The sequence below is a fragment of the Streptomyces sp. NPDC090045 genome (assembly GCF_044747975.1).
Lineage (GTDB): Bacteria > Actinomycetota > Actinomycetes > Streptomycetales > Streptomycetaceae > Streptomyces.
The window spans coordinates 566543-621675 of the sequence record NZ_JBIVFA010000002.1; the positions used below are offsets into that span (position 1 = coordinate 566543).

At 70.3% G+C, this 55133-nt stretch carries 56 protein-coding genes (2 of these 56 running past the window's edge); 35 read left to right on the forward strand and 21 right to left on the reverse strand.

Annotated elements, in window-relative coordinates; translation table 11 throughout:
- Nucleotides 1-1200, reverse strand: partial view of an alanine racemase gene (locus tag ACIPYQ_RS07630; protein WP_361767203.1) — the 5' portion only. Its footprint begins 87 nt before the window's first position; only the first 1200 of its 1287 coding nucleotides appear in the window; it begins with the start codon at nucleotides 1198-1200; its stop codon lies off the left edge, out of view.
- Between the two features lie 198 nt (nucleotides 1201-1398).
- On the opposite strand from ACIPYQ_RS07630, the gene ACIPYQ_RS07635 reads away from it, so the two are divergent.
- Nucleotides 1399-2151 carry an IclR family transcriptional regulator gene (locus tag ACIPYQ_RS07635; RefSeq protein WP_401247165.1) on the forward strand — a complete coding sequence of 251 codons (753 nt, stop codon included), beginning with the start codon at nucleotides 1399-1401 and terminating at the stop codon, nucleotides 2149-2151.
- Nucleotides 2148-2558: a RidA family protein gene (locus ACIPYQ_RS07640; protein ID WP_401247168.1), complete on the forward strand. Its 411-nt coding sequence runs from the start codon at nucleotides 2148-2150 to the stop codon at nucleotides 2556-2558. The genes ACIPYQ_RS07635 and ACIPYQ_RS07640 overlap by 4 nt, the downstream gene beginning before the upstream one ends.
- A gap of 100 nt (nucleotides 2559-2658) precedes the next feature.
- On the opposite strand, the gene ACIPYQ_RS07645 is transcribed toward ACIPYQ_RS07640, so the two are convergent.
- Nucleotides 2659-3990: a M14 family metallopeptidase gene (locus ACIPYQ_RS07645; protein ID WP_401247171.1), complete on the reverse strand. Its 1332-nt coding sequence runs from the start codon at nucleotides 3988-3990 to the stop codon at nucleotides 2659-2661.
- A 365-nt stretch (nucleotides 3991-4355) separates the two neighbouring features.
- Between ACIPYQ_RS07645 and ACIPYQ_RS07650 the strand changes: the two genes are divergently transcribed.
- Both ACIPYQ_RS07650 and ACIPYQ_RS07655 read left to right on the forward strand, forming a co-directional pair.
- The gene (locus ACIPYQ_RS07650; protein ID WP_401247174.1) at nucleotides 4356-4877 is read left to right on the forward strand and encodes a helix-turn-helix domain-containing protein; all 522 of its coding nucleotides are present in this window, start codon (nucleotides 4356-4358) and stop codon (nucleotides 4875-4877) included.
- The gene (locus ACIPYQ_RS07655) at nucleotides 4841-5569 is read left to right on the forward strand and encodes an RNA-guided endonuclease TnpB family protein (protein WP_401247177.1); all 729 of its coding nucleotides are present in this window, start codon (nucleotides 4841-4843) and stop codon (nucleotides 5567-5569) included. Before ACIPYQ_RS07650 ends, ACIPYQ_RS07655 begins: the two co-directional genes overlap by 37 nt.
- A 185-nt stretch (nucleotides 5570-5754) precedes the next feature.
- Here the strand turns inward: ACIPYQ_RS07655 and ACIPYQ_RS07660 are convergent, their stop codons facing one another.
- Complete coding sequence (locus ACIPYQ_RS07660) at nucleotides 5755-7455, reverse strand: chitinase (protein ID WP_401247180.1); 1701 nt, start codon at nucleotides 7453-7455, stop codon at nucleotides 5755-5757.
- Nucleotides 7456-7795: 340 nt separating this feature from the next.
- Between ACIPYQ_RS07660 and ACIPYQ_RS07665 the strand changes: the two genes are divergently transcribed.
- From ACIPYQ_RS07665 to ACIPYQ_RS07725, 13 genes are all read left to right on the forward strand, one after another.
- Entirely contained in the window at nucleotides 7796-8686 is an 891-nt protein-coding gene (locus ACIPYQ_RS07665; protein WP_401247183.1) for a hypothetical protein, read from the forward strand.
- A 48-nt stretch (nucleotides 8687-8734) separates the two neighbouring features.
- Complete coding sequence (gene cpaB / locus ACIPYQ_RS07670) at nucleotides 8735-9439, forward strand: Flp pilus assembly protein CpaB (protein WP_361767185.1); 705 nt, start codon at nucleotides 8735-8737, stop codon at nucleotides 9437-9439.
- A gap of 10 nt (nucleotides 9440-9449) precedes the next feature.
- Complete coding sequence (locus ACIPYQ_RS07675; protein WP_401247186.1) at nucleotides 9450-10721, forward strand: CpaE family protein; 1272 nt, start codon at nucleotides 9450-9452, stop codon at nucleotides 10719-10721.
- A gap of 3 nt (nucleotides 10722-10724) precedes the next feature.
- On the forward strand, nucleotides 10725-11096 hold the full coding sequence (locus tag ACIPYQ_RS07680; RefSeq protein WP_362233239.1) for a TadE family protein: 372 nt from the start codon (nucleotides 10725-10727) through the stop codon (nucleotides 11094-11096).
- A 1-nt stretch (nucleotide 11097) separates the two neighbouring features.
- Nucleotides 11098-11469 (forward strand): TadE/TadG family type IV pilus assembly protein, encoded by a 372-nt coding sequence (locus ACIPYQ_RS07685; RefSeq protein ID WP_401247189.1) that lies wholly within the window; start codon nucleotides 11098-11100, stop codon nucleotides 11467-11469.
- Nucleotides 11466-12827, forward strand: coding sequence for a CpaF family protein (locus ACIPYQ_RS07690; protein ID WP_361767173.1), 1362 nt, complete (start codon nucleotides 11466-11468; stop codon nucleotides 12825-12827). Before ACIPYQ_RS07685 ends, ACIPYQ_RS07690 begins: the two co-directional genes overlap by 4 nt.
- Nucleotides 12824-13762, forward strand: coding sequence for a type II secretion system F family protein (locus ACIPYQ_RS07695; protein ID WP_401247192.1), 939 nt, complete (start codon nucleotides 12824-12826; stop codon nucleotides 13760-13762). The genes ACIPYQ_RS07690 and ACIPYQ_RS07695 overlap by 4 nt, the downstream gene beginning before the upstream one ends.
- A gap of 15 nt (nucleotides 13763-13777) precedes the next feature.
- Nucleotides 13778-14671, forward strand: a complete 894-nt coding sequence (locus tag ACIPYQ_RS07700) for a DUF5936 domain-containing protein (protein WP_361767167.1) — start codon at nucleotides 13778-13780, stop codon at nucleotides 14669-14671.
- A 3-nt stretch (nucleotides 14672-14674) separates the two neighbouring features.
- Entirely contained in the window at nucleotides 14675-15361 is a 687-nt protein-coding gene (locus tag ACIPYQ_RS07705) for a response regulator (RefSeq protein WP_401247195.1), read from the forward strand.
- Between the two features lie 110 nt (nucleotides 15362-15471).
- Nucleotides 15472-15717, forward strand: coding sequence for a hypothetical protein (locus tag ACIPYQ_RS07710; RefSeq protein ID WP_401247198.1), 246 nt, complete (start codon nucleotides 15472-15474; stop codon nucleotides 15715-15717).
- The gene (locus ACIPYQ_RS07715) at nucleotides 15717-16367 is read left to right on the forward strand and encodes a pilus assembly protein TadG-related protein (protein ID WP_401247200.1); all 651 of its coding nucleotides are present in this window, start codon (nucleotides 15717-15719) and stop codon (nucleotides 16365-16367) included. The genes ACIPYQ_RS07710 and ACIPYQ_RS07715 overlap by 1 nt, the downstream gene beginning before the upstream one ends.
- A gap of 31 nt (nucleotides 16368-16398) precedes the next feature.
- On the forward strand, nucleotides 16399-16992 hold the full coding sequence (locus tag ACIPYQ_RS07720) for a hypothetical protein (RefSeq protein ID WP_401247203.1): 594 nt from the start codon (nucleotides 16399-16401) through the stop codon (nucleotides 16990-16992).
- 4 nt (nucleotides 16993-16996) lie between these two features.
- A complete protein-coding gene (locus ACIPYQ_RS07725) occupies nucleotides 16997-17632 on the forward strand; it encodes an OmpA family protein (protein WP_401247206.1) in 636 nt (211 codons plus the stop codon).
- Between the two features lie 192 nt (nucleotides 17633-17824).
- On the opposite strand, the gene ACIPYQ_RS07730 is transcribed toward ACIPYQ_RS07725, so the two are convergent.
- Together ACIPYQ_RS07730 and ACIPYQ_RS07735 are read right to left on the reverse strand one after the other, a co-directional pair.
- A complete protein-coding gene (locus ACIPYQ_RS07730) occupies nucleotides 17825-18298 on the reverse strand; it encodes a carboxymuconolactone decarboxylase family protein (RefSeq protein ID WP_401247208.1) in 474 nt (157 codons plus the stop codon).
- Nucleotides 18299-18394: 96 nt separating this feature from the next.
- Nucleotides 18395-18913: a TetR/AcrR family transcriptional regulator gene (locus ACIPYQ_RS07735; RefSeq protein WP_401247211.1), complete on the reverse strand. Its 519-nt coding sequence runs from the start codon at nucleotides 18911-18913 to the stop codon at nucleotides 18395-18397.
- Nucleotides 18914-19025: 112 nt separating this feature from the next.
- Between ACIPYQ_RS07735 and ACIPYQ_RS07740 the strand changes: the two genes are divergently transcribed.
- The 5 genes from ACIPYQ_RS07740 (at nucleotide 19026) to ACIPYQ_RS07760 (ending at nucleotide 23256) form a co-directional block, all read left to right on the forward strand.
- Nucleotides 19026-19436: a DUF1348 family protein gene (locus tag ACIPYQ_RS07740; RefSeq protein ID WP_401247213.1), complete on the forward strand. Its 411-nt coding sequence runs from the start codon at nucleotides 19026-19028 to the stop codon at nucleotides 19434-19436.
- Between the two features lie 218 nt (nucleotides 19437-19654).
- On the forward strand, nucleotides 19655-20080 hold the full coding sequence (locus tag ACIPYQ_RS07745) for a hypothetical protein (protein WP_401247216.1): 426 nt from the start codon (nucleotides 19655-19657) through the stop codon (nucleotides 20078-20080).
- Nucleotides 20077-21975, forward strand: a complete 1899-nt coding sequence (locus ACIPYQ_RS07750) for an alpha/beta hydrolase (protein WP_401247219.1) — start codon at nucleotides 20077-20079, stop codon at nucleotides 21973-21975. The genes ACIPYQ_RS07745 and ACIPYQ_RS07750 overlap by 4 nt, the downstream gene beginning before the upstream one ends.
- Before the next feature lie 35 nt (nucleotides 21976-22010).
- Complete coding sequence (locus ACIPYQ_RS07755; protein ID WP_401247222.1) at nucleotides 22011-22604, forward strand: hypothetical protein; 594 nt, start codon at nucleotides 22011-22013, stop codon at nucleotides 22602-22604.
- A gap of 22 nt (nucleotides 22605-22626) precedes the next feature.
- Nucleotides 22627-23256: a hypothetical protein gene (locus ACIPYQ_RS07760; RefSeq protein ID WP_401247224.1), complete on the forward strand. Its 630-nt coding sequence runs from the start codon at nucleotides 22627-22629 to the stop codon at nucleotides 23254-23256.
- Nucleotides 23257-23304: 48 nt separating this feature from the next.
- Here ACIPYQ_RS07760 and ACIPYQ_RS07765 read toward each other — a convergent pair whose 3' ends face one another.
- Nucleotides 23305-23883: a helix-turn-helix domain-containing protein gene (locus tag ACIPYQ_RS07765; protein WP_319731664.1), complete on the reverse strand. Its 579-nt coding sequence runs from the start codon at nucleotides 23881-23883 to the stop codon at nucleotides 23305-23307.
- 143 nt (nucleotides 23884-24026) lie between these two features.
- Between ACIPYQ_RS07765 and ACIPYQ_RS07770 the strand changes: the two genes are divergently transcribed.
- Nucleotides 24027-25631, forward strand: coding sequence for an MDR family MFS transporter (locus tag ACIPYQ_RS07770; protein ID WP_401247228.1), 1605 nt, complete (start codon nucleotides 24027-24029; stop codon nucleotides 25629-25631).
- 434 nt (nucleotides 25632-26065) lie between these two features.
- Here ACIPYQ_RS07770 and ACIPYQ_RS07775 read toward each other — a convergent pair whose 3' ends face one another.
- Nucleotides 26066-26380, reverse strand: a complete 315-nt coding sequence (locus ACIPYQ_RS07775; protein ID WP_401247230.1) for a hypothetical protein — start codon at nucleotides 26378-26380, stop codon at nucleotides 26066-26068.
- Nucleotides 26381-26552: 172 nt separating this feature from the next.
- Between ACIPYQ_RS07775 and ACIPYQ_RS07780 the strand changes: the two genes are divergently transcribed.
- From ACIPYQ_RS07780 to ACIPYQ_RS07790, 3 genes are all read left to right on the forward strand, one after another.
- Entirely contained in the window at nucleotides 26553-27356 is an 804-nt protein-coding gene (locus ACIPYQ_RS07780; protein WP_401247233.1) for a polysaccharide deacetylase family protein, read from the forward strand.
- A gap of 97 nt (nucleotides 27357-27453) precedes the next feature.
- On the forward strand, nucleotides 27454-27780 hold the full coding sequence (locus tag ACIPYQ_RS07785; RefSeq protein ID WP_319731155.1) for a nuclear transport factor 2 family protein: 327 nt from the start codon (nucleotides 27454-27456) through the stop codon (nucleotides 27778-27780).
- Nucleotides 27781-27853: 73 nt separating this feature from the next.
- Nucleotides 27854-28477: a hypothetical protein gene (locus ACIPYQ_RS07790; protein WP_401247236.1), complete on the forward strand. Its 624-nt coding sequence runs from the start codon at nucleotides 27854-27856 to the stop codon at nucleotides 28475-28477.
- Between the two features lie 142 nt (nucleotides 28478-28619).
- On the opposite strand, the gene ACIPYQ_RS07795 is transcribed toward ACIPYQ_RS07790, so the two are convergent.
- From ACIPYQ_RS07795 to ACIPYQ_RS07805, 3 genes are all read right to left on the reverse strand, one after another.
- Nucleotides 28620-29903 carry an extracellular solute-binding protein gene (locus ACIPYQ_RS07795; RefSeq protein ID WP_401247239.1) on the reverse strand — a complete coding sequence of 428 codons (1284 nt, stop codon included), beginning with the start codon at nucleotides 29901-29903 and terminating at the stop codon, nucleotides 28620-28622.
- 294 nt (nucleotides 29904-30197) lie between these two features.
- On the reverse strand, nucleotides 30198-30815 hold the full coding sequence (locus tag ACIPYQ_RS07800; protein WP_401247242.1) for an SMI1/KNR4 family protein: 618 nt from the start codon (nucleotides 30813-30815) through the stop codon (nucleotides 30198-30200).
- 59 nt (nucleotides 30816-30874) lie between these two features.
- Nucleotides 30875-31249 carry a DUF192 domain-containing protein gene (locus tag ACIPYQ_RS07805; RefSeq protein ID WP_401247245.1) on the reverse strand — a complete coding sequence of 125 codons (375 nt, stop codon included), beginning with the start codon at nucleotides 31247-31249 and terminating at the stop codon, nucleotides 30875-30877.
- A 366-nt stretch (nucleotides 31250-31615) separates the two neighbouring features.
- On the opposite strand from ACIPYQ_RS07805, the gene ACIPYQ_RS07810 reads away from it, so the two are divergent.
- Nucleotides 31616-32350, forward strand: a complete 735-nt coding sequence (locus tag ACIPYQ_RS07810; protein ID WP_401247247.1) for a prepilin peptidase — start codon at nucleotides 31616-31618, stop codon at nucleotides 32348-32350.
- Nucleotides 32351-32492: 142 nt separating this feature from the next.
- On the opposite strand, the gene mgrA is transcribed toward ACIPYQ_RS07810, so the two are convergent.
- On the reverse strand, nucleotides 32493-33530 hold the full coding sequence (gene mgrA, locus ACIPYQ_RS07815) for an L-glyceraldehyde 3-phosphate reductase (protein ID WP_401247250.1): 1038 nt from the start codon (nucleotides 33528-33530) through the stop codon (nucleotides 32493-32495).
- A 127-nt stretch (nucleotides 33531-33657) separates the two neighbouring features.
- Between mgrA and ACIPYQ_RS07820 the strand changes: the two genes are divergently transcribed.
- The 5 genes from ACIPYQ_RS07820 (at nucleotide 33658) to ACIPYQ_RS07840 (ending at nucleotide 39506) form a co-directional block, all read left to right on the forward strand.
- Nucleotides 33658-34419: an isoprenyl transferase gene (locus tag ACIPYQ_RS07820; protein WP_361769720.1), complete on the forward strand. Its 762-nt coding sequence runs from the start codon at nucleotides 33658-33660 to the stop codon at nucleotides 34417-34419.
- A gap of 323 nt (nucleotides 34420-34742) precedes the next feature.
- Nucleotides 34743-36059 carry a PhoH family protein gene (locus ACIPYQ_RS07825; RefSeq protein WP_361769722.1) on the forward strand — a complete coding sequence of 439 codons (1317 nt, stop codon included), beginning with the start codon at nucleotides 34743-34745 and terminating at the stop codon, nucleotides 36057-36059.
- Nucleotides 36060-36495: 436 nt separating this feature from the next.
- Nucleotides 36496-37191, forward strand: a complete 696-nt coding sequence (locus ACIPYQ_RS07830; RefSeq protein ID WP_361769724.1) for a transglycosylase SLT domain-containing protein — start codon at nucleotides 36496-36498, stop codon at nucleotides 37189-37191.
- Nucleotides 37192-37297: 106 nt separating this feature from the next.
- Nucleotides 37298-38680 carry an AI-2E family transporter gene (locus tag ACIPYQ_RS07835; RefSeq protein WP_401247255.1) on the forward strand — a complete coding sequence of 461 codons (1383 nt, stop codon included), beginning with the start codon at nucleotides 37298-37300 and terminating at the stop codon, nucleotides 38678-38680.
- Nucleotides 38681-38798: 118 nt separating this feature from the next.
- Nucleotides 38799-39506: a hypothetical protein gene (locus ACIPYQ_RS07840; RefSeq protein ID WP_401247258.1), complete on the forward strand. Its 708-nt coding sequence runs from the start codon at nucleotides 38799-38801 to the stop codon at nucleotides 39504-39506.
- 59 nt (nucleotides 39507-39565) lie between these two features.
- Here the strand turns inward: ACIPYQ_RS07840 and ACIPYQ_RS07845 are convergent, their stop codons facing one another.
- Entirely contained in the window at nucleotides 39566-40102 is a 537-nt protein-coding gene (locus tag ACIPYQ_RS07845; protein WP_401247261.1) for an alkyl hydroperoxide reductase, read from the reverse strand.
- A 3-nt stretch (nucleotides 40103-40105) separates the two neighbouring features.
- Nucleotides 40106-40660, reverse strand: a complete 555-nt coding sequence (locus ACIPYQ_RS07850; RefSeq protein ID WP_030713953.1) for a peroxiredoxin — start codon at nucleotides 40658-40660, stop codon at nucleotides 40106-40108.
- Between the two features lie 136 nt (nucleotides 40661-40796).
- Between ACIPYQ_RS07850 and ACIPYQ_RS07855 the strand changes: the two genes are divergently transcribed.
- On the forward strand, nucleotides 40797-41744 hold the full coding sequence (locus ACIPYQ_RS07855) for a hydrogen peroxide-inducible genes activator (RefSeq protein WP_361769732.1): 948 nt from the start codon (nucleotides 40797-40799) through the stop codon (nucleotides 41742-41744).
- Between the two features lie 70 nt (nucleotides 41745-41814).
- Here the strand turns inward: ACIPYQ_RS07855 and ACIPYQ_RS07860 are convergent, their stop codons facing one another.
- The 5 genes from ACIPYQ_RS07860 to ACIPYQ_RS07880 form a co-directional block, all read right to left on the reverse strand.
- Nucleotides 41815-44172, reverse strand: a complete 2358-nt coding sequence (locus tag ACIPYQ_RS07860) for an FtsX-like permease family protein (protein WP_401247265.1) — start codon at nucleotides 44170-44172, stop codon at nucleotides 41815-41817.
- A complete protein-coding gene (locus ACIPYQ_RS07865; RefSeq protein WP_401247707.1) occupies nucleotides 44169-44855 on the reverse strand; it encodes an ABC transporter ATP-binding protein in 687 nt (228 codons plus the stop codon). The genes ACIPYQ_RS07860 and ACIPYQ_RS07865 overlap by 4 nt, the downstream gene beginning before the upstream one ends.
- The gene (locus tag ACIPYQ_RS07870) at nucleotides 44855-45379 is read right to left on the reverse strand and encodes a PadR family transcriptional regulator (RefSeq protein WP_361769738.1); all 525 of its coding nucleotides are present in this window, start codon (nucleotides 45377-45379) and stop codon (nucleotides 44855-44857) included. Before ACIPYQ_RS07870 ends, ACIPYQ_RS07865 begins: the two co-directional genes overlap by 1 nt.
- 94 nt (nucleotides 45380-45473) lie before the next feature.
- Nucleotides 45474-45710, reverse strand: a complete 237-nt coding sequence (locus ACIPYQ_RS07875) for a hypothetical protein (RefSeq protein ID WP_361769739.1) — start codon at nucleotides 45708-45710, stop codon at nucleotides 45474-45476.
- Nucleotides 45707-46615 (reverse strand): SPFH domain-containing protein, encoded by a 909-nt coding sequence (locus tag ACIPYQ_RS07880; RefSeq protein WP_401247710.1) that lies wholly within the window; start codon nucleotides 46613-46615, stop codon nucleotides 45707-45709. Before ACIPYQ_RS07880 ends, ACIPYQ_RS07875 begins: the two co-directional genes overlap by 4 nt.
- A gap of 232 nt (nucleotides 46616-46847) precedes the next feature.
- Between ACIPYQ_RS07880 and ACIPYQ_RS07885 the strand changes: the two genes are divergently transcribed.
- On the forward strand, nucleotides 46848-49127 hold the full coding sequence (locus ACIPYQ_RS07885) for a transglycosylase domain-containing protein (protein WP_401247269.1): 2280 nt from the start codon (nucleotides 46848-46850) through the stop codon (nucleotides 49125-49127).
- Nucleotides 49128-49208: 81 nt separating this feature from the next.
- On the opposite strand, the gene ACIPYQ_RS07890 is transcribed toward ACIPYQ_RS07885, so the two are convergent.
- The 3 genes from ACIPYQ_RS07890 to ACIPYQ_RS07900 all read right to left on the reverse strand — a co-directional run bounded on the left by ACIPYQ_RS07890 (nucleotide 49209) and on the right by ACIPYQ_RS07900 (nucleotide 53988).
- Nucleotides 49209-51503 (reverse strand): SpoIIE family protein phosphatase, encoded by a 2295-nt coding sequence (locus tag ACIPYQ_RS07890; protein WP_401247272.1) that lies wholly within the window; start codon nucleotides 51501-51503, stop codon nucleotides 49209-49211.
- A 249-nt stretch (nucleotides 51504-51752) separates the two neighbouring features.
- On the reverse strand, nucleotides 51753-52472 hold the full coding sequence (locus tag ACIPYQ_RS07895; protein WP_401247274.1) for a DUF402 domain-containing protein: 720 nt from the start codon (nucleotides 52470-52472) through the stop codon (nucleotides 51753-51755).
- Between the two features lie 112 nt (nucleotides 52473-52584).
- A complete protein-coding gene (locus ACIPYQ_RS07900; protein WP_362240848.1) occupies nucleotides 52585-53988 on the reverse strand; it encodes a class II fumarate hydratase in 1404 nt (467 codons plus the stop codon).
- Nucleotides 53989-54120: 132 nt separating this feature from the next.
- On the opposite strand from ACIPYQ_RS07900, the gene ACIPYQ_RS07905 reads away from it, so the two are divergent.
- On the forward strand, nucleotides 54121-55133 hold the 5' portion of the coding sequence (locus ACIPYQ_RS07905; RefSeq protein WP_361770393.1) for a ricin-type beta-trefoil lectin domain protein. Its footprint extends 490 nt past the window's final position; only the first 1013 of its 1503 coding nucleotides appear in the window; it begins with the start codon at nucleotides 54121-54123; its stop codon lies off the right edge, out of view.

Sequence of the window (55133 nt, forward strand, 5' to 3'; positions counted from 1 at the left end):
GTGCGACATGCCGAGTGCCACCAGGTCGCCGACCTGGATGTCGTCGGCCGAGTCGGTCTCCAGCCAGGCGTGCTGGTCGGACAGTTTGACCACGCGGACGCCGGTGGCCGGGCGTTCGACGCCGGTGAGGGCGTCGCGGACCAGCTCGGCCTCGGGCAGCCCCAGGTCGTAGGCGATGTCGCGCTTGCCCGCGTTGACGAAGGCCTGGGTGGGGGAGGGCCGGGAGACGACCTGGGTCCACAGCCGGAACGCCGGGCGCAGGCCGCCCTCTTCGGGGTGGCGGTTGAAGGGGGTGAGGCGGGTGTACCAGCCGTGGTCGTGGGAGACGTACGCACCGGAACGGAGCAGCTTGAGCGTGGGGCGGGACAGCTCCGGGAGCTCGGCGAACACGTCGGCCACGGCGTCGAACCAGGCGGAGCCGCCGGCGCTGACGACGATCTCCTCCAGGTCGGGGGCGAACCGGCCCGCCTTGTCGAACTCGACGGCCAGGGCGGTGAGCCGGCGCAGATAGGCGTGGACCCGCTCCGGGTCGGCGTCGGGCACCTCGGCCTCGTAGCCGCCCATGCCGACCAGGCGCAGGGTGGCGGTGGCGGCGACCGCGTCGGCGACCACGCGGCAGTCCTCCTCGGTACGGGCCCCCGTACGGGCACCCTCGCCGGCGCCGAGTTCGACGACGACGTCGACGACGGCGGGCGCGTCGCGCAGGGCGCGGTCCATGAGGTGGACCCCGCGCACGGAGTCGACGTAGCAGACGAAGCGGAAGTCGGGGTCGGCGGCGAGCTCGCCGGCGACCCAGCGCAGGGCGGCCGGATCGACGAGCTCGTTGGCGAGGAAGATCCGCTGGATGCCGAAGGCGCGGTAGACGCGGGCCTGGTGGGGGACGGCCGCGGTGATGCCCCACGCGCCGTGGTCCAGCTGGCGGCGGAACAGCTGCGGGGACATGCAGGTCTTGCCGTGCGGGGCGAAGGCGAGGTCGTGGCGGGCGGCGTAGGCGCCGAGCGCCGCGAGGTTGTGCTCCAGCGCGTCGGCGTCGAGCGTCAGGACGGGCGTGGTGAAACCGCCGGTGTGGAGGTCCCGGCGCTGGGCGGCGAGCTGCCCGACGGTGAGGCCCTGCGTCTGGGCGTCCGGCGGGAGCCCCTTGAACCGGTGGTCGACCGGCTCGTCGGCGAGGTCCTGGACGGGGTCGCTGTCGCTGGCCATGCGGGTGCCTCCCGGGGTTGCGTGGTATGCAACGGTCGTTGCGTATGCCGCTGCATGCTGTCTAACATCCCGGGTGACGACGGGTCAACGCGCGCCGCCGCACATCCAGCCCCGCCGGCGTTTGAGGCGCGGGTCCGGGCGGAGCCCGGTGCCCGGCGGAGCCGGGTTGGTCTGGACGGGTAGGGAAGGGGACGAGCAATGAGCCAGTCCGTGGCACGGGCACTCGCGGTGCTGCCGCTGCTCGCGAACGGCCCGGCCTCCCTGGGGGCAGTCGCCGACGAGCTCGGCGTGCACAAGAGCACCGCCCTCCGCCTCCTGCGCACACTGGACGAGCACGGCTTCGTCTACCGCCAGCCCGACGGCCGCTACCGACTGGGATCGAAGCTCTTCGCGCTCGCCGCCGAGGCCATGGAGAACCTCGACGTCAGGGAGATCGCCCACCCCCACCTCGTCGAGCTCAACCGGGCCACCGGGCACACCGTTCACCTCGCCCTGCACCAGGACGACGAGGTCGTGTACGTCGACAAGGTTGACAGCCGCTACCCCGTCCGCATGTACTCCCGCATCGGCAGGCCCGTGCCCCTCACCGTCGCCGCCGTCGCCAAGCTGCTCCTCGCCGACCTCCCCGAGGCCGAGCGCCGCGCCCTCGCCGAGCGGATCGAGTACCCCCGTTACACCCCCCGCTCCACCCCGGACGCCGCCGCCTTCCTCCGCGAGCTGGACCTCGTGCGCGCGCAGGGCTGGGCCACCGACCTCGGCGGGCACGAGGAGTCCGTCAACTGCCTCGGCGCGCCCGTGCGCGGGCCGGACGGGCGGGTCGTCGCCGCGCTGTCCGTCTCCGCGCCCGGTGTGGTCGTCCCCGCGGAGGGGCTCCTCGAACTTCTGCCGCAGGTACTGCGGACCGCCGATGCCATCAGCCAGGACTATTCAGGAACACAGGAGAGACCGTGACCGAGAAGACCGCGATCACCCCCGACACCCACACCGTTCCGCCCGCGAGGTTCTCGCACGGCGTGCGCAAGGGGAACATCCTCCAGGTCGCCGGCCAGGTCGGATACCTCCCGCACGTCGACGGACAGCCGCCCACCCCCGCGGGGCCGACGCTGCGCGAGCAGACCCTGCAGACGCTGGAGAACGTCCGCTCCGTGCTGGAGGCGGGCGGCGCCAGCTGGGACGACGTGATGATGATCCGCGTCTACCTCACGGACACCGCGCACTTCGCCGAGATGAACGGGATCTACAACACCTACTTCGAGGAGCAGGGCCTGAAGGAGGCCCCCGCCGGCCGCACCACCGTGTACGTGGGCCTGCCGGCCGGGCTGCTCGTCGAGATCGACGCCCTCGCCGTCCTCGGCTGAGCGGCGGCCTGCGGCCTGCGACCGGCGACTGGCAGCCGGCCGGCCCGGACGTGCGGGTGGGGCGCCCCCCTGGCGGCGGGGCGCCCCGTTCACGGTCCTCCTACGAGCAGTACTGCGCTTCCTTGCCGATCGAGCGGTACATGCAGTCCGCGTTCTCCAGCAACTGGAGCACCGCGTCCTTGTTCCGCGCGGTCTCGCGGTCGATCACCTCGTCCGGCGGGTAGAACCCGCCGCCGCCGCTCTCCGGATACATCTCGAAGGTGTAGGCGAAGATCTTCTGGTTGCCCCACAGCCAGTCGTCGATCGTGCCGTCGGTGATGTAGAGGTCGCTCGACTGCTCCGGCGTGTAGCCGTTGCTCGTCGCCATGCCCGTGCCGATCTTCTTGTAGACGGCGAGGTCGTCGGCGGTCAGTCCGGGCGCGGTGTCGTTGTAGGTGTAGCCGAAGGGCCACAGGACGAGCTCGCTGTACGTGTGGAAGTCGATCGCGGCCTTGATCTGCTGCTTGCCGCCGATGACGCGGCTGCGGACGAAGTCCGAGACGGCCTTCACCTCGGGCGTCGACTCGGCGGCCGCGCCCCGGTAGGTCTCGGAGCTCTTGCTGCTGCTGGAGCCGCCGCAGCAGCCCCACTTGTAGTTCCAGTTCCGGTTCTCGTCCGTGCCGACGTACGAGGATCCGCTGTTGGGCTGGCGGTTCTTGCGCCAGGAGCGGTAGGAGCCGGTGGCGATGTCGTACTCGCCGCCGTCCGGGTTGAGGTCCGGGACGATCCAGATCTCGCGGCCGTTGACGGCGTTGGTGACCCGGGAGTCGGTGCCGTACTTGGAGCCGAACTCCTTGAGCAGGTAGAGCGCCATCTCGACGGTCAGGTGCTCGCGGGCGTGCTGGTGGTGGGTGAAGAGCACCTCGGGTTCGGCCTCGTCGGTCGCGACGTTGTCGCTGATCTTGATGGCGATGAGGTCGCGGCCCTGGTACGACTTCCCGATCACCCGCTTGCTCATGATGGCGGGGTACTGGGCGATGCGCTGGTCGATCTCCGCGTTCATCTCGGCGTAGTTGTGGTACTTCGAGTCAGCGGAGGGGAAGTCCATCGGGCTGGCCGCGATGCCGGGCAGGGAGCGGTCCGGCGGTCCGGGCAGCGCGGTGAGCCGGTAGCCGAGCGCGCGCAGGTTCTTGGCCTGCATGGTGTCCGCGCTGACCACGACCGTGTGGTCGTCCACCTCGTCGATCGAGACGCCCGTACGGAGCAGGGCGGTGCGGTCGGCGGGGGTGGAGGGGCCGTGGATCCGGTACTGGACGATGGCCTCGTCCTGGGTGGCGGTGGACGGGGTGGGCGGTGGCGATGCCGTGGCGCTCAGGCCGTAGGCGGGTGCGCCCAGAGCGAGCGCCAGCAGGGCCGCCGTGACGGCGGCCCTCCGGCGGGTATGGAGCCGCATGCGTTCTCCTGGGTGGGAGTGTGGGGGTAGCCGTGCGGACGCGCACAGCGTGCTCTCATGGCATGTCCCGGTCAAGGACCCGCCGTGCGGGCCGAACCGATCCGGCCACCAGGTTTGAGCGAGGGCGTTCGGGCGGAGTGGGCATGATCGGACTCGCCGTTGAGTCCGGTCGGTATGACCTCGGAGCCGCGGACGCGCCATGCATGATCACTTCGTATCGGTTCAGGCGCGGATCGGTGAAGGCGGCGTGCCGGTACCGCATCACGAAATTCGACCCGGATATGCATACGAATGAAGATCCCACTTTCTGTCGGCTGAATTGTTCTCACGCCTGGTTGTGCCCCCATTGGAGTACGGTCGCGTCCATGCAGCTTCGCTACCAGTTCCGCGCCTACCCGACGCTCAGTCAGCAGACATGTGCAGCACGGGTGTTCGGGTGCCGGCGTGTGATCTGGAACGATGCGTTGGCGCGGATCAAACCGGTGAAAGAATCGAACAAACTGCTCGGGAATCCCAAGGCCCGGTCTGCTGAAGGTCCGTACCTGCAGGTGCCGAAGAACACAGACCTGGCGAAGATGCTGATCACCCAGGCGAAGAAGACGACCACGCGCGCATTCCTGTCGGATGCCCCAGTCGGTGTGCTCCAGCAGGCCTTGCGGGATCTGGATGCGGCGTGGAAGGCGCACGAGGACTCCAAGACTGGTAAGCGAAAAGGGCCGAAGGTCGCACCTCCGAGATTCAAGTCCCGCAAGGACAACCGGCAGACTGCCCGGTTCACCCGCTCCGACTGGTGGTCGATCACCAAGGCCGGCAAACTGAGGTTGCCGAAGATCGGCGACCTCAAGGTGAAGTGGACCGTGAACTGCCCTCGGACCCCAGCTCGGTGACGCTGGTCAAGGACCGGTCCGGACGGTACTTCGTCTCGTTCGTCGTGGAGACCGACCCCGCAGTCGACCTGTTTCCGCCCACCGATGGGGACCAGGGCATCGACCTGGGCCTCACTCGGTTTGCGGTGCTGGCTGACGGCTCGCACATCGCCTCGCCGAAGTATCTGCGGCGGGCGGAGAAGAAGCTGAAGAAGCGACAGCGGGAATTGTCGCGGAAGAAGAAGGGCAGTAACAACCGGGAAAAAGCACGGATCAAGGTAGCCCGGGGACATGCCTCCGTGGCGGATGCCCGCCGCAACTTTCACCACCAGTGGTCTCACAAGCTGACGAGCGAGAACCAAGCCGTCTACACCGAGACCCTGAACGTGCGAGGACTGGCGCGTACCCGGTTGGCCAAGGGCGTGCACGACGCGGGCTGGACACAGTTCGTGACGATGCTGGAGTACAAGGCGATCCGCCGCGGACGCGACTTTGCGAAGGTGGACCGCCTGTTTCCGTCGTCCCAGATCTGCTCCGCCTGTGGGCACCGGGACGGGCCCAAGCCGCTGCGCGTCCGGCATTGGACGTGCCCGAACTGTAGTACCCGGCACGACCGCGACTGGAACGCAGGACGCAACGTCCGTCTCGAAGGCCGCCGTATCGTCGCGCCGGCAGAACCATCCACCCCAGGACCTGGGGCCCGACGCCGGTAACGGCAGCGGTAAACGCCTGCGGAGTGCACGTAAGACCAGGCCGAGCCCGGCAGCGCGCACAACCCCCACACCGCGTGGGGAGGAACCAGGAACCCACCCGGAGCGGGTGGCCCTCATCCACGAGGACCACCCACCGACGGAGAATCCCCGCCCCTAAGGGCGACGGAGGAGGTCAAACGTACCGCCTACGGGAGCCCGTGGACCTTGGGACCCACCGAGTTCGACCAAGCACTACCCGCCTTGGCGTCCCAGTTGGTCGACCAGGTCATCGCACCGCGCAGTCCCGGGTAGGTCTTCGACGGCTTGAAGGAGCCGCAGCTCGTGCCCCTGGTCAGGCAGTCCAGGGCGTTGTTGACGATGGTCGGGGAGACGTAGCCGCTGCCCGCGCCGCTCGGTGAGGCCGGGACGCCGATGCCCACCTGGGAGGGGTCGAGGCCGCCCTCCAGCTGGATGCAGGCGAGGGCGGTGAGGAAGTCCACCGAGCCCTGGGAGTAGACCTTGCCGTCGCAGCCGTTCATCGAGCCGCTGTTGTAGTACTGCATGTTGACGACGGTGAGGATGTCCTTGATGTTGAGCGCCGTCTTGAAGTAGCCGCCCTGCGTGGACTGCATGTCGATCGTCTGCGGGGCCATGGTGATGACCAGCGACGGGCCGGCCTTCGCGGACAGCGAGCGCAGTGCCTGCGTCATGTAGGTGGGGTTGAGGCCGTTCTCCAGGTCGATGTCGATGCCGGTGAAGCCGTACTCCTGCATCAGGGCGTACGCGGAGTTCGCGAGGTTGTTCGCGGAGGCCGAGTCGTTGACCGAGATGGTCCCCTTCTCGCCGCCGATGGAGAGGATGACCGACTTCCCGGCCGCCTTCTTCGCGGCGATGTCGGCCTTGAACTGGGCGACGGTGTAGCCGCCGAGGCCGGCCGAGTCGAGGTTGAAGGCGATGGCGCCGGGCGTGGTGGTGGCGTCGGCGAAGGAGACGGCGATGATGTCGTACTGCGCGGAGACGTCGGAGATCTTCTGGACGGTCGCGCCGTTGTTGAAGTTCTGCCAGTAGCCGGTCAGGGCGTGCTTGGGGACGGCCGGGCCGGGGCCCGGACCGGGGCCGGTGCCGGTCGTGGTGCCGGTGACCGGAGCGGACTTGGCGCCCTCGCCCGCGGCGTTGTACGCGCTCACCTGGAAGGAGTACGAGGTCGAGGCGGCGAGCCCGGTGATCTGCGTGGAGGCGCCCGAGGTGACGGTCTGGACGCGGACGCCGTCCTGATAGACGTAATAGCCGGCGGCCCCGCCGACCGCGTTCCACGAAAGGGTGAGAGCGCTCGCGCTCTGTCCGGAAACGGCGGTCCCGGCGGGGGCTCCGGGGATGCTCGGGCCGGGGTCGGTGCCGCCTCCGCCGTCCGGGCCGAAGACGCTGAACTCGTCGACGACGTAGGCCGGCTGGCCGTACCAGCCGTGCGTGTAGACGGTGACCTGGGTGGTGCTCGGGCCGGTGGTGAAGGTGGTGGAGAGCTTCTGCCAGCCGGCGCCCGAGCCGGGGGTCCAGGTGGACACGTCCTGGGTGCCGGTCCCGGTCGCGCCGAGGTAGACGTAGCTGCCCTGGACCTGCGTACTGAGGGTGTAGGTCGAGTTCGGCTTGACCGTGACGGTCTGACTGCAGCGGGCGTTGTCCTGCCCGGCCGGGGTGGCCTTCAGGGCGCCGGCTCCGGCGTAGACGGGCGAGGAGACGGAGACGCCGGTTCCGCCGGTGCAGGACCAGTTGGCGAGACCCGACTCGAAGCCGCCGTTGCGGGCGACGTTGACGTCCGCGGCCTGTGCGGTACCGGCGGCGAGGGCGGTCAGGGTGCCTGCGGCGAGGGTGGCGGCGAGGGGAAGGGCGAAGGAGCGTATGCGGTTCACGTGGGCTCCGGTGGGGGGGAGGAAGGGGAACGTGGGGGCAAGTGGGGTGCCCCGGAGCCAAGTTGGTCCAGACCAATCTCCGTGTCAAGACTCTTTGCCATGTGGCTTGAAATGTCCGATCGCGCGATCCCTGTTGTCCGGGTTTCCGATCAGCTGTGACGCGTGCTCACAGCACGGGAATCGGCAAGCGCCTGCCCTGCCAGCGGTGACGCGGATATGGTGCTGAGGCAAGGGGGAAGAGCGTCGATCGTTTGCGGTCGCGCAGTGTGCACGCGTACGCGGTGAGCGGGCGCCGGGCACACGAACGTATGTGGCGCACGGGGTGAACGGGGGAATTCGCGTGCCGACCGCCATCGCTGTCACCAGCGCAGATCTGGTCCTTCCGGCCCCTGACCGGCACACGCCCGGGGCCGCCGTGCTGCACCCGCCCGAGCAGCTCGACCTGGAGGGCTCGCTCGCCGAGACCGGCGCCCTGCTGGAGCGGCACGGCCACCTCGTGGCCCTCGTACCGCCCTGGCTCCCGCGCGCCACCGTCCAGCGGCTGCACACCGTACGGGCCATCCTGGAAACCGACCGGATAGCGCTCCTCGGCATCGATCTGCCGCCGCTGGGAACGGCCCTGCTGGTCCGTCAGCTGCGCCAGCTCAGCGTTTGCGACTTCAGCCCCGGAATCATCGCCTCCGCGGCCCGGCTGCTGTCCCACTACATCTACGCGGGCGCCCTGCTGGGCTCCGTCGCCAAGCTCGACCGGGTCCGCGTGCCGGTCGGGCTGGGCGCGCACGCCAGGTCCTGGTCGCCGAGCGCGCAGTTCGCCGTACTCGCCCACCCGACCCCGCACCTGGCCAAACTCGGGGCCGCCGGGGCGCAGGCGTCGGCGGCGGTGCCCGCCGGTCCCGGGTTCGCCACGCAGCTCACCTTCGCCCGCGGCCAGCTCACCTCCGACTGGGTCACCGCCGAACTCGCCCCCGCCTGGCAGGTGCAGGGCGTCATGGAGAACCCGCTGCCGGCCGGTTCGCCCGGCTGGTGGGGCACCCAGAAGCTCGTCGAGTTCGCCGCCGGCATCCCCGACCTGTCCGTGCTCTACCAACTGGTCGCCTCGGTCCGCCGCGAGCAGTGCCGCTGGTGCGGACTCGAACTCATCGGCGACCGCTGCGGCTTCTGCGCCGCCCCGCTCACGGCCGAGCCCGCCGCGCCACCGCCCCCGGCGAGCACCGCCCGATCCAGACCCTGACCGACCGACTCCTGCGAACGAACGAAGAACGGCGAGGTAGGAAGACCGATGAACTCACGCCAGCGCCGCGGCGTCATCCTGCTGCTCCTGTCGGTCCTGTGTGCCCTGGGGGCCTTCGCCGGAGTCCTCGTGGTGATCGGCGACGTCAACTCCAAGGTGGGGGCCGAGGTCGTCGCCTACCGCGCCAAGGGCGACATAGCGCCGTACAGCCCCCTCGCGGCCGGGCAGTTCGAGGAGGTCAGGATCCCCAAGCGCTGGCTGTCCGACACCGCCGTCACCGATCTCGGCGCGCTCAAGGACAAGATCGCGCTCACCACCCTGAAGAAGGGCTCGCTGCTGCAGGCGGACATGTTCGTCGACCGTCCGCAGCTCCAGCCCGGCGAGCAGGAGATCGCCATCATGATCGACGCGGCGACGGGCGTGGCCGGCAAGATCACCTCCGGCGCCAAGGTCAACATCATCGCCACCTTCAAGGGCGCCAAGGACACCGACCCCTCGCGGTCCGTGATCATCGTCGCCAACGCCCGGGTCCTGGGCGTCGGCCGGCTCACCGCCCTCGACACCAAGGACAGCGACCGCAAGGGCCCCGCCGAGGCGGTCCCGATCACCTTCGCCCTGAACACCAAGGACACCCAGCGCGTCGCGTACGCCGAGTCCTTCGCGGAACACGTCCGCCTGGCGCTCGTGGCCCCCGGCACCGACTCGGCACCCGCCCCGGGCGACCGTACGTACACCCTCGACGGGGACAAGTGAGGCATCACGGATGACCACCCGAATCCTCCCCGCGGTCGGCGACCCGGACGCCGCGCGCGCCATCTCCACCCTCCTCAGCCAGCTCCCGTCCGCGGAGCCGGCCGCGCCGGTCCCCGACTCCACCTCGCTGCTGGACACCCTCGCCCGGATGGCCGTCGACTCCATCGACGAACTGCCCGAGGTCGTCCTCGTCCACGAGCGCATCGGCCCGGTGCCCGCACTGGAACTGATCCGCGAAGTCGCCCTGCGCTTCCCCGCGGTGGGCGTCGTCCTCATCTCCTCCGACGCCGGACCGGCGCTCTTCTCCGCCGCGATGGACTCGGGCGCGCGCGGCCTGATCGGCCTCCCGCTCTCCTACGAGGAACTCGCCGCCCGCGTCCAGGCCGCCGCCCAGTGGTCCGTGGGCGTACGCCGCCACCTGGGCAAGGGCGCCGCCGCCGACGTCTTCACGGGACCGGGCGGCCGCGTGGTCACGGTCACCGGAGCCAAGGGCGGCGTGGGCACCACCTTCACCGCCGTGCAGTTCGCACTCGCCGCGGCCGCCTCCGGACGGCGTACCGCACTGGTCGACATGGACCTCCAGGCGGGCGACGTGGGCTCGTACCTCGACGTGCAGTTCCGCCGCTCCATCGCCGACCTCGCCGGGATCCAGGACATCTCGCCGCGTGTCCTCCAGGACGCGGTCTACGACGACCGCACGGGTCTGGCGCTGCTGCTGGCCCCGGCCGACGGGGAGCGGGGCGAGGAGGTAGACGACCGGGCCGCCCGGCACATCGTCGGAGCCCTGCGCAGCCGCTACGAACTCGTCGTCGTCGACTGCGGCACGCAGGTGACCGGCGCGAACGCCGCCGCCGTGGAAATGGCGGACGTGGCGGTGCTGGTCACCACCCCGGACGTGGTCGCGGTACGGGCGGCGAAGCGCATGGTCCGGATGTGGGAACGCCTCCAGGTGCGCAAGGCCGAGGACACGGCGATGGTCGTCAACCGCTGGAGCAAGCACACGGAGATCCAGCCCGCCCTGATCGAGAAGATCACCAAGACCCGCGCCACCCGCACCCCGGTCCCGGCCGCCTTCAAGGAACTCCAGGCGGTGGTGGACGCGGGCCGGGTCCAGGACCTCGACAACCGCTCGACGGTGAAGCAGGCCCTGTGGACGCTGGCGGGCGAACTCGGCCTCCTCCAGGCCCCGGACACCGCCACCGCCCCCACCACCCCGGGCGCGACGGTCGCGGTCCGCGCGGCCGGCCCGGTCTCCCGCCTGCGCCGCGGCCGGGAGGGCTGACGAATGCCCGCCCGCAGACCGGGACGCGGAGACCGGGGCCAGGTGGCGATCGAGTTCGTCGGCATGGTCCCGCTGATCCTGCTGCTCGTGGCGGCGGTGTGGGAGTGCGTACTGATCGGCTACGCGTTCTCCCTGGCGGGCAACGCGGCGGACGAGGGGGCGCGGGCGGGGGCGGTGAGCGGGGAATCCAGCCTTTGCGAGGCGGCAGCGAAGGAGCACATCGGGGACGCGTGGAAGCCCCGGGTGAAGTGTGAGAAGTCCGGGGACATCTACCGGGCGAGAGTCACCCTGGGGGTCCCGGTCTTCTTCCCGGGCCTCGACTTCGGCGAGATCGACGGCACCGGCGGCGCGGCGTTGGAGAAGGAGGCGAAGTGACATGAGAAGGCGACGCATCCGTTCCGACCGGGGGCAAGTGGCCTTGGAGTACATCGGCTTCGTGCCCATCCTGCTGTTCGTCGCGCTGTGCGGAATCCAGCTGGGCTGGGTCGCGTACGTCCACGAGCAGGCGGACACGGCGGCCCGTACGGCGGCGCGCGTGGAGGCCCGGTACCCGGGACGGGGGGAGGCCGCGGGCTACGCCGCCATACGCGAAGGGCTCCCGGCGACCGTCAGTGTGCCCCCGGGGGGCGACGCGGTGACCGCGACCGTGACCATCCGGATCAACTCGATCATCCCCGGGCTGTCACTCGAACCGGCCAGGGCCACGGCGATCATGCCCAACGACGACCCGAAGGTGACCGGACCATGAGCCTGCGTTCCCGGGTCAACACCCCCGACGACCGCCACAGCCCCCGCGAGGACGGCCGGCTGGTCTCCTCCTACCGCGCCAAGCTGCTGGAGGAGATCGACCTCGCCGAGATGTCCGCCCTCGCGCCCGCCGAGCGCCGGGCGCGCCTGGAACGCGTACTCGGCCACATCATCAGCCGCGAAGGTCCCGTACTCTCCACCGTCGAGCGCGCGCAGCTGATCCGCCGGGTCGTCGACGAGGCCCTCGGGCTCGGTGTGCTCGAACCGCTCCTCGAAGACGCCTCGATCTCCGAGATCATGGTCAACGGCCCCGACCAGATCTTCGTCGAGCGCGCCGGCCGCGTAGAGCAGCTCCCGCTCCGTTTCGCCTCGCACGAGCAGCTGATGCAGACCATCGAGCGCATCGTCTCCACCGTCAACCGCCGTGTGGACGAGGCCAATCCGATGGTCGACGCCCGCCTGCCCAGCGGCGAACGCGTCAACGTCATCATCCCGCCGCTCTCCCTGACCGGCGCGACCCTCACGATCCGCCGCTTCCCGCGGGCCTTCACCCTGCACGAGATGATCGCGCTCGGCTCGCTCGACGAGCAGATGCTGCTCCTGCTGTCCGGCCTCGTCGCGGCGAAGATGAACGTGATCGTCTCCGGCGCCACCGGTACCGGCAAGACCACCCTCCTCAACGCGCTCTCCGGCCTGATCCCGGAGGGCGAGCGCATCATCACCATCGAGGACTCGGCCGAACTCCAGCTCCAGCAGGCGCACGTGATCCGCCTCGAATCCCGCCCGGCGAACGTGGAGGGCAAGGGCCAGATCACCATCCGCGACCTCGTACGCAACTCCCTGCGCATGCGCCCCGACCGCATCATCGTCGGCGAGGTCCGCGGCGGCGAGACCCTCGACATGCTCCAGGCGATGTCGACGGGCCACGACGGCTCCCTCGCCACCGTGCACGCCAACAGCTCCTCGGACGCGCTCATGCGCCTGCAGACCCTCGCCTCCATGTCGGAGGTGGAGATCCCCTTCGAGGCCCTTCAGGACCAGATCAACAGCGCCGTCAACGTCATCGTCCAGCTGACCCGCTTCGGCGACGGCTCACGCCGCATCACGGAGATCTCCATCCTGGAGTCCCACGGCCGCGAACCCTTCCGGATCACGACGGTCTGCCGCTTCGCCGCCCAGCCGATGGGGGCGGACGGACGCGTGCACGGCTACTTCGAGTACTACCCGCTGCCGCGCCGGATCGCCGAGCGCCTCTACATGAACAACCAGCCCATCCCGCAGGCCTTCGGGGTCGCCCTGCCCGACGACCCCCTGACCGCCCCGCTCGCCACCCCGCACATTCCCCGGACCGCCCTGTGAACCCACTGATCCTCCTCACCCTCGGCGCCACGCTCCTCGCGTGCGTGCTCGTCGTCGCGGGCCTCCAGGCGTACGTCGCCGGGCGCGCCCAGCGCGCCGCACTGATCGAGCGCCTCTCGTCGAGCGGGATGCCGGAGCCCCTCGGGCGGCGGCGCCGCTTCCGGGGCGTCGACCGGCGGCTGCGCAAGACCAGGCTGGGCCGGCGCATCGAGGTGAAGCTGGCGACCACCGGCCTGGACCTCACCCCGGGCGAGTTCTTCGTCTACATGCTGGGTTCGATCGCGGGCGTCTGGCTCGTCGCGTCCTCCCTCCTCGCGCCGTTCTTCGGCCCGGTGGCGGGCGTGATCGGCATCTGGGCGGCGAACGCCTTCCTGAACTGGCAGCGGGCGCGGCGCACCGAGCGGTTCATCAACCAGCTCCCCGACCTGGCCCGCATCCTCGCCAACGCCACCCAGGCCGGGCTGGCCCTCCGTACGGCCATCGGCATCGCGGCCGAGGAGCTGGAGGCACCGGCGGGCGAGGAACTCTCGCGCGTCGCCGACCGCCTGGCCGTGGGCCACTCCATCGAGGAGTCCCTGGGCGAACTCACCGAACGCCTCCCCTCACGGGAACTGGTCGTCCTCGTCTCCACGCTCGTCCTGTCGGCCCGCGCGGGCGGCGCCATCGTGGACAGCCTGCGCAACCTGACGGTGACGCTGGAGCAGCGCAAGGAGACCCGTCGCGAGATCCGTACCCAGCTGTCCCAGGTGACGGTGACGGCGTACCTCGTCCCGTCGATCGGACTCGGCTCGCTGCTGCTGGTCGACATGATGATGCCGGGCGCGCTGGACCGGATGACGGGCGCGTTCCTCGGCCAGACGGCCGTCCTCATCGCCCTCGGTCTCTTCGCCCTGGGCTTCCTGCTCATCCGCCGCCTGTCGAAGATCGACGTCTGAGGGGGCGACAGGACGATGACCGGACTTCTTCTCGCACTCGCCGTGGCCCTTTCCGTCCTCGGCGCCTTCCACGGCATCCGCCTCTACCGCGCGGACGTGAAACTGCCGACGGACCTCGCGCTGGCCCTGGAGGTCGGAGCCACCCGCACGACGGCCGTCGGCTCCCTCGTCGACCGCATGGGCATCCGCTGGGCACCGCTCGTACTGAGCGCCATGGGCCCGGCCCGCGTCGCCCGCAAGCGCCGCCAGATCGACATGGCGGGCAACCCGGCCGGCCTGACGATCGACCGCTACGCGGCGCGGCGCGCGGTGTACGGGGCCCTGGGCGCCCTCGGCGCCTTCTCGATGCTCATCAACGGCCAGCTGGTCGCCGCCCTGCTCATGGTCGCCTTCGGGCTCTTCTGGATCGAGGCCGGCCTGTGGTCGGCCATCAGGGTCCGCCGCGACCACATCGAGCGGACCCTGCCCGACTTCCTCGACGTGCTCGCCGTGGTGGTGAGCGCGGGGCTGGGCTTCCGGCAGGCGCTGGCCCGGGTGGCGGACAAGTACGAGGGCCCGTGGGCGGACGAGATCCGCATCACGCTCCAGCAGATGGACATGGGCGTCAGCCGCCGCCAGGCCTTCGACGAACTGCGCCGCCGCAACGACAGCGAACAGGTCGCGCAGTTCGTGACGGCCCTCCAGCAGGGCGAGGAACTCGGCTCCCCGATCGTCGACACCCTGATCGCGATCGCCGAGGACATGCGCCGTACGGATGCCCAGAACGCCCGCCGCCGCGCGGCCCGGGCCGTCCCGAAGGCGACGTTCGCGGTGACCATGTTCATGCTCCCGGGCACGCTGATCCTCCTCGTCTGCGGCTTCGTCTACGGCGCGAACGTCGACTTCGGCGCGCTGTTCGGGGGTGGCTGAGCCATGGCACGGCTGAGCGTGCTCATCGCCGACGGCAACCCGGTCATCAGGGCGGGTCTGGCGGCCATCCTGTGCGCGGCCGAGGACCTCGACGTGACGGCCCAGGCGGAGGACGGCCGCGAGGCACTGAGCCTGACCCGCCGGCACGCCCCGGACGTGATCCTGCTGGACGTCCGGATGCCGGGCGTGGACGGCATCTCGGCCCTCCCCCACCTCGTACAGCTCGCGCCCGTACTGATGCTGACGTACAGCAGGGAAGCCGAAATCATCTGCGAGGCCCTGTCGTTGGGCGCCGGGGGCTACCTCGTGCACGGCGAGTTCACGACGGACGAGCTGCTGAGGGCGGTACGGGACGCCCCACTGGGCCGCCCCCACTTCACCCCGACGGCCGCGAGCGCCCTGCTGGCGGAACTCCGGGCCTCTTCGCATCCGCAACGAGCTGTGGCACAGTCTTCTGAGCGGATGCACAACTCTGTTGTCTTCGGGCTGAGTTCCCGGGAGGTGGAGATCATGGATCTGATCGCTTCCGGGATGAGCAATCAGCAGATCGCGGCCGCCTGCTTCATCAGCGAGAAGACGGTCAAGAACCACATCAACCGCATCTTCGCGAAGCTCCAGAGCGCCACGCGCAGCGAGGCGATAGCCCGCTGGCTGGGAACCGCCCGTCCAGGAGTGACCGGTCATGGGTAGACAGAGTGCGCAGTGGGTCCGTAATTGGGTCCCGGGACCCTTGGTGACGACTGGTGACTCGCCGTACCGTCCGCAGATCGACACCGGTACCGGCCCGGGAGGGAACCCCCATGTCACAGAACACGCTGCTGAAGGCCGCCGTGGAGGCACGGATCAGGGTGAACGGCTGGGCGTCCACGGCCACCACCAGGCTCCGCAAGCGCCACGCAAACCTCGACCGCGGCCAGACCGCGTTCGAATACCTGGGCATCATCCTGGTGGTCATCGTGATCGTTGGAGCGATCGTCGGTTCCGGAGTCGGATCGGAGATCACGAAGCGGATCAAGCAGGCGGTGACGGACATCAAAGCCGGCTAGTGGATGCCAGGGGGAAGCCTGGGCGTGACGGGGGGCAGGCGTTTCCCATCTATGTGGTGGTAGTGGCGGGCTTGCTCTTCGCCGCACTCGCCTTCTTCGTCATCGGGCAGGCGTCGGTCACGCGAAGCAATGCCCAGGGGGCCGCGGACGCTGCGGCCTTGGCTGCTGGGCGTGAGGCCAGGGACACGGTGCTGCTCGGTCTCGACCTCGCCGCATTGAAGCCTGCGGACTGGCAGAAGATCGTCGATGGGGACCTCTTCAAAGCTGGCGAAGCCTGCATGGCGGCCGAAGACTTCGCGGCGAAGAACGACGCTGAGGCGACGCGGTGTGATGCCTCCCTCCTCCCGAAACTGACCGTCACGGTGAAGACGAACGGAACAGTGGGAGAGTCGGTGATTCCGGAGACCGGCAGCATGCACGGCACTGCAACGGCCACGGCTTTGATCGAGCCGAAGTGCCGACTCGGCGCCGTTGCCACCCCGGCTCCTTCCCCGACCTCGACGGCTGGGGGTGAGTCGCCTGCTCCTACGCCTACTCCGCAAACGGTGAACCTCACCTGCAAGGGGGAGCCGGTCGAACTGGATCCGTTGAAGCCGGGCTCGCTCAGTGCATTGACCAAAAAACTGTTCAGCGTGCGACTCGTCGGCTGACAGGGAACGAGAGACAAGGAAGCGTTCATAGATGAGCATTCGGCGCATGGTGAAGGTCCGTGGGGGAATGGCCGTTGTAAGTGCGGCGGTCATGGCCCTCACGCTGGCCGGGTGTGGTGGCGATGGCGACAGCAACAAGCCGAAGGACCCGCAGAAGTCCTCGACGCCGCAGTCTCAGGGTTCGGGCACTCAGAACCCGGCACCGAGTGCTAGCCAGGGCTCGGAGCCGACCGAGGTCATCGCCACGCTGAACGGACAGGAGGGCATGACCCTGCTGATCAACTCCGCACGTCGCGATCCCGGCGGCTTCCTCACCGTGTCCGGACAGATCAAGAACACGGGTAGCCAGTCGTACAAGGACACCGTTGCCTGGCGTGGGATCGAACTCAAGGGAACCGGAGAATCGGTCGCCGGTGCGACGCTGGTCGACAAGGTCGGCAAGAAGCGCTACTACGTGCTTCGAGACACGGAGTCCAGGTGCTTGTGCACAACTGGGGTCTCCAGCGTCGATGCCGGCCAGGTGATCCCCTTCTTTGCCCAGTTCCCGGCACCGCCGGCTTCTACCACCGAGGTGGAATTCAGCCTCCCGACCTTCGCCACGGCCGCTGTCAAAATCTCTGGGTGACCCCATGACTACACGTCATCAAGTAGCTGCAACTGTCATAGTCTCTGCACTCGTTATCGCTGGAGCGCATCTCGTCGGAGCCACTGCGGCTTATGCCGATGACGTGAAGCCCTCCGTGCCACCTGGCACCGAGCCATCCGCCTCTGCGCCCGTGGCGATCGACTCCAACTCGCCCGGGCTGAAGATCCCGCAGGGCGGCACGCTCGCCCCCGTCAAGGTGCTGGACATCGCCGAGGTCGTCGAAGACCTCGGCGGAGAGCAGCGGCGGCAGGAGACGAATCAGACCGTCATGATGGCGCTGCAGTCCGAGGTGCTGTTCCCGGAGAACAGCGCCGTCTTCAACGCGCAGGCCGCCGCCCGCATCCAGGCCATCGCCGCCGAAATCAACACCCAGAAGGCCACCCGCGTAAGGGTCTTCGGCTTCACCGACGACCAAGGCAGCTACGAGCACGGCAAGGAGCTGTCCAAGCAGCGTGCCGACGCCGTGCAGGCCGAGCTGGCCAAGACCGTCACCAACCCCGGCGTCGTCTTCGACGTCCGCGGTTACAGCGAGGACTACCCGATCGCCGACAACGGCACCGAGGAAGGCCGCAAGAAGAACCGCCGCGTCGAGATCACCTTCCCCCGCAGCGCGGGCTAGACGGCCGGCCCACGGTCGGCCGGGAGGCGGCCTGCCGTGCCCGCACGCCGGCGAAGGGCCCGCAGCACGCGCGTGCCGCCGCACGGGCCTCCCACTGCAGGGGCCTGTCGTGAGTACCCGTACCCAGGACGTGCACCGAGCGGTGCGCGCGGTCCGGCCCCTCCCCTGTCGGGGCCGGACGCGTGGGCGCGATCAGCCGAACTGGCCCGGCTGGTAGTCGCCCGCCGGCTGCTGGACGATCACGTTCATCCGGTTGTACGCGTTGATCAGTGCGATGAGGCTGACCAGCGCTGCCAGCTGGTCCTCGTCGTAGTGCTTCGCGGCGTCGGCCCATGCCTCGTCCGTGACGCCGCCGGCCGCGTCGGCGATGCGGGTGCCCTGCTCGGTCAGTTCCAGGGCCGCCCGCTCGGCGTCGGTGAACACCTTCGCCTCGCGCCAGGCCGCGACCAGGTTCAGCCGCACCGGGTCCTCCCCGGCGTGCGAGGCGTCCTTGAAGTGCATGTCGGTGCAGAATCCGCAGCCGTTGATCTGGCTGGCCCGGAGCTTCACCAGCTCCTGCGTGGCGTGCGGCAGGGTCGAGTCCGAGATGACCTTGCCCGCGGAGTTGATGTACCGGGCGAACTTGGTCGCGACCGCGTTGCCGTAGAAGTTGAGACGCGCTTCCATCGTGATCTCTCCTTGCCGTGTCGACCGTTACACAGCTCTGACGGAAAACGCGGCCCGGATGTGACAGTCCGACGGACCGTTCGATTGTGACCTGCGTCACTCCTTCAGGAGGAGCTCGGCGATCTCCCGGGCCCGGTGGGCCGGCTCCGGGCCGGGGGTGAGGGCGGCCACCGCCGTCGCCCCCTCGGTCAGGATCAGGAGCCGGTCGGCGAGGGCGGGGTCGGCGGTCAGGTCGGCCAGCAGGGCGTGGAGTTCCGCCTTGTGGATGCGGACGATCTCCGGGGCCGCCGCGCCCAGTTCCCCGTACGCGTTGAGGAACGCGCAGCCGCGGAAGTCGGGCTCCGAGAACCACTGCGCCAGCCAGTCGAAGACGGCGAGGGCCGGGTCCGGGGCGCCCGTCACCGCCTTGCGGAGGTCGGCCATCCAGCGCCGGTCGCGGCGTTCCAGATAGGCCGTGACCAGGGCTTCCTTGGCCGGGAAGGTCCGGTAGAGGCGCTTGAGGGGGACCCCGGAGGCAGCGCGGATGCGGTCCATGCCGACGGCCTGGATGCCGTGCCGGTAGAACAGCTCCTCCGCCGCGTCGAGCAGTCGGGTCCGTGCCTCTTCGTCGTCCATGAGGGCAGGGTAGCCCGTTTCCCCTTGCGGTGAGAACGTTCGTTCTCGTACCGTGGCGACGAAGAGAACGATCGTTCTCGTGCCTGCCCTTCTCTCCTCCGGAGGATCTGTCGTGACGCGTCCGCCCCTGCCGCCCTTCACCGAAGAGTCCGCCCGCGCCAAGGTCCAGGCCGCCGAGGACGCCTGGAACAGCCGGGATCCCGAGCGCGTCGCCCTCGCGTACACGGAGGACTCGGTCTGGCGCAACCGCGACCGCTTCCTCACCGGCCGCGCCGAGATCCGCGAGTTCCTCGCCGCGAAGTGGGAGCGCGAGCTCGACTACCGCCTCCGCAAGGAGCTTTGGGCCTTCACCGGCAACCGCATCTCGGTCCGCTTCGAGTACGAGTGGCACGACGGCGCCGGCCAGTGGTTCCGCAGCCACGGCAACGAGCAGTGGGAGTTCGACGACGACGGCCTGATGAGGCGGCGCGAGGCGAGCATCAACGACGTGCCGATCAGTGCCGAGGACCGCCGCCTGCCCTGATCCGCCCGCACCCCGGCGCCGGGCCCGGTGGGTGCTCCGACTCAGGCGCCGGGCCTGGATCTGAGTACGTCCGCCCCTTGCCCGCCCCGGCCCCGGCTGCTACATCACCGCAGGTCAATGCCCGCATCGCCGCCATCTGAACTTGCGTTCGAGAGGTGAGTGTTGGTTGTGTACGAGGCGTAGGCGCGGGGAGCGCCTCGGAGGATCGGGCACAGCACATGAGTACACAGGCGGTTCTGCCGGCGCGCTGGCAGGAGTTGTTCGGCGATCCGGCGGCGATGCGGCTCGCTTCGGCGGACGCCCCCGGCGGTGGCGGTGGCGGCGGCGAGGACCTGGCCCACTCCGGCGGGCCCTGGTCCAAGGCCGCGGCCGCGGCCGGCGAGTTGCGCATCACCACCGCGGAGGGCCTGGGCAAGATGGCCGCCGCCCACGAGGGCATCGAGGCCGGTACGGCGGGACTCTCCGCCACCGCCGCGCTGGCCGCCGTCCGCGCCTCCTGGGAGAAGCGGGTGGCCGCCGTACGCGACGAGTGCGGGTCGGTCCGGTCCGCCCTGCTGAACGTCGCGCGGGAGATCGGCGAGATCGACGAGAACAACGGGGTCAGGTTCTCGTACCTCGTCACGCATCAGGATGCGTCGAAGTGACCCTGACCTGGCAGCAGTTGCGTGATCTGAAGACCCAGGAGTTCACCGAGGCGGCAGCGGCGTGGGCCGATGTCAGCGCCCGGGCGGACGCGGGGCGCGACCGGATCAGCGTAGGGATGATCAAGTCGCTGGAGGACCAGAAGGGCGTGTCGGCGGCAGCGGCGCGCGACCGGCTGAGTCGGGTCGACCGGAACTTCGACTTCATCCACACCGAATGCGGCCTCGTCCGCACCACGCTCAACTCCCTGGCCCACGAGCTCGCCGAGGAGCAGGTGCGCCTCAGGGCGGCACTGGAGGACGCGTCGGCCCGCGGCTTCACCGTGCATCCGGACGGATCGGTGCAGTACCCGCCCGGGGGCGAGAACTTCCTGACCAAGGAACCCGCGCCGGGCGGCTCCGTACGGGGCGTCGACAAGCCGCTGTACCTCCAGGGCGCGGACACCCACCCGCTGGGCAAGGCGCCGTTCCCCACCAACGCGAACCCCAACCAAGGCCTCGCCCAGGAGATCGCCACCCGCATCCTGGACGTGGTGAAAGCGGCCCAGGACGTGGACGCCCGCTTCACCCAGGCGCTGAACCGCCTCAAGGCCCCGGAAGGGCTCGACGTCACGGAGGCCACCTGGGCCGACGCGGCGGGCGACGCGGCGGTCGTCCGGAAGGAGGCGGGGGACTACCTGCGCGACACCATCCCGGCGGACAGCTCCCCGGCGGACCGCCGCAGCTGGTGGCAGGGCCTGAGCGAAGACCAGCGGGCCGAGCTCCTGGCCACCTATCCCGATGTGATCGGCAACCTGGACGGCGTCCCGTCCGAGGTCCGGGACGAGGCGAACCGGGACAACCTGCAGCTGCTGATCGGCAAGCTGTCGGAGCAGAGCGACGAGAAGTCCCAGACCCAGCTGGCGGGCATGCGCTCGATCGACGACCAGCTGCGGAACCCGGGGCCCAAGGACCCCCCGATGTACCTGCTGGGCATCGGCGACCAGGGCGGAGGCCGGGCCATCGTGGCCTACGGCAACCCCGACACGTCGCGGAACGTATCTGCGTACATACCCGGGCTGGGCACGGCGCTGGATGCGGAGTTCGCGCGCAACGACCTCACCCGCGCCCGCGACACCGCCGCGGGCGCCCGGGAGAAAGACAAAAGCTCCGCGTCGATCGTCTGGCTCGGCTACGACGCGCCGCAGCTGCCCGCCGAGAACTGGTACGACAACGCGGACGTCATGTCCGAGGAGCACGCCGAGAAGGGCGCGCCCGCGTACAACCAGTTCATGGCCGGGATCAGCGCCACCAATCAGAACCCCGATCCCCACATCACTGCCATCGGTCACTCGTACGGGTCGCTGACCGTGGGCCAGGCGGCGCTGCAGAGCGGCGGGATCCCGGGTGTCGATGACATCGTCCTGGTGGGGAGCCCCGGCACAGGAGCTCAGCACGCCGACCAGCTGGGTGTGGGCAAGGAGCACGTGTACGTGGGGGCTTCCGACCACGACCCGGTGTCCATGGCCCCGAGCAAGGTGGAGTCAGGGGCGATGCTGGGTGGTGCAGGAGCGGGCGCCATCGCCGGCGGAGTGGTGGGGTCGGCCCTCGGTCCCCTCGGTACCGTGGGCGGGGCCATCGTCGGAGGCGTCGTAGGCGGTGCCCACGGCTTCCTCGTGGCCGACGCGGTCACCGATGACAGCCAGATCTACTTCGGCAGGGATCCGGCACACCAGGACTTCGGCGCCAACCGTTTCCTGGTCGACGACGGCCCGCTCCCCGTCGTCCAGGGCAGCGGCCCGATGGACGCCCATTCCAATTACTTCAACCCGAATAGGGATTCTGTGTCCGCCGAGAACATCGCGCTGATCGTCTCGGGCAATGCCGACGAGATCAAGACCGAGGACCACCGACGATGAGGCCGATCCAACGACACACGCCGACGATGCGAGCCTTGCGCGCGGCAGTCTCACTGCTCGCGCTCACCGTCCTCGCCGCCGGCTGTGGGTTTGGCGGTAACGGACAGTCCGACAGGAAGAGCACCATGAACTTGCAGCAGGGCGCCGAGCGCGCCGACGCCATCCTTCAGGAGACTCTGGCCGCCGTGCAGCCGGAACTGAAGTGGAACCACGGCCCGGGCAGCGACGCCGGCTGCACCAAGGGAGTGGCGGGCGCGGCCACCGGTACCGGGTCTGCGAAGCGGCTCATCAGCATCTTGACCATCGTCTCCGAGCAGCGCCGCGGCGCCCTGCTGGGAGTGATCGAGCGTGACTGGAAGAGCCGCGGCTACACGATCACGAATGTCAATGAGAGCCAGAAATTCCCGGCCATCTACGCCAGCACCCCGGACGGCTACATCCTCACGGTGAAGGTCGGCGGTGAGGGTCAGTTCTTCCTTAACGCGGCCACCCCCTGCCTGACCGACTCCGGCGTTCAGCAACCCACCAGCAAGCCGAACACCCCCGACCGAAAGGGTGAGTACCCCGTGCGCCCGGACGTGCAGGACGAGTTCTGGTCCGCGACCACGCCCGTCCCGTCGGGCAGCTGACGGCTACCGAGGAGCATCGATGATGCCGAGCCCACGACACACCCCGACGACGCGAACCCTGCGTGCGGCTGCCTCCCTGCTCGCGCTCTCCGGGCTCGCCACCGGCTGTGGGTTCGGCGGTATCGGACAGGCCGACAAGAAGCCCACCCTGCAGATTCAGCAGGGTGCCGAGCGCGCCGACGCCATCCTTCAGGAGACTCTGGCCGCTGTGCAGCCTGAACTGAAGTGGAACCACGGCCCGTACGGCGACGCCGGCTGCACCAAGGGAATCGCGGGTGCGGCCACCGGCACCGCGTCCACCGACCGGTCCATCAGCATCTTGACCATCGTCTCCGAGCAGCGCCGCGGCGCCCTCCTGGGAGTGATCGAACGCGACTGGAAGGACCGCGGATACAAGATCACCAGCAGGAACACGAGCTCGACGGTCCCCGCCATTTACGCCAGAACACCCGACGATTACACCCTCACGGTGAAGGTAGGCGGTGAGGGGCAGTTCTTCCTGAAGGCCGCCACGCCGTGCCTGGACGACACCGGCGTACAGGGGCCCGCCATCAAACCGAACACCCCGGACCGAAAGGGCGAGTACCCCGTGCGCCCGGACGTGCAGGACGAGTTCTGGTCCGCCACGACCCCGCCGGCGGCGGGCGGCTGAGACCGCCGCCCGCCGGAACCGGTCCGTCTGTGGCGACCCGGTGGGCCGTTACGCCTCGTGGTGGGCCTGGGTGATGAGGTCCGTGGCGACCGCCAGGGCCGCCAGGCGGGTCTCCTCCGGGTCGCCCTCCACGTGCTGCAGGAACATCATTCCGGCGTGCAGGGTGAACAGCGCGCTGACGCAGCGGACCTGGTCCTCCAGCGGGCCGTCCTGCGTGCGGAGGAGTTCCACCAGGGCGAAGAGCCGCTTCTTGACCGTCTCGCCGATGCTCAGCTCGCGCGTGGTCGCCTGGTTCTCCTGCATGAACCGGTACAGCGCCGCGCCCGCCGCCATCGCCTCGCTGTAGCGCCGCAGCACCTCGCGCTTGGTCTCCAGGGTGCGCGGCTGCCCCTCCGCCCACGTGATCAGCTCGTCGATGGGCCGCGTCAGGTCCTCGAAGAGGCTGATGATGATGTCTTCCTTGGTCTTGAAGTGGTAGTACAGCGCCGCCTTCGTGACCTCCAGTCGCTCCGCGATCTCGCGCAGCGACGTCTTCTCGTACCCCTGCTCGACGAAGAGCTCCAGTGCGACGTCCTGGATGCGCTGACGCGTGTCGCCACGGCGGCGCTGCGGACTGCTGCTGGACATGACTCTCCCCAATTACTTACTTGACGCCCGGCTAGTTACGGGTCTACCGTCCCCAGTGTAGTGAACTAGCCGGGCGGCAAGTAAGTGCCGGTGCGGGACGAAGACCAGTGCTCAGTATGAGAAGTAGTGCCAGGGGAGTGGACATGGTGGACACAGTCAAGCCTGCGGGGACCTCGGAGGAGGTGAAGCCGCGCAGCGTACGGGTCGTCCTCATGGCACTCATGATCGCGATGCTGCTCGCGATGCTCGACAACATGATCATCGGCACCGCGATGCCCACGATCGTCGGCGAGCTGGGCGGGCTGGAGCACCTCTCGTGGGTGGTCACCGCGTACACGCTGGCCACCGCCGCCTCCACTCCCATCTGGGGCAAGATCGGCGACATGTACGGGCGGAAGGGTTCCTTCCTCACCTCGATCGTCATCTTCCTGATCGGCTCCGCGCTCAGCGGCATGGCCCAGGACATGGGCCAGCTGATCGGCTTCCGCGCGATCCAGGGCCTCGGCGCCGGCGGTCTGATGGTCGGCGTCATGGCGATCATCGGCGACCTGATCCCGCCCCGTGAGCGCGGCAAGTACCAGGGCATGATGGCCGGCGTGATGGCCCTCGCCATGATCGGCGGCCCGCTCGTCGGCGGCACCATCACCGACCACATGGGCTGGCGCTGGTCCTTCTACATCAACCTGCCGCTCGGCGCCGTGGCGCTCGCCATGGTGACGGCGGTGCTGCACCTGCCCAAGAAGACGGAGCCGGGGGTCCGCCCGAAGATCGACTACCTCGGCGCGGCGCTGCTGACCCTCGCCATCACCTCCACCGTGCTCGTCACGACGTGGGGCGGCACCGAGTACGCCTGGGGCTCCGGCCAGATCATCGGCCTGATCATCGTCGGCGTGCTGTCGACCGCCGCCTTCCTCTACGCCGAGACCAAGGCCGAAGAGCCGGTCATGCCGCTGCACATCTTCCGCAGCCGCAACTTCACCCTCATGTCCGTGATCGGCTTCCTGGTCGGCTTCGCGATGTTCGGCGGCGTGCTGTACCTGCCGCTGTTCCAGCAGTCGGTGCAGGGTGCCTCCGCCACCAACTCGGGCCTGCTCCTGCTGCCGATGCTGCTCTCGATGATGGTCGTCTCGCTGATCGCGGGCCGGGTCACCACCAACAGCGGCAAGTACAAGATCTTCCCGATCGTCGGTGGCGCGCTGATGGTCGTCGGGCTGTTCCTGCTCGCGACGATGGACACCGACACCACCCGGCTCATGTCGGGCGTGTACATGGCCGTCCTCGGTGCCGGGCTCGGCTTCCTGATGCAGATCACCATGCTGGTCGCGCAGAACAGCGTCGAGATGAAGGACATGGGCGTCGCCTCGTCCTCGGCGACCCTGTTCCGTACGCTCGGCGGATCCTTCGGCGTCGCGCTGATGGGCTCCCTCTTCACCAGCCGGGTCACGGACACCATGTCCGAGCGGCTGGGGCCGGAGGCGGCCGGGGCCGCGGGGTCCGCGCAGCTGGACGCGGCGAGCCTGGCGAAGCTGCCGGAGGTCGTGCGGGACGCCTATCAGCACGCGGTGGCCGCGGGTACGCACTCGGCGTTCCTGCTCGGCGCGGGGATCGCCGTACTGGGGTTCGCGGCGGCCTGGTTCGTGAAGGAGGTCCCGCTCCGCGGGGCGGGGCCGGCGCCGGCGGCCGACGACGCGCCCAAGGGTGACGGGGCCGCCGCCGCTCCCGCGGCGCAGGAGTCCGTCGCCCGCTGAACGAAGCCCACAGGCGGTACCACCGGAAGGGTCGGTGGTGCCGCCTGTTGGTGCGTCCGGGCCCGGTGGCCGGGTGGCCTGGCCGGGGCCGGTGGCCTTGCCGGCCGGGGTGCGATGTGGAGGCTGACGGATCGGTGCGGCCTGGGCCGGGCCGGTTGGCTGCGCCGCTCGGGCCGGGCCGGGCCGGGGCGGGCCGGCTGCGCCGGTGCGGGTGGGGTCGGGTGTGTTCCGGGGCGTCTCCTCGGGCGTCGAACGTGTCGGGGGGTCGGAGGGCCGGGGCACCTTGTGTTCGACGCCCTGCGGGGAGCGCCCCTGCATACACCCGTCCCCTGCCGGAGCCTCCCTGGGGGTGGGGGGCCGGGCCGTGTTGCGTTCGGCCTCCTGCGGGGAGTGCCCCTGCACGCACCCGGCCCCGGCTGGGGCGTCGGCGTGCGTTATCTGGGGTCTTCGGTGTTCCAGGGGTGGTCGAAGAGGGCGGGGTGGAGGTGCCACGTGGTGAGGGTGGTGGTGAGGTCCTGTTCGTTTGTTGCGGTGGCGGACTTGATGAGGGTCGCGCCGATGTCGTAGTCGAAGCCCTCGATGCGCTCGCCGTCGTATTCCCAGTGGGTCAGGCGGTAGCTGGAGTTCGCGGGGGTGATGTCCACGAAGGCGCGGCGGTCCGGGCGGGAGGCCGGGACTTCCGTGACCAGCCTCCTGCCGAGGCGGAGTGCGGTCAGTTTGGCCACCGGCCACTTCGGTCCGTCGTTCATGGAGAGTCATTGTGGCCGGGTCCGGCGGGAGTTGGGATTCGGGGCTAAAGTCCCATCAGTCACTTTGGTGTCATTACATGGAATTTAAGGCCCAATTGGCTGGAACTCCTCGGCGGTGACGGACGTCCTGATCCACGGAACGCTCACACAGCGGATGGGGAGTGGACACTTCATGAGGTTCTTGACGGGAGAGAGCAAGCGGGGCATTCGGGCCGGTGTCGTCGTCGTGGCTTCGGCCACCGCCGTCGCGGCGACCGTGTGGGGGGTGGCGACCCTGGTGGAGCCGGGCAAGGCCGCCACGCAGCAGAACGTGTCCCGGCCGGCGGAGTCCGGTGGGGCCGGCGGGGCGCAGCCGCAGGCGATACCCGAGGGCATAGCCCACGCGTCGGAGGCCGGTGGGAACGCCGTCAACATCACCATCGACGACGGCCCCGACCCCCGATGGACCCCGAAGGTGCTGGAGGTCCTCCAGCGGCACGACGTCAAGGCGACCTTCTGCATGGTCGGGCCGCAGGCCAAGGCCCACCCCGACCTCGTCAAGAAGGTGGTCGCGGCCGGACACCGGCTCTGCGACCACACCATGGACCACGACACCGCCATGGACAAGAAGCCCGTCGCCTACCAGGAGCAGCAGATCCTGGACGCGAAGAAGCTGATCGAGGAAGCCGCGGGCAGCGGCGCGAAGGTGGAGTACTACCGGGCCCCCGGCGGCGCGTTCACCCCGGACAGCCGGCGCATCGCCGCCGCGCACGGCATGCGGCCGCTCGGCTGGAACGTCGACACGAAGGACTTCGGGAAGCCCGGCACGGCCGCCATCGTCGACGCCGTGAAGCGCGAGATCGGCAACGGTCCGACGGTGCTCTTCCACGACGGCGGCGGCAACCGCGCGCAGACCGTCGACGCCCTCGACCAGGTGCTGGACTGGCTGGAGGAGCAGGGCCGGCCGACCGGTTTCCCGGTCCGCACCGCCCCCTGACACGCCGTCCGCCCGGCGAACGGGTGAGGGTCGGCCGCACGGACCCACCCGCGTTGTTCCCTGGTCGGACGCACGTACGCACCCTCAGGAGGCTCCTGTGGCCATCGCCCCCGGCAAACTGTCCGACCCCGCGGTCGGCGCCCTCGTCGCCGCCGTCAACGCACACGACAAGGACGCCTTCCTCGCGCTCCTGACCCCCGACGCGACCATGTCCGACGACGGTTCCGACCGCGACCTCCACGAGTGGATCGACCGGGAGATCTTCGACTCCGGCGGCCACATGGACGTCCAGTCCGAGTCCGACGGCGGCCGCTCCCTCCTCGTCAGCTACCGCAACGACACCTGGGGCGAGATGCGCACCGCCTGGCGCTTCACGGTCACCCAGGGCGGCATGATCAGCCGTTTCGAGACCGGCCAGGCCTGAGGTCCGGCTCCCGTACGGGTGAAAGGGGGCCCGGCGTCGTTCCGGCCCGGCGCAGGGCCCCGTTGGGCCGGGCATGAAGCGCACCCGCATCGCCGCTCTCGCCCTCGCCACCGCCGCGGCGGCCCTAGCCCCCGTCCTCGGCCAGCCGGCCACCGCCGCGGAGACGCCGTACCTGCAAGACCCGGCGGGCGGCGAGAAGGACATGAAGTCGATGTGGACCAAGGACGAGATGCACAAGGTGGAGGGGCAGTTCCGCTTCTATCCCGGGGTCCAGTACAAGACGGTCACCCGCCCCGGCCCCTCGGGCGCACCGGATTACGAGCGCCAGGCGGCCGACCCCAAGACGCTGGCGTGGCTGCCCTCCTACGAGTTCGCCTGGTCGGTGTCGGACTCGAAGGTGCTGAAGAAGGCGCTGACGGTCAAGGAGGGCGCGCACCCGATCGTGGTGCGCGCCGTGCTGCGGACGGCCAAGGGAGCCGAAGTGGCGCAGGTGCGCAGGGAACTGACGGGGAAGCCGGCGACCGGGCGGGAGAAGGTCGAGGGAGCCAAGCGCATCGCGTGCGACACCGGTGAGTACGCGGTGGAGTGGTCGGTCACGCGCTCGGGCTACGGGACGCTCACGGGCACCCTGCGCTGGAACTCCAGCTGCGAGCAGTACCGGACGGCGTTCGCTCCGCACCACGGACCGCAGCGCTGACGGATGGGGTCCGGCCGCCCCGCGCACCTTGTGGGTGCTCGGCGGGCGACTGGGCCGCGGCCTTGGATCAAGTGCCGTAGTGGCCATGGTGCCGCACGGGGTGCTCTGCGGCAGGAGTCGAAGGTCCCGTGTCGGGGATCTTTCAGTGCTTCTTGGCGGCCTGGTTCGCCTGGGCGGCGATGTCCTCGAGGACGGCCTTCGGGTCGCCGGTCGGTTCGACGGCACGGCCGATGTTGCGCTTGATGGTGTCGCTGACGGTCAGCCAGGACGGATCGTTGACCGGATAGAGCTGGGCGCCGCGCAGCGCGTCCAGGAACTGCTGGTCGTTCTTGTCCAGACCGCCGCCGGCCGGAGTGCGCGATGCGGTGATCGTGGACGGCAGCAGGTGGTACCGGTTGGCGAATTCCGACAGGTTCTTGTCCTGGTAGATGAAGTCCAGGAACTTGGCGATCTCCGCGCGCTTCCCGTTCTGCTTGAAGGCCATCATCCAGTCGGCCACGCCGACGGCCGGCGGGTTCTCCCCGACGCCGAGGTCGTCCGAGACGGGCATGGCGATGGTGCCGACGCCGATGCCCTTGGCGCGCGCCTCGTGGGCGAGCGACGGGTAGCCGTTGAGCATGCCGACGTCGCCGTTCAGGAAGGCGGCGAAGGCGTCGGCGCGGTTGAGCTTGGAGGGCGGGGTCGGGCCGGTCAGGCCGGGGGCGACCAGCTGCGTCTTCACCCAGTTCCACGTCTTGATGTTCTGGTCGGAGGCCAGGGCGTAGTTGCCGGCGCTGTCGGCGTAGCCGCCGCCGTTGCTCAGCTCCCAGATCATCGCCTCGGCGTGGGCCTCTTCCGGGCCGAGGGGCAGGGCGTACGGGTACGCCACGCCCTTGTCCTTGAGCGCCTTCGCGGCGGTCTTGAGGTCGGACCAGGTCTTCGGTTCCTTGGCGCCGGCCTTGGCGAAGAGCGCCTGGTTGTAGAAGAGGAGGCGGCTGCTCGCCACGAAGGGCAGGCCGTAGAGGGTGTTGCCGATGGAGCCGGCGTCGGCGAGCGGCTGGAGGAAATTCGCCTCGGCGGTGACCGAGAGGAGTTCGTTCGCGGGATAGAGCTGGCCTTGGGCCGCGAAGTCGGAGTAAGAGCCCATGAGCGCGACATCCGGCGCCTTGCCGGCCTTGACCATACGGGAGACTTCGCGGTCGATGTCGGCCCACGGCAGGAGCTTGACGTCCACCTTGATTCCGGGGTTGGCCGCGGTGAAAGCCTCCGCCATCTTGTCCCAGTAGGGCTTGGAACTGGTGGCCGGGCTGTCGCCGTATTCGGCGGCGACCAGGTGCAAAGTACCGCCGTCACCTGCGCTGTCTCCGGAGCCACCACATCCGGCCAGAGGTATCAACAGGCCGAGCACGACCGTGGTGGCGGTCGTGCCGAAGATTCTTCGTCGCACGGGTGTATTCCCCTGATTTTCTTTTGAAGCTCGTTGTTACTTATGAGTTGCTCCGGGCTGAGGTGTATCTGGATGTGCCCGTTGGCCGGAATTCTCTCCCGACGAAGGGGTGGTTGATTGCATTGGGGGCGCAGTTGTGGTCAATGCTCCAAGTGCGGCTTTTCCGGCTGGTGTTTTCCGATATGTGATCAACAAATCGGACGCGCGTAGACCTGCCGAAAAGCCCGTTTCCGGTCGCGGAAACGGGCTGCGGGTGGGTGGGGCTCCGAAACGCCGTGGGGCGCCCCGAGGGGTTCAGTCGGCGAACTCGCCGGCGTACGGGTCGGGCTCGCCCGTCTCCGGATTGCGGCCCTCCTGCCAGCGCCGCTGGGCCTTGCGCCAGTGCACGAAGCTGAGGTGGCCGCCGTCCCAGAAGGTGATGCTGACGGGGCTCACGTCGAACTCGTCGGAGCAGAGCCGGTACAGGAACTCGGCCATGCCGTACGGATACACCGCGAAGGAGTCGGCGGTGTGCCGCCCGCAGACCAGGACCGGCCACCGGTCCGGATCGGGGTCGGAAGTGAGCCAGCACAGGATGTCCGAGCCGCCGGTGACGCCCCAGGCGATGATCGCCTCCGGGTTCACGTCGAAGGCGGCGCGACCGCCCTCCGCCTCCCAGGACTGCCGGGCGTTCTCGGTCTCCTCGGCCATCTCGGCCGGATCCCACTGGAGCCCGGGCTTGGGTAGCGGCAGCAGGATGCTCGCCTCACCGTTGATGGAACCCGCGCCGAAACGGCCCATGAACGCGATGAAATCGGCCGGGAACCGGGTCCCCCAGGCGGCCTCGGCCGCCGGCCAGTCGATGTCCTCGTCGGCGCCGTGCGTCGCCGGCATGATCTGCTCCAGCGCCTTGATCCGCGCGTTCTCCGTCATGCCGCTCCCCTGATGCCCCAGCTCAACCGCCCCAACCTACTGCCGCGGAGGGGTGCCGCCTAGCCGCGCGTGAGACGCCCCGGTACGTCCACCTTGACGATGGTGCCGGCCCGCAGCCCCCAGCCGGCCATGGCGCCGGCCGCCGCCTCGAGGACGTGCCGGGCCCGGAGGCGGGGCAGGCCGAGGCGGCCGGGGAGCATGGTGACCACGGCGAGCACGCGGAGGTTCCGGTCGAGGTAGGCCACGTCGATCGCGAACCGCATCCGAAACGTGTGCACGCTGGCCGCCGGGGTCAGCAGCATGGCGCCGTCGATCCCGTCCCGTCCGAGCAGGCCGCGGGTTCTTGCGCCGTACGAGACGGCGACCTGCAGGGGGATCGCCGTCGGGTCCGCGCCGACCAGCAGGGTGCCGTTGCCGTCACGCCAGTTCGCCATGGCGGCCAGCCTAGGGTGCGGGTGCCGCTGCGCGGAGCCGTTCCCTGGGGCTCCGCCCCAGACCCCGCACCTCAAACGCCGGCGGGGCTTCAAGACCGGGGCTCCGCCCCGAACCCCGCGCCTCAAACGCCGGCGGGGCTTCAAGACCGGGGCTCCGCCCCAGACCCCGCGCCTCAAACGCCGGCGGGGCTTCAAGACCGGGGCTCCGACCCGAACCCCGCGCCTCAAACGCCGGCGGGGCTGGATATTCCAGCCCCGCCGGCGTTTGAGGCGATCTTTCAGCCTGTCCGGCGTTTGAGGACCGGGGTCTGGGGCGGAGCCCCAGGAGCTCCGCGCCGCGGGGGACGGCGGGGCTACCGTCGCCGGATGGGGGTCGTTCTGATCGTTCTTGCCGGTGGCTACGGCGCCACCGCCGGGTGGCTGCTGCCGCGGGCCGCGTACCGGTTCTCCGTCGAGCCGGGGGAGCCTTGGCGGGGCCGCTGCCCGCAGGGGCACCGGGTGCGCGGCTGGCTCGGGCAGGCCCGCTGCCAGGGCCCCGGGTCCACGGCGCCGCACGCCTACGGGAGGCCCGCCGGCCCCCTCGCCGCCCTCGCCGGGGCGCTCTGCGCCGTGCTCGCGGCGGCCGTCGGGCTGCGGCCCGAGGCGGTGGTCCTCGTGGGGCTCGCCCCGGTGGCCGTGCTGCTCGCGCTCGTGGACCGCGCCGTGCACCGGCTGCCCGACGCGCTGACCCTGCCGCTCGCCGCCGCGCTCGCCGCCGGCCTCGGTGCGGCCGCCCTCCTGCCCCGCGCCGGAGGCGACTGGCGGCTCGCGCTGTCCGGTGGCTGCGCGCTCGGAGCCGCGTACCTGTTGCTCCACCTGATCAACCCCGCCGGCATGGGCTTCGGCGACGTCAAGCTGGCGCTCCCGCTGGGGGTCGCTCTTGGGTGGTACGGGTGGGGGGTATGGGCGGCAGGGGCCTTCCTGGGCCTCCTCTACGGGGCCCTCTACGGCCTCACCCTGCTGTTGCGCGGCTCGGGGACCCGCGACCAGGGCTTCGCGTTCGGCCCCTTCATGACGGCCGGAGCACTCACCGGATTGCTGCTGGGCGGTTTCGGAGCGTAATCGTGGCGTGCCAATGCACGCAGCATGCTTTACGAAGGGTTATGGTGGAACCCCCCCCTCGGGCCGGTCCGTATCCCCCCCACGGACCGGCCCGTTTTTCGTTTCTCCGCCGTTCCACCGGGCGGCGAGACGAATGCGCAGGTCAGCCGCGCTGGGCCCAGATGTTGGTGCCGGGGGTGGACACCGCGAAGGAGTCGATCTCCTTCAACTCGGCCTCGGAGAGCGGCGCGGACGCCAGCGCGGCCACGTTCTCCTCCAGCTGCTTCACGCTGGAAGCGCCGATCAGCGCCGAGGTCATCCGGTCGTCGCGCAGCACCCACTTGAGTGCCAGCTGGGCCAGGGACTGGCCGCGGCGGGCCGCGATCTCGTTCAGCCCGGACAGCCGGCGCAGCACCTCGTCCGACAGCAGGTCCGGGTTGAGGGACTTGCCCTGGGCGGCGCGCGAGTCCGCCGGGATGCCCTTCAGGTACTTGCCGGTCAGCATCCCCTGCGCGAGCGGCGCGAAGGAGATGCACCCCATCCCGGAGTCCTCCAGGGTGTCCAGCAGCCCGTCCTCCTCCGTCCAGCGGTTGATCATGGAGTACGAGGGCTGGTGGATGAGGGGGCGCACGCCCATGCCGCGCAGGATCCGCACGGCCTCCGCCGTCTGCTCCGCCGTGTACGAGGAGACGCCCACGTACAGCGCCTTGCCCTGCTGGACCGCGGACGCGAGGGCGCCCATGGTCTCCTCCAGCGGGGTCTCCGGGTCGAAGCGGTGCGAGTAGAAGATGTCGACGTAGTCCACGCCCATCCGCTTCAGCGAGGCGTCGAGCGAGCTGAGCAGGTACTTCCGGCTGCCCCACTCGCCGTACGGCCCCTCGTGCATGAAGTAGCCGGCCTTGGTGGAGAGGATCAGCTGGTCGCGGTAGGACGCGAAGTCCTGCGCGAAGATCTTGCCGAAGTTCAGCTCGGCCGAGCCGGGCGGCGGTCCGTAGTTGTTCGCCAGGTCGAAGTGGGTGACGCCGAGGTCGAAGGCGCGGCGCAGGATCCCCCGCTGGGACTCCAGGGACTTGTCGTCGCCGAAGTTGTGCCAGAGGCCGAGGGAGATCGCGGGGAGCTTGAGGCCGCTGTGGCCGGTGCGCCGGTACTCCATGGAGTCGTAGCGCGAGGGCTCTGCCCGATAGGGATTGGTATCAGTCACGTTGTCCTCCCTATCACGGACTTGTGACAGACCGAGTTGGGTACCCCGTCCCACCGCGCAGTAATGTGGCCGCCTCGGGGGAGACCGCACATGGCACGGGGGCATTGCACGGAGGGGCTGGAAGATCGTGAAGCTGCGCGACCTGGTGTACAGGCTTTACGCACGCCGGGTGGAAGGCCGCCTCGACCACGACGCGGCGCCCAAGCACATCGGCGTCATCCTGGACGGGAACAGGCGCTGGGCCAAGGCCTCGGGGAGCTCCACGGTGCAGGGCCATCAGGCCGGCGCCGACAAGATCTCCGAGATGCTCGGCTGGTGCACCGAGACGGACGTCGAGGTCGTCACCCTGTGGATGCTGTCCACCGACAACCTGGACCGGCCCGAGGTCGAGCTCCGCCCACTGCTCAACATCATCGAGAACACCGTGCGGGGCCTCGCCGCGGACGGCCGCTGGCGCGTCCACCATGTCGGCAACCTCGACATCCTGCCCGCCGGGACGCAGACGGTGCTCAAGGAGGCCGAGCAGGCCACCCACGACGTCGACGGCATACTCGTCAACGTCGCCGTCGGCTACGGCGGCCGGCAGGAGATCGCGGACGCGGTCCGCTCGCTGCTCCTGGAGCACGCGCGGAAGGGCACCTCCTTCGAGGAGCTCGCCGAGATCCTCGACATCGACCACATCGCCGAGCACCTCTACACGCGCGGCCAGCCCGACCCGGACCTCGTGATCCGCACCAGCGGCGAGCAGCGGCTGTCCGGATTCATGCTGTGGCAGAGCGCGCACTCCGAGTACTACTTCTGCGAAGTCTTCTGGCCGGCCTTCCGCAAGGTCGACTTCCTGCGGGCCCTGCGCGACTACGCGGCCCGCCACCGGCGCTACGGCACCTGAGCCCCGCAGTACCCCGCGGGCAGTCGCAGCTCCCCCTCGGCCCCCTCCCGGAACCCTTCACCAGGGATTCACCGAGCGTCCGTCATATGCCATGGCATGGCCTGGCCTGATCGGGGAATATCCCTTTCAGGTCGATGCCCGATCCACGGGTGTCGAGTCTCAGCGGACGGCATGGGGTCGTCCGCCCGGGAGGCCCTTTGCACCAGGACGCACGTGCGGTTCGCACGGACGGAGTGGGAGGGCCGGAAATCGGCCCCGGCATGGGTGCCGATGACCGGTCCGGTCTTCATGGCCCGACCTCTTCCGAGGGGGTACGTCCTTCCGTGGTGACCAGCACAAAGCGCCGCCTGCCCGACAGGCGGACCTACGTCCTCGACACCAGCGTCCTGCTGGCAGACCCCAACGCGATCTCCCGCTTCGACGAGCACGAGGTCGTGCTCCCGATCGTGGTGATCACCGAGCTGGAGGCAAAGAGGCACCATCCCGAACTCGGCTACTTCGCGCGCCAGGCCCTGCGCCTGCTCGACGACTTCCGGGTCCGGAACGGCCGCCTCGACGCCCCCATCCCGCTGGGCGATCTGGGCGGCACCCTGCGTGTCGAGCTCAACCACTCCGACCCGGGTGTCCTGCCCGCCGGCTTCCGACTGGGGGACAACGACTCGCGGATCCTCGCCGTCGCCCGCAATCTGCAGGCCGAGGGCTACGACGTCACGGTGGTCTCGAAGGATCTCCCGCTGCGCATCAAGGCCTCCTCCGTCGGGCTGATCGCGGAGGAGTACCGGGCGGAGCTCGCGATCACCGATGCCGGCTGGACGGGCATGAGCGAAGTCGCCCTCTCCGGAGAGCAGGTGGACCTCCTCTACTCGGAAGAGCGGCTCTACGTCCCGGAGGTCGCCGAACTGCCCGTGCACACCGGACTGGTCCTGCAGTCCGAGCGCGGCAAGGCGCTCGGCCGGGTCACCGCGGACGGCAACGTGAAGCTCGTACGGGGCGACCGCGAAGCCTTCGGGCTGCACGGCCGCAGCGCCGAGCAGCGCATCGCGCTCGACCTCCTCCTCGACCCCGAGATCGGGATCATCTCGATGGGAGGCCGGGCCGGCACCGGAAAGTCCGCGCTGGCCCTGTGCGCCGGCCTGGAGGCGGTGCTGGAGCGGAGGCAGCATCAGAAGGTGATGGTCTTCCGGCCGCTGTACGCGGTGGGCGGCCAGGACCTCGGCTACCTGCCCGGGGACGCCTCCGAGAAGATGAGCCCCTGGGCGCAGGCGGTCTTCGACACCCTCTCGGCGGTCGCCGGGCGCGAGGTCATCGAGGAGGTGCTGAACCGCGGGATGCTGGAGGTCCTGCCGCTCACGCACATCCGCGGCCGTTCGCTGCACGACGCCTTCGTGATCGTGGACGAGGCGCAGTCGCTGGAGCGGAACGTCCTGCTGACCGTTCTGTCCCGGATCGGGGCGAATTCGCGGGTTGTTCTGACCCACGACGTGGCTCAGCGGGACAACCTGCGGGTGGGCCGGTACGACGGAGTCGTCGCCGTGGTCGAGAAGTTGAAGGGACATCCGCTCTTCGCGCACGTCACGCTCACGCGGTCCGAGCGCTCCCCGATCGCCGCCCTGGTCACCGAGATGCTCGAAACCCTCTGACCCCGGCGGCCCCCTCCAGGGCCGTCGAAACGGTCAAAAACCTCATAGCGGGAAGGTGAGTTGGCGCCGCCCGGCAAAGGCCCGAGAGCCTAGCCGGGCGGCGTCGTGCTGCACAGCCCTTTGGCGAAATCGACGGCGACATGCCAGGTGTGACCTTTCCCACGCATCGGAGAATTGCCTTGCGGTGTCGCGTTCCGGCAGAGTCTGGTTTCCGTCAGGCCCCGCATACGGCACATCTGTATCTCCCTTGAGGTACACGCAGCACCACAACTCCACAGTCGAATGCCGTATGCCGCCCGGAGTTTCACGGAGCAGCCCCCGCGAGGGAGTTGCCCACGGGCCCGCGCCTCCAGTGACCGTAGAACCACGGAGGCCAGTGTCGAGGGGCACTTTTGCGCCCGCGCGGTCACTGCGGACGCTGCTGGAAGGACACCGTGTGAGCCGGATCTCGGTCCGGGGGTTCGCCGTGGCTTCGGCCACCGCGGTCACCACCGTCGGCGCAGTCGTGGGCGTTGCCACCGGCGACCCCACGAACGATCTCGAGACGACCGCTTCCGGCGCGACTCTCCTTGCCGAAATCCCGGTCGGCGATCAGGCGCAGGTCCAGAGCGCGTCCCTGACGCAGCAGGCCGACACCATCGCCCACGCCGCCGACGCCGACGCCAAGCGCTCGGCCGAGGAGGCAGCCCGCCTGCAGGCCGCCGAGGACGCCAAGTCCAAGAAGGCCGAAGCGCAGAAGGCCGCGGACGAGAAGGCGAAGAAGGAGCGCGAGGCGAAGGAAGAGGTCGCCAGCCGCTCCGCCGCCCGCGACGCCGGCGACTTCGCCCCGCAGAGCTCCTACACGGTCGCCCAGGTCAAGGCCATCGCCCAGCAGATGGTCCCGGCCGGCCAGTTCCAGTGCTTCTCGAAGATCATCAACCAGGAATCCACCTGGAACTACCTGGCCGTGAACAAGTCCTCCGGGGCCTACGGTCTGGTCCAGGCGCTGCCCGGTTCGAAGATGGCCTCGGCCGGCGCGGACTGGCGCACCAACCCCGCCACGCAGATCAAGTGGGGCCTGAACTACATGGAAGACCGCTACGGCAGCCCCTGTGCCGCATGGACCTTCCACCAGGCCAACGGCTGGTACTAGAGCACGCTCAACCCCGGGGAGCCCCGCACCGTCCTACGGTGCGGGGCTCCTCGCGTGTACGGTCTTCGGGGTGCGCCCGTAGACGGGGGCGGGGGAAGGAAGTGACATGGCGAAGCGGGAAGGCTGGCTCGGCCGGCTCGGGAACAAGCTGAACCGGATGGAGGCGCGGCTCAACGAGCGGCGCGCCGAGGTCGAGGCCGAGACCACCGGGGACCCGCGGCGTGCCGCCGCGCCCGGGCCGGCCGCCCCCGAGCCGCCCGCCACCGCGACGGCCGCGCCCGCGCCGCCCGTTGCCGCCCCGCCGGCCCCCGCGTCCCACCCGGCCGCGCCGGCCGTCCCCGAGCGCCCCGACCCGGCGAGCGTGGTCCCGTGGGGGATGCGCGTCGCCGCCGAGGCCAGCTGGCGGCTGCTGCTGCTCGCCGGGATGCTCTGGGTGCTGATGAAGGTGATCAGTGAAGTCCGCCTGGTCGTCCTCGCCTTCGCCGCCGCCATGCTCGTCACCGCGATGCTCCAGCCCTTCGTCGTCCGGCTGCGCCGGCTGGGCCTGCCGCGGGGGCTGGCCACGGCCGTCACGGCGATCCTCGGCTTCGTCGTCATCGGGCTCGTCGGCTGGTTCGTGGTCTGGCAGGTCATGGAGAACCTCGACGACCTCTCCGACCGGGTCCGCGACGGCATCAACGAGCTCAAGCTCTGGGCACTGGACAGTCCGTTCCACGTGACCGAGAAGCAGATCAACGACATCGCGAAGAACCTCAGCGAGACCATCGGCACGAACACCGAGCAGATCACCTCCGCCGGACTGCAGGGCGTGACGGTCCTCGTCGAGGTCCTCACCGGCATCCTGCTCGCGATGTTCTCGACGCTCTTCCTGCTCTACGACGGCAAGCGCATCTGGAACTGGGCCCTGGGCCTCGTCCCGGCCGCCGCCCGGGCCGGTGTCGCCGGGGCCGGTCCGCGGGCCTGGCGCACGCTGACCGCGTACGTGCGCGGCACGGTCATCGTCGCCCTCATCGACGCCATCTTCATCGGCCTCGGCATCTACTTCCTGGACGTGCCGATGGCGGTGCCGCTGGCCGTCTTCATCTTCCTGTTCGCCTTCATCCCGCTGGTCGGCGCGGTGGTCTCGGGGGCCCTCGCGGTGGTCGTGGCGCTCGTCACCCAGGGCGTGTTCACCGCCCTGATGGTGCTGCTCGTGGTGCTGGCGGTGCAGCAGATCGAGGGGCACGTGCTGCAGCCCTTCATCCTCGGCCGGGCGGTACGGGTGCACCCGCTCGCGGTGGTGCTCGCGGTGGCCGCCGGCGGCATGATCGCGGGCATCGGCGGTGCGGTGGTCGCCGTTCCGCTGGTGGCGGTCACCAACACGGTGGTCGGATACCTGAAGGCGTACTCGCGCGAGCAGCTCCACCACGGAGCCGGCATGGTCGGCCCGGCCCCGCACGGCTCGACGGCCCTGGGCGTCGTGCCCGACAGCACGGACCGCAGGTCCTAGCCCGTCCCGGTCGAAGGCCGAAGAACGACCGACTCGCCACTCACGCCACCGCGGTCCGGGCGGCGATGATCAAGGACGTGCGCGAGCTCACGGCTGCGCTGAGGACTGGGGGAACGGGATGATCACAGAGCCCGAACTGGACGGGGAGTGGGAGTCGGCGCGGCCGGCCGAGGTCGCGCAGGACACCGTGGTGCGCGAGGCGCGGGGGCCCCGCCCGCCGTGGTGGTGGGTGCCGGCGGCCGTGGTGGTCACCTCCGCGCTGTGGGCGGGCGGGCTGTACGCCTACGGGGACCGGCTGGAGGAGCCGGAGATCCGCTACCGGGTCACGGACAACCTGTGCGGCCAGTTCAAGGCGCCGGCCCTGTCCGACGGGCTGGGCGGGTTCGCGAACTCCGATCCGCGCAAGGGCGGCCGGCATCCGGCCATGGACTGGGCCTCCTGCAGCCATAACAGTGACCGTTCGGCCGCCGCCGGGGAGTTCTTCGTCGTCGCCGTGGTCGAGCTGCACAAGAAGACGGATCCGGGGCCCGAGTTCGAGCTCGGCGCCCGGTACGACCGGACCATCGACGGCACCGGTGCCGACCAGTGGGAGGCGGTCCCCGGTCTGGGGGAGCAGGCTCTCCTCAGTACCCCCGGGGCCGGCGACGGCCTCCAGTTGCGGGTCCGTGACGGCGGCGCGGTGTTCATCGTCGAGGTGATGTTCTTCGGCCAGCTCGAGGACGGTCCGGAGTCGCAGCCGAAGCCCTCGGTACGGCCCGACCGGGACGTGCTGGCAGCGGCTGCGGTCGAGGACGCGCGGGCGCTGATGGCCGCACTCAGGAAGTGAACGCGCAGGGCCCCCGCGGCCGGAGACGGCTGCGGGGGCCCTGACGGTCGTACGCGTGCCTACTCGGCGGCGAGGACGGCCTCGGCGTCGAGGGTGACCGCGACGGCCTGGATCACCGAGGCGATCTTGAAGGCCTCCTGGATCGTCTCGCGGTCGACGCCGGCCTTGCGCAGGACCTGCTCGTGCGAGTCCAGGCACTGGCCGCAGCCGTTGACCGCGGAGACCGCGAGCGACCACAGCTCGAAGTCGACCTTCTCCACGCCCGGGTTGCCGATGACGTTCATCCGCAGGCCCGCGCGCAGCGTGCCGTACTCCGGGTCGGAGAGCAGGTGCCGCGTGCGGTAGAAGACGTTGTTCATCGCCATGATCGCGGCGGCGGACTTGGCGGCGGTGTACGCCTCCGGGGAGAGGTTCGCCTTCGCCTCGGGCTCCAGCTCACGCAGGACGCGCGGGGAACGGGCGGCGATCGCGCAGGACAGGACGGTGCCCCACAGCTGCTGCTGCGGGAGGTCGCTGTTGCCGATGACCGAACCGAGGTTCAGCTTCAGGTCCTTGGCGAAGTCCGGTATGGCCGACTTCAGGGAGTCCAGGGACATCCGTCACTCACCGGCCAGCAGCGCGCCGGCGTCGATGGTGGCCTCGCCCTTGTTCCAGTTGCAGGGGCACAGCTCGTCGGTCTGCAGGGCGTCGAGGACCCGCAGGACCTCCTTGGGGTTACGGCCCACGGAACCGGCGGTCACCATCGAGAACTGGATCTCGTTGTTCGGGTCCACGATGAAGACGGCGCGCATCGGGAGGCCGTCCTCGCCGAGGATGCCCAGCTCGGCCGACAGCTCGCGCTTGATGTCGGACATCATCGGGAAGGGCAGGTCACGCAGGTCGGCGTGGTCCTTGCGCCAGGCGTGGTGGACGTACTCGGAGTCCAGGGAGAAGCCGAGGACCTGCGCGTCGCGGTCGGCGAACTCGTCGTTCAGCTTGCCGAAGGCGGCGATCTCGGTCGGGCACACGAAGGTGAAGTCGAGCGGCCAGGCGAAGACGACCTTCCACTTGCCCTCGTAGGTCTTGTGGTCGATCTGCGCGAACTCGGCTCCGGCCTCGAGCGAGACACAGGCGGTCAGGTCGAAGGCGGGGAACTTGTCACCAACAGTGAGCACGCGCTCTCCTTGAGAAAAGGAAAATAGCCCCTTTTGGGGGTTTTCCGATGGGGTTGGACGTATCTCACATGCTGACACACCTGCATTGATTGTAGAAATAGCTAGTCTTGTGGCGGGTGATCGGAGGTACCTATCAGTGGCCGTTGGTAATAGGGGAGCGAAGCAGGCGACCCTCGCACAGTTGCGCGCCTTCGCGGCCGTCGCCGAGCACCTGCACTTCCGGGACGCCGCGGCGGCCATCGGGATGAGCCAGCCGGCGCTCTCCGGAGCCGTCTCCGCGCTGGAGGAGGCCCTCGGCGTGCAGCTGCTGGAGCGCACCACCCGCAAGGTGCTGCTCTCCCCGGCGGGCGAGCGGATCGCGGCCCGGGCGCAGGTGGTGCTCGACGCGATGGGCGGGCTGCTGGAGGAGGCCGAGGCGGTACGGGCCCCCTTCACCGGGATCCTGCGGTTCGGGGTGATCCCCACCGTGGCCCCGTACCTGTTGCCGACCGTGCTCGGGCTGTTCCACCGGCGCTACCCCCGGATGGACCTCCAGGTGCACGAGGAGCAGACCGCCACCCTGCTGGAGGGGCTGGCCACCGGACGCCTGGACCTGCTCCTGCTGGCGGTGCCGCTGGGGGTCCCGGGGGTCACCGAACTGCCCGTGTTCGACGAGGACTTCGTGCTGCTCGCGCCCAGGGAGCACGCGCTGGCCGGGCGCCGGGACATCCCGCTGGAGGAACTGCGGGGGCTGCAGCTGCTGTTGCTGGACGAAGGGCACTGTCTGCGGGACCAGGCCCTCGACATCTGCCGGGAGGCGGGGCGCACCACCGGGGCGGACGTGACGACGACCGCCGCCGGGCTCTCCACCCTCGTCCAGCTGGTCGCCGGGGGGCTGGGCGTGACGCTGCTGCCGCGCTCCGCGCTGCGCCTGGAGACCGCCCGCAACGAGTACCTGTCCACCGGGTACTTCGCCGAGCCCGCGCCCTCGCGGCGGATCGCCCTGGCCATGCGCACCGGGACCGCCCGCCAGGAGGAGTTCCGGACGATCGCCGCCGCGCTGCGCGAAGCCGTACGCCCGCTCCCGGTGTGGCCCACCGACTAGGGGGAGTCGCGGGGGTCACCGGGAACGGGCGTACGGGATCAGGGGCGTTCGGCGTCAGGTGCGTACGGGGTCACTCCGTGCGCAGGCCGTCCGGACGCATCAGCCGCAGCAGCGGCGGCAGGCTGAGCAGGGTCACCACGACCACCACGCCCGCGCCGGCCGCCGTCATCCCGAGCACCGACGCCCAGTCGATCCGGACCGGCTGGGCGGCCATGCTCATCAGGACGGCGCCCAGCCCCACGCCCGCCCCGGCCGCCAGCACCAGGCCCAGCACGATCGGCACGGCCGTCTGCCACAGCACCGACAGGCTCAGCGTGGAGCGCTTGGTGCCGAAGGCGACCAGGGAGGAGAGCAGCCGCCGGCGCTCGCGCAACTGCTCCAGCTGGGAGACGAGCAGGCTTCCGCCGATCAGGACCAGTACGGCGGTGGCGCCGAAGAACAGCCCCGTGCGGATCGAGGAGTAGCCGGCGACCTCCGTGCTGTGCCGCAGGGTCATCGCCGTGACGAACGGGTCCGCCTTGAAGACGGCGGTGCGCGCCCGGTCCAGGGCGTCCGGGCCGGATTCGTCGACCTGGACGAAGATCCGCGCGTTCGGGTAGTCACCGGTCTCCTTGGGCGCGGCCGACGGGGTGACCAGCAGGCCGCCGCGCAGCTCCCCGGTGGGGTCCTCCCGGCTGGGGACCGTACGGGCGTCCGCGGGGACCTTCCACTTCGCCGGAGCGGGGCGGTCGGCCTTCACGGATCCGTACGCGTACCCCCTGACGTCGCCGACGAACACCTCGTCGCCGGGCTTCGCCGTGGCTCCGTAGACGGCGTCCTTCGTGGGGGAGCCGGTCAGGACGAAGGAGTCGCCCTCCTTGCAGGAGTCGAGCGTCGCGACCTCGCCGAGCGCGTCGCAGGTGCCGATGGTCACCTGGACCGTCTCCTCGGCGGGCACCTGGTGGGCGACCTGCGTGGTGGTCAGCGGGACGGCGCGGGTGACGCCCGGCACGGCGGAGATCCGCTGCGCGAGGTCGTCCAGGCGCGCCTCCGAACCGCGGTTGAGGATGACCGCGACGGCGGCCCTGCCGGGATCCTGGCCGGTCGGCTTGGTGTAGTCGCCCTCGACGCCCGCGAAGAGCATCTGGAGGGCGATGGCGCCCGCGACGGCCACGGCGATGCCGTTGACGAGGCGGGCGGCGGCGCCGCTGTTGACCTGGAGCCGGCGCACGGCCAGCTGCCAGGAGACCGGGCCGGCGGACATCCTCGCGACGAAACGTTCCAGCAGCCAGGGGAGCAGCACGGTGATCCCGACCAGCAGCAGCACCACCCCTCCGGAGACCTGCCACTGGTTGAACCTGCCGTGGTTGTTTCCGCGGCCGCCCATGGGCACGAGCAGGCCGAGCCCGATCAGCGGGAGCAGCAGCCGCCACCAGATGCGGCGCCGGGCGGGCTTGGCCGTACGGACGACGCCCAGCGGCTCGATGACCACGCCGCGCAGTGCGAACAGGGTCACGGCCACCGCCGCCGCCGGCACCGCGAGGGAGACCAGGACGGCGAGCCAGGGGGCCGGGTCGAGGTCGGCGGGGAAGACGCTGCGCTGCCGGAGACTGACGCTGCCGACCAGGGAGCGGCCCACGGCGAAGAAGCCGGTACCCAGCACCAGTCCGACCAGCGAGCCGGCCAGCGCCTCGCCGGCCGCGATCCGGCGCACCATCCTGCTGTCGGCGCCCACCAGCCGCAGCGCGGCGAGCCGCCGGTCGCGCCGGTCGCCGCCGAATCGGACGGCGGTGGCGATGAAGACGGCGACGGGCATCAGCAGGGCGACGAACGTCAGGACGACCATCAGCATGAGCACGGGGTCCAGGCCCTCGCGCTCCGCGTCGTAGCCGAAGCTGGTGACGCGCTCGACGCGGTGGTCCTCGGGGCCGTTCTGCCGGAGGGTGTCGCTGCCCAGGTAGAAGAGCAGTTCGCCGGGGCCGACCAGCCCCGGGTCGCCGACGATCTCGCTGACCCGCGCGTCGAGCCGCTCGCGCAGCAGGGCGCCGTCGGAGGACTTCAGCAACGCGTCGAGGGCGGGGGAGAGGGCCATCTCGCCCGGGCCGGGGATCCGCTTCAGGCCGGGCGGCACCGGGGCGTCCGGGCCCTCGGCCCGGACCATGTGCCCCTCGATGTCCTTCCGGTGGTACGTCTGGCGGAGGCCGGCGATCAGCAGGGTGTCGGGGCCGGGCGCGTCGGCCCGCTCGGAGCTCATCGTCGACCGTGCGTCGCCGCGCTCGTAGCGCGCGGAGAGGGCGCCGGGGATCGCGGTGCTGATCAGCAGCAGCGCGACGCCGAGACCGACGCCGACACCGGTGAGCAGGGTGCGGATCCATCCCTCGCGGCCGCCGCCGAAGGCGAAGCGGGTGCCCATGCCGAGATCGCGGGCCCAGACCCGGAGCCGGCTCATACGATCCGCTCCATGTCGCGGGACTTCCCGTCGCGCACGACGATCTCGCGGTCGGAGTAGGCGGCCACGCGCGTCTCGTGCGTGACGAGCACGACGGCGGCGTTCGCGGACCGGGCGGTCTCCGTGAGCAGCTGCATGACGAGTTCGCCGTTGAGGGAGTCGAGGGCTCCGGTGGGCTCGTCGGCGAAGATCACCCGGGGGCGGGTGACCAGGGCGCGGGCGACCGCCACGCGCTGCCCCTGGCCGCCGGATATCTCGCCGGGCCGCTTGGCCCCGAGGTCCTCCACCTGGAGCTGCTCCATCCAGTGCAGGGCGGTGCGTTCGGCCTCCTTGCGCTTGACGCCGGTCAGGCGCAGCGGGAGGGCGACGTTCTCCACACAGGTCAACTCCGGTACGAGCTGCCCGAACTGGAAGACGAAGCCGAACTCGGTGCGGCGCAGCTCGCTGCGCTCGGCATCGTTCATGGAGGTGAGCTCGCGTCCGGCGTAGGCGATGGAGCCGGAGTCGGGCGGGACGATGCCCGCGAGGCAGTGCAGCAGCGTCGACTTGCCGGACCCGGAGGGGCCCATGACGGCGACGACCTCGCCCGGGTGGATGGAGAACTCGGCGCCGTCCAGGGCCTTGGTGGTTCCGAACGCCTTGCGCAGGTCCGTCGCGGCGAGGAGGGAACCGGCCGGGGTCATCATCGGCGGACCTCCCGCGCGAGCTGGTCGAGGCGGGCCGCGGTGAGCTCCAGCCACCGCAGGTCCGCCTCCAGGTGGAAGAGGGCGTGGTCGCAGACGAGCTGGTCGGCGATGTCGCCCTTGCGCTTGCGCTGGGTGAGGATGCGCATGAGGCGCAGGTGCTCGGCGCGCTGGGTGTCCAGCAGCTCGTCGGCGCGGCGGCCGGTGAGCAGGGCGAGGACGACCTTGGTGTAGAGGGTCGAGTGGAGGTAGGGCTCGGGCTTCTCGGGCTGGGAGAGCCAGGCCTCGACGTCGGTGATCCCGGCGTCGGTGATGGCGTACCGCTTGCGTTCGGGCCCGCCGCCGCTCTCTATGCCGTCGACCTCGACGAGGCCGTTCTTCAGGAGGCGGGACATGGTCGAGTAGACCTGTCCGTAGGCGAGGGGGCGGTCGTGACCGAATTTCTCGTCGAAGGCGCGCTTGAGGTCGTAGCCGTGGCGCGGGCCGGCCTCGAGGAGGCCCAGGAGCGTGTGACCGATGGACATGCCGGCGACTCTACACTGTGTGTATACGCGGAGTGTATAGAGGGCGGGAAAACGGGGCCGGACTGCGCCGCGCGCGGTCCGGCCCCCGGACGGGTCAGTCCGCGGACTTCGGGGGGCGGCCCCGGCGGGGAAGGGGGCCGGGGCTGGAGGGGAGGCGGCCGGCCTCGGCGAGGGCGCGGCGGAGCAGGAACTCGATCTGCGCGTTCGCGCTGCGCAGCTCCTCGCCGGCCCAGCGGGCCAGCGCCTCGTACACCTGCGGATCGAGCCGCAGCAGTACCTGCTTGCGCGCCTGCCGGCCCGCCGCGGGGCTCTGCTCGCCGCCCGGGGTCACTGGTAGAGGGTTCCCGTGTTGACCACCGGCTGGGCCGCGCGGTCGCCGCAGAGGACGACCATCAGGTTCGAGACCATGGCCGCCTTGCGTTCCGGGTCCAGCTCCACGATGTCCTGCTCCGCCAGCCGGGTCAGCGCCAGCTCGACCATGCCCACCGCACCCTCCACGATCTGCTTGCGCGCCGCCACGACCGCGCCCGCCTGCTGGCGCTGGAGCATCGCGGAGGCGATCTCCGGAGCGTACGCGAGATGCGTGAAGCGGGACTCGATGATGTGCACGCCGGCCGCGTCGACGCGCGCGTGCAGTTCGACCGCCAGCTTCTCGGTGATCTCCTCGGCGTTCCCGCGCAGCGACAGGCCGCCCTCGTCGTGCGAGTCGTACGGGTACTCGATCGCGATGTGCCGGACCGCCGCCTCGGTCTGGGTCTCGACGAACTCCGTGAAGTCGTCGACCTCGAAGGTGGCCCGCGCGGTGTCCTCCACCCGCCACACCACGACCGCCGCCAGCTCGATCGGGTTGCCGTAGGCGTCGTTGACCTTCAGGACGGCCGTCTCGTGGTTGCGCACCCGGGTGGAGATCTTCTCGCGCGAGGTGAGCGGGTTGACCCAGCGCAGTCCGTCGGCGCGGATCGTGCCCCGGTAGCGGCCGAAGAGCTGCACGACCCGGGCCTCGCCCGGCGCCACGGTGTTCAGGCCGCTCATCGCTATGACGGAGCCGAGGATCGTGAGGAAGCCGAGGGCGATCAGCGTCGCCTTGGCCGCGACGGCCGTCGCCGCCGCGCCCGCCGCGATGAGGCCCCCGCCCGCCAACAGGCCCGCCAGTCCGAGGAGTAGGGCCAGACCGCCGCCCACGCTGCGCGCGGTGAACTCCCGTACCCCGTCCGGTGTGGCGATTTGGTTCGTCATCATTTGCCCCGTTTCTCTGGTCACGGCCGCTCGGACCGTCTAGCAAATTGATATCACTTTTTTGCGTTGCGGCAACCCTTCGGCTTAGGTGAGCGTCGGTTCCAGTGATGTGGGTGCTCATTCTCACGTCCGGATTGACCGGTATTGGTAAGGGTTGACCATCCTTTGTCACAGCCTGCGGTGTTAGCTTTCTGAGCTGACGTCGGGGGGGTAATCGAGCGGAGCGGGAGCGATGGGCCGAGCAGAAGTGCGTAAGGCGCAGCAGCGCGGTGCGGGGCGTGCGCCAAGCAGCCGCGCGGGCGGCGCCAAGGGCAAGGGCGGCGCCGGCAAACGCAGCGGCATACGTCGCCTCTTCACGTGGAAGAAGATCCTCGGGACGTTCCTCGGGATGATCCTCCTCCTCATGGCCGCGGCGATCGTCCTCTACTTCTCGGTGGACGAACCCTCCGACCCGAACAAGCAGGCCACGCTCCAGAGCAACACCTACCGGTACTCCGACGGCTCGATCATGGCCCGCACCGGTGACACGAACCGCGAGATCGTGCCGATCGACAAGATTCCCGAGGACGTCCGCACCGCGTTCATCGCCATCGAGAACAAGTCCTTCTACAGCGACCGCGGCATCGACGTGATGGGCGTGGCGCGGGGCCTGTTCAACACGGCCACCGGCAAGGGCAAGGCCGGCGGTTCGACGATCACCCAGCAGTACGTCAAGAACTACTACCTGACGCAGGACCAGTCGGCGACGCGCAAGCTCCGGGAGCTGATCATCTCCCTCAAGGTCGACCAGCGCATGGAGAAGGACGACGTCCTCGTCGGCTACCTGAACACGAACTTCTACGGCCGCAACGCGTACGGCATCCAGGCCGCGGCCCAGGCCTTCTACGGGGTCGACTCCGACAAGCTCACCCTGGAGCAGGGCGCCTACCTCGCCGCCGTCATCCAGGCCCCCAGCCAGTACGACCTGGCGACGGCCGGCCCGAACGGCACGCGGCTGGTCAACATCCGCTTCAACGCCGTCCTCGACAACATGGTCGAGATGGGCAAGCTGGACCCGGCCAAGCGCAAGACCATGACGCTGCCGCCGCCGATCAAGCCCAAGCCCCGCCCGGGCATGGACGGCCAGAAGGGCTACCTGGTCCAGGCCGCCAACGACGAGCTGAACAAGCAGAACATCAACGACGCGCAGATCGCGGCCGGCGGCTGGACCATCACGCTCAACGTCGACAAGACGAAGCAGGCGGCGCTGGAGAAGGCCGTCGACGACGAGCTGGAGTCGAAGCTCGACCGCAAGGACACCAAGGGCCGGCCCCAGGACCAGAGCGTCCAGGCCGGCGCGACCTCCGTGGACGCGAAGACCGGTGCCATCGTCGCCATGTACGGCGGCCAGGGCCTGCAGGAGAAGTCCGAGAGCAACGCCCTGCGCAAGGACTACCAGCCGGGCTCGACCTTCAAGCCGGTCGTGCTCGCCTCCGCCCTGGAGAACGGGTCGAAGACCCAGGACGGCAAGCCGATCACGCCGAACTCGCTCTACGACGGCACCAGCAAGCGCCAGGTTCTCGGCAGCAAGATCCCGTTCAACCCGCAGAACCAGGACAACAAGAACTACGGCGACCCGATGATGACGGTCCAGGAAGCCACCAACTTCTCGGTGAACTCCGTCTACGCCCAGATGATCGTGGACGTGAAGCCGCCCAACGTGAAGAAGACGGCCCTGGCCCTCGGCATGGTGGACCGCGATGGCTGGCCCGACGACAGGCCGGCCATGGCGCTCGGCACGATGACCGCGAGCACCCTGGAGATGGCCGGCGTCTACGCCAGCTTCGACAACCACGGCAAGAAGGTCACGCCGACGATCATCAAGAGCGCCAGCCACAAGGAACGCGAGTTCACCCCGCAGCAGGCCATCGGCAGCCAGGCCATCAGCCGCAAGACCGCCGACACCGTCACCAAGGTGCTCCAGGGCGTGGTCAACGACGAGGGCGGCTCCGGCAACAAGGTCCGCAGCAGCTCCTACGAGGCGGCCGGCAAGACCGGTACCAGTGAGTCGAACTTCTCCGGCTGGTTCACCGGTTACACGCCCGAGCTGGTCACCGTCGTCGCGATGTTCGGCGAGGAGCCGGGCTCGCACAACCAGGTCACCCTGACCGGCACCGCCGGCCTGGGACGCGCGGGCGGCTCCAGCTTCCCCGCCTCGATCTGGAAGGCGTACACGCTGGCCGCGCTCAAGGGCGCGGACACGGGCAAGTTCGACACCTCGGACGCGGAGATGGGCGCCGTGCAGACGCCGTCCCGCAGCGCCTCGCCGACGCCCACGACGAGCCAGTCCTCCAGCCCGCCGGCGACCAGCAGCAGCCCGGCGCAGTCCCCGACGGCGCCGGTGAGCCCCACGCCGACGAAGACCGGCGCGACGCCGACGACCACGCCGACGGCGACGCCGACGACGACGCCGACCAAGACCGGCGGTCCCAAGCCGCCGGACCCGCCGATCTTCGGGAACGAGGACCGCTGACAGACCGCCGCCCCGCAGCCATCAGGCTGCGGGGCGGCGGCTTTTCGGCAGGGGCTCCTGCCCGTGCGGTTCGTCGTGCGGTCAGCGCCGCTCCTGGGCCCCCGGCAACGGGAGCTCGAACCAGACCACCTTGCCACTGCTCAGACGGGTCGCACCCCAGCGGCGGGCCATCCGGTTGACCAGGAACAGGCCGCGGCCGCCCTCGTCCGTGTCCCGCGCCCGGCGCTGGCGGGGCAGTTGCGGGGAGTCGTCGCCGACCTCGCAGCGCAGCACGTCCGTCCGCAGCAGACGCAGCGTCACGGGCCGCTCCGCGTACCGGACGGCATTGGTGACCACCTCGCTGACCAACAGCTCCAGCGAGTCGCTCAGCTCCTCCAGACCCCACCGGGTCAGCGCGCGGCGGGCGAACCGGCGGGCCCGGCCCGGAGCGGTCTCCTCCGGGTCCAGGAACCAGTACGCGACGTCACTGGGCGCGATCCCGTCGAAACGAGCCGCCAGCAGGGCGATGTCGTCGTCCCGGTCGCCCGGACCGAGCATGTCCAGCACGTCGTCGCACAGGGCCTCCAGCGGCGGCGGGTGGTCCAGGCCCGTCAGCTGGGCGGTGGTGGCCAGCCGCTCCCGCAGCTGCTCGATGCCGGTCCACACGTCCCGCAGGCGCGACTCCACCAGGCCGTCGGTGTAGAGCAGCAGGGTGGCCCCGGCGGGCGCGTCCAGCTCCACGGCCTCGAAGTCCACGCCGCCGACGCCGATGGGCGCGCCGGGCGGCACGCGGAGCACCTCGGCGCGGCCGCCCAGGTGCAGCAGCACCGGCGGCGGGTGACCGGCGTTGGCGATGGTGATCCGGTGCGCGACCGGATCGTAGACGGCGTACAGGCAGGTGGCCATGCGGTCGGAGCCCAGGCGCTGCGCCTGCTCGTCCAGGTGGTGCAGGACCTCGGCGGGCGGCAGGTCCAGCTGCGCGAGGGTCTGCGCCGTGGTCCGGAGCTGGCCCATGATCGCGGCGGAGGTCATGGAGTGGCCCATGACGTCGCCGACGACGAGCGCGACCCGGCTGCCGGGCAGCGGTATGGCGTCGTACCAGTCGCCGCCGACCCGCGCCGTCTCGGCGGCGGGCAGGTAGCGGGAGGCCAGCCGCACCCCGGTGGGCTGCGGCAGGCTGTCGGGCAGCATCGTGCGCTGCAGCTCGTCCGCGATGTACGCCTCACGGCCGTACAGGACGGCCTTGTCGATGCCCAGCGCGGTGTGGGTGGCCAGCTGGGCGGCGACCAGGAGGTCGTTCTGCTCGAAGGCGGGACGCTCCGGGCTGCGCAGGAAGACGGCGGCGCCGATCACCCGCCGGCGGCCGCGCAGGGGCGCGAGCACGGCCCGGTTGCCGCGCGGCAGCGGATGGTCCACGCCGAGCAGCTCGGGCAGTGCCGCCCGGGCGGCGGCGGAGGACCCGAAGACGGGCCGTACGCCGCGCAGCACTTCGGCGAGCGCGCCGCCGGGCCGGATCTCGCACAGCTCGGCCGCGGGCAGGTCACCCTGCGGGCCGACCAGCGGCAGCTGGCTGAAGTCGAGCTCGCCGGTGGCCCCCGCGGCCCCGGCGAGGTCCATCCCCGCGCCGATGGTGCTGCTGATGTCCGTCAGGTCGTCGATCGGCCGGAGCCGGTCGGTGCGCCGGAGCCTTAAAACGACCGGGCCGACGGGCCGCTCGTCGCCGACCGGGAGCGGATCGCGCAGGTAGACGAGGATGGCGTCCGAGAAGGTGGGCACGGTGGCCCGGCACAGGCCGAGCACGATCTCGTCCAGGTCGATGCCGCGGGCGATGCGCCGGGTGGCGGCGCCCACGAAACGCAGCCGGTCGCCTTCGCGGCGCGCGGCCGTCGCCTCCCCGGTGCCTGCGACCGGTATGCCGCTCCCGCCGCCGTGGTGGCCGCTGTTCTGACCGGAGGTCTCGTCGGCACCGGCCGCGGCGGCGGGGCCGTCACCGCGCGGGCGGGGCGGCTCGGAGGGTCCGCCGTGTCCGGCGGTGGCGCCCGCGGCGTTGCGGGCGGCCGCGCCGTCCCGCAGCCGGACGCCGTCCTGGTCCTGCCCCTGGACCGGGTCCGGGGCGGCCGGGCCGCCGGACTCGCCCGGCGCGGGAGCCTTGCGGCGGGGCCGGGGAAGTCCGGCGGCCCCGCCCGCGCCCGCCGCGGAGCGGGCCGAGCGCGCGTCGGAAGCCGCCGCGGCCGCGCCGCCGCCCGGCTCTGCGGCATGCCCGGCGCCCGCGCTCGGCGCATGCGTGCGTACGGCCTCGGCGGCGGCGATGGGCGCCTTGCCGTGGCCGGCCTCGTCCGTACCTCCGCCGGAGGCGACGGGCTGCGGGCCCTCCTGGGAGGTGGGGTACTCCGTCACGCGTGGAATTCCGTCCGTTTGCGCTCGATGTGCGCTGCACTCAACTCGGTCAGTCGCGGTATACCCGCTCAGCGGCCCGGGCACCATCGCCCCGAGGTTCCTCTTTGCCTCCCGCCCCCGCGCCGACCTCCCGTCAGGTTCCGCGTGCGGCGCGACACTTGTGGATGCACGGCCCGAACGCACCGCCCCGCGCGCGCGACCTCGCGGAGCACGATCCTACGTTTGAACCCCGGGGGCGCATCAAGGGTCTCATGAGGTCATATGCGCCGGGGTGCGGTCCCAGTCCTCCGGAAGGGCCGGAATTCTCCAGGCGGGATCCGGCCGCCAGTCCTGCCAGCCGTCGGAGAACGGAGCTCCCCATTCCTCGATCAGCGAGACCGCCGCGCGACCGGCGTGCCGGACCCGCAGCGCCTGCTCCCGGTCCATCAGGCCGGACCGCTGCGCCTGGGCGAACTCGTCCTCGTCCAGCCACTTCCAGCTGCGGTCGGGGTAGACGGCGATGTCGAGGAAGTGGTCCACGGAATCCACTCCGCCGGCCCATCGCGACCGGGGCTCCTCCAGGTTCACGTACCAGTTCTTGAACCGCCAGCCGTTCCCCCAGAACAGCCACACCGACCACGGGTCCCCGGGCCGGGCCAGCTTCAGCACCCCGCCGCCGAACCAGCGCGAGCGCACGGTCGTGCGCGGCGCGGTGTAGCGGGTGGCGAGCGGTTCCTCGTGGACGGAGGTGCCGTCGGCCAGGACCGGCTTGACGCACTCGGTGCCCGGGGCCATCCAGACGGCCAGCAGCTCGTCCGTGTCCTGAACCACCGTCACCGGGCGGCAGATGTGCACCGGGCCCTTCAGACCCGGGGCGTGGTCGCGGTAGCGCCAGAGGATCTGCTCCCCGGGCGCCCAGCGCGTGCCCTGCGCGGGGCCCTGCGGCGCGTCCTGCGCCGAGCCGCTCCCGGGCTTGAAAGTACCTGTCATGCGGAGATCTTAGGGCGGGGGCCCGCGCCCCCGCTGCGGTGCAGGTCACTGGGGGGTTGGCGGACGGGAATCGACCGGATCCGGCCCCCGCCCGGGGGCCGGGTCCCGCGGGTCACGGGTGCGTCATGCGCAGCACGTCCAGGGCCTCGTCGAGCTGCTCCAGGGTCAGGGCGCCGCGTTCCACGTAGCCGGACTCCAGGACGACCTCCCTGATCGTCTTCCGCTCGGCGAGGGACCTCTTGGCCACCTTGGCGGCCTCCTCGTAGCCGATGTAGCGATTGAGCGGGGTCACCACGGAGGGCGAGGACTCGGCGTATTCCCTGGCCCGCGCCTCGTTGGCGGTGATCCCGTCGACCGTGCGGTCGGCCAGCAGCCGGCTCGCGCTGCCGAGCAGCCGGATCGATTCGAGGAGGTTCCTGGCCATCACCGGGAGCATCACATTGAGCTCGAAGTTGCCTGCCGCGCCCGCCACCGCGACGGTGGCGTCGTTCCCCATGACCTGGGCGGCGACCATCAGGACGGCCTCCGGGACCACCGGATTGACCTTTCCGGGCATGATCGAGGAGCCGGGCTGGAGATCCGGGAGATTGATTTCGGCCAATCCGGTGCGCGGCCCGGACGCCATCCAGCGCAGGTCGTTGGAGATCTTGGTGAGCGAGACGGCGACCGTGCGGAGCATCCCGGAGGTCTCCACCAGCGCGTCCCGCGCCCCCTGGGCCTCGAAGTGGTCGCGGGCCTCGGTCAGCGGCAGCCCGGTGGCGGCGGCCACCTCGGCGATCACGGCGGCGGAGAACCCGGGCGGGGTGTTGATGCCGGTGCCCACCGCGGTGCCGCCCAGCGGCAGCTCGGCGAGGCGGGGGAGGGCCGCGCGCAGCCGCTCGACGCCGTAGCGGATCTGGGCCGCGTATCCGCCGAACTCCTGGCCCAGGGTGACCGGGGTGGCGTCCATCAGGTGGGTCCGCCCCGCCTTGACCACCTGCGCGAACTCGGCCGCCTTGCGCTCCAGCGCGGCGGCGAGGTGCTCCAGGGCCGGGATCAGCTCGCCGCTGACGGCGGCGGTGGCGGCGATGTGGATGGACGACGGGAAGACGTCGTTGGAGCTCTGCGAGGCGTTGACGTGGTCGTTGGGGTGCACCTCCCGGCCCAGCCGCTCGGTGGCGAGGGTGGCGATCACCTCGTTGGTGTTCATGTTGGACGAGGTCCCGGAGCCGGTCTGGAAGACGTCCACGGGGAAGTGCTCGTCCCAGCGGCCGTCCGCGACCTCGGCGGCGGCGGACCGGATCGCGTCGGCGACGTCCTCGCCGACGACGCCCAGCCGCGCGTTCACCACGGCGGCCGCGGCCTTGATGCGGGCGAGGGCCTCGATGTGGGCGCGTTCCAACCGCTGCCCGGACACGGGGAAGTTCTCCACCGCGCGCTGGGTCTGGGCGCGCCACTTGGCGTGCAGGGGCACCCGTACGTCGCCCATGGAGTCGTGCTCGATCCGGAACGCTTCGGCCTGCTGATGTTCGGTCATTTTCCTGGCCTCCTCAAAAACTTGAGCAATTGTCTTGTTCGAAGTGTTCCCAACTCACTTACCGGCCAGTAAATACCGTGGGTAACACTGACATCCGGGGAGGCGTTCATGGCACGTGCACGTACGAAACCCATGCTCAGATCTACCTTCGCCGCCGTCGCGGCGATCGCGGCCGCCCTGGGCGGCGTCACCGCCATCACCCCCATGGCCCAGGCGGCGACCCCCGCAGCGGCCGTCACCCCCCTCTCGCCCGAGCTGGAGGCGATCCGGGCGGCGGAAGCCGTCAAGATCTACGGCGACGCCGCCGTCCGCCCGCTGAACGAGCGCAAGACCGGCCTGATCTCGCTGGGCGACAGCGAGATATCGGGCGAGGGCGTGGGCAACTACGACCCCGCGACCAACACGCCGAACAACCAGTGCCACCGCTCGCCCGACTCGGCGATCCACCGCACCGGCATCCCGGCCGACCTCACCTTCAACGTCGCCTGCTCCGGCGGCTACACGGGCAACATCAGGATCGGCGGCAGCAAGCAGTACGCCGACGAGCTGGTGCAGAGCGACAGCCTGGCCATCAAGGCCCGCAACACGAAGATCAAGATGGTCCTGCTGGTCGCCGGCGCCAACGACGACCTGCAGTTCGGCCCCGTCATGACCGACTGCGTGACCCGCTGGATCCTCAGCCAGGGCACCTGCGAGCCCAAGTACGCCCCCGGCTGGCAGGGGCGCGTCGACGGCCTGAAGCCCAAGGTGGAGGCCACGGTCGCGGACCTCAAGACGGTCATGCGCGACGCCGGTTACGCCGACTCCGACTACAAGCTGGTCGTGATGGGCTACCCCAGCCCCATCGGGCCCGACTTCTACGACAACCCGAACTTCCCCGGCAAGCTGCCCGGCGGCTGCGCCGGCTACGACTCCGACGCCACCTGGGGCCGCAACTACGCGGTGCCCACCTTCGAGAAGGGCATGCGCGCGGCGGCCCTCGCCTCCGGCGCCACCTACCTGGACAACTCGCGGCTCTTCCACGGGCACGAGGTGTGCATGGAGGACACCTGGGCCCGCGGGCTCTACCTGGACCTCGGGGACCACTTCCCGTGGGACGAGAACACCGCCCGCCAGTCCTTCCACCCCAACTACCGCGGCCACGG

Bases quoted from the DNA above. Each gene is read 5' to 3' on its own strand.
- ACIPYQ_RS07690 (WP_361767173.1), top strand. From the start codon at position 11,466: ATGAGCCTGCGTTCCCGGGTCAACACCCCCGACGACCGCCACAGCCCC.
- ACIPYQ_RS07835 (WP_401247255.1), top strand. From the start codon at position 37,298: ATGGCGAAGCGGGAAGGCTGGCTCGGCCGGCTCGGGAACAAGCTGAAC.
- cpaB (WP_361767185.1), top strand. From the start codon at position 8,735: ATGAACTCACGCCAGCGCCGCGGCGTCATCCTGCTGCTCCTGTCGGTC.
- ACIPYQ_RS07700 (WP_361767167.1), top strand. From the start codon at position 13,778: ATGACCGGACTTCTTCTCGCACTCGCCGTGGCCCTTTCCGTCCTCGGC.
- ACIPYQ_RS07865 (WP_401247707.1), bottom strand. From the start codon at position 44,855: ATGACCCCGGCCGGTTCCCTCCTCGCCGCGACGGACCTGCGCAAGGCG.
- ACIPYQ_RS07840 (WP_401247258.1), top strand. From the start codon at position 38,799: ATGATCACAGAGCCCGAACTGGACGGGGAGTGGGAGTCGGCGCGGCCG.
- ACIPYQ_RS07675 (WP_401247186.1), top strand. From the start codon at position 9,450: ATGACCACCCGAATCCTCCCCGCGGTCGGCGACCCGGACGCCGCGCGC.
- ACIPYQ_RS07800 (WP_401247242.1), bottom strand. From the start codon at position 30,815: ATGACGGAGAACGCGCGGATCAAGGCGCTGGAGCAGATCATGCCGGCG.
- ACIPYQ_RS07735 (WP_401247211.1), bottom strand. From the start codon at position 18,913: ATGGACGACGAAGAGGCACGGACCCGACTGCTCGACGCGGCGGAGGAG.
- ACIPYQ_RS07775 (WP_401247230.1), bottom strand. From the start codon at position 26,380: ATGAACGACGGACCGAAGTGGCCGGTGGCCAAACTGACCGCACTCCGC.
- ACIPYQ_RS07860 (WP_401247265.1), bottom strand. From the start codon at position 44,172: ATGAGCCGGCTCCGGGTCTGGGCCCGCGATCTCGGCATGGGCACCCGC.
- ACIPYQ_RS07870 (WP_361769738.1), bottom strand. From the start codon at position 45,379: ATGTCCATCGGTCACACGCTCCTGGGCCTCCTCGAGGCCGGCCCGCGC.
- ACIPYQ_RS07885 (WP_401247269.1), top strand. From the start codon at position 46,848: ATGGGCCGAGCAGAAGTGCGTAAGGCGCAGCAGCGCGGTGCGGGGCGT.
- ACIPYQ_RS07895 (WP_401247274.1), bottom strand. From the start codon at position 52,472: ATGACAGGTACTTTCAAGCCCGGGAGCGGCTCGGCGCAGGACGCGCCG.
- ACIPYQ_RS07635 (WP_401247165.1), top strand. From the start codon at position 1,399: ATGAGCCAGTCCGTGGCACGGGCACTCGCGGTGCTGCCGCTGCTCGCG.
- ACIPYQ_RS07680 (WP_362233239.1), top strand. From the start codon at position 10,725: ATGCCCGCCCGCAGACCGGGACGCGGAGACCGGGGCCAGGTGGCGATC.
- ACIPYQ_RS07685 (WP_401247189.1), top strand. From the start codon at position 11,098: ATGAGAAGGCGACGCATCCGTTCCGACCGGGGGCAAGTGGCCTTGGAG.
- ACIPYQ_RS07645 (WP_401247171.1), bottom strand. From the start codon at position 3,990: ATGCGGCTCCATACCCGCCGGAGGGCCGCCGTCACGGCGGCCCTGCTG.
- ACIPYQ_RS07845 (WP_401247261.1), bottom strand. From the start codon at position 40,102: ATGTCCCTGGACTCCCTGAAGTCGGCCATACCGGACTTCGCCAAGGAC.
- ACIPYQ_RS07880 (WP_401247710.1), bottom strand. From the start codon at position 46,615: ATGACGAACCAAATCGCCACACCGGACGGGGTACGGGAGTTCACCGCG.
- ACIPYQ_RS07720 (WP_401247203.1), top strand. From the start codon at position 16,399: ATGAGCATTCGGCGCATGGTGAAGGTCCGTGGGGGAATGGCCGTTGTA.
- ACIPYQ_RS07900 (WP_362240848.1), bottom strand. From the start codon at position 53,988: ATGACCGAACATCAGCAGGCCGAAGCGTTCCGGATCGAGCACGACTCC.
- ACIPYQ_RS07725 (WP_401247206.1), top strand. From the start codon at position 16,997: ATGACTACACGTCATCAAGTAGCTGCAACTGTCATAGTCTCTGCACTC.
- ACIPYQ_RS07770 (WP_401247228.1), top strand. From the start codon at position 24,027: ATGGTGGACACAGTCAAGCCTGCGGGGACCTCGGAGGAGGTGAAGCCG.
- ACIPYQ_RS07710 (WP_401247198.1), top strand. From the start codon at position 15,472: ATGTCACAGAACACGCTGCTGAAGGCCGCCGTGGAGGCACGGATCAGG.
- ACIPYQ_RS07780 (WP_401247233.1), top strand. From the start codon at position 26,553: ATGAGGTTCTTGACGGGAGAGAGCAAGCGGGGCATTCGGGCCGGTGTC.
- ACIPYQ_RS07805 (WP_401247245.1), bottom strand. From the start codon at position 31,249: ATGGCGAACTGGCGTGACGGCAACGGCACCCTGCTGGTCGGCGCGGAC.
- ACIPYQ_RS07810 (WP_401247247.1), top strand. From the start codon at position 31,616: ATGGGGGTCGTTCTGATCGTTCTTGCCGGTGGCTACGGCGCCACCGCC.
- ACIPYQ_RS07760 (WP_401247224.1), top strand. From the start codon at position 22,627: ATGCCGAGCCCACGACACACCCCGACGACGCGAACCCTGCGTGCGGCT.
- ACIPYQ_RS07730 (WP_401247208.1), bottom strand. From the start codon at position 18,298: ATGGAAGCGCGTCTCAACTTCTACGGCAACGCGGTCGCGACCAAGTTC.
- ACIPYQ_RS07705 (WP_401247195.1), top strand. From the start codon at position 14,675: ATGGCACGGCTGAGCGTGCTCATCGCCGACGGCAACCCGGTCATCAGG.
- ACIPYQ_RS07765 (WP_319731664.1), bottom strand. From the start codon at position 23,883: ATGTCCAGCAGCAGTCCGCAGCGCCGCCGTGGCGACACGCGTCAGCGC.
- ACIPYQ_RS07650 (WP_401247174.1), top strand. From the start codon at position 4,356: ATGCAGCTTCGCTACCAGTTCCGCGCCTACCCGACGCTCAGTCAGCAG.
- ACIPYQ_RS07745 (WP_401247216.1), top strand. From the start codon at position 19,655: ATGAGTACACAGGCGGTTCTGCCGGCGCGCTGGCAGGAGTTGTTCGGC.
- ACIPYQ_RS07790 (WP_401247236.1), top strand. From the start codon at position 27,854: ATGAAGCGCACCCGCATCGCCGCTCTCGCCCTCGCCACCGCCGCGGCG.